We start from the raw sequence: 57671 nt of genomic DNA, 5'->3' as shown, positions 1-57671 counted from the left end.
TTGAAAGAGAAATCCCTTGCGGCTCACCGAGCTGGATATAAAAAGATCCTTCTTCCCAAAGACAATGAACGGGATTTGAAAGATATTCCTGAGAGCGTACGTAATGATGTTGAGTTCGTACCTGTATCTAATATGGATCAGGTCTTGCATCATGCGTTAGTTGAGCATCATAATGAAATTAGCAGTGAGCCACCGAGTAGTGTGCATTAGAAAGGAAGTCCTATGAAAGTTAATATTGCCGAATTTATTATCAGTGCCGTTGGCCCTGATCAGTACCCTGATGATTCCTTGCCAGAGGTTGCTCTGGCAGGGCGTTCCAATGTGGGGAAGTCTTCCCTCATTAACCGAATGATTAACCGTAAGAATCTGGCTCGGACAAGCTCCACGCCTGGTAAGACACAACACATGAACTATTACCGTATCAATGAAGACAGCATGTATTTTGTTGACTTTCCAGGTTACGGGTATGCCAAGGTTTCCAAGACGCAACGCGCGGTATGGGGTAAAATGGTTGAAAAATACCTCTCTGAGCGCGATACGTTGAAGCTTGTTCTGCTTATTGTGGACCTGCGGCATTCGCCTACCAGCAATGATAAGATGATGTTCGACTGGTTGAAGCATTATGATCTTCCTATGTGCGTTGTAGCGACCAAAGCGGATAAAATTCCTAAGACACGCTGGCAAAAGCATATCAAGACCATGAAGCAGGAGCTGGGCGTGCTGCCAGGGGATAATTTTATTCCATTCTCCTCGGAAATTGGTCTCGGCAAAGACGAGCTTTGGGGCTTAATCGATGGGTATATTCGCCCTTCTGAGAATGAATCTCCGGATTCAGAGGATGCTGAAATGATAGCAAATGAATCTCAGCAAGAGGAGTCAACCGAAGCGTAAGATATGAACTCATTTACAATCAAGCAACCATTCCTGGTGGGAATGGTTGTATTTTTTTGTTGATAAAACTAAAATTTCTATGGAAAAGGACCGATAGATAACATATGATAGATATTCATTGCCACATCTTACCCTTTTTGGATGACGGAGCCTCTGATTGGGAAGCTGCTCTTGCCATGGCGCAAGACGCCCACAGAGAAGGGATTACTTCAGTCATCGCCACGCCACATCATGCCAACGGTCAATATATGAATAATGCCCCCAAGATTAAAGAAGCTGTGGAGATGATGAATGAGAGACTTCGTCAGGTTGGTAATCCACTGCTTGTTCTTCCAGGTCAAGAGATCCGTATCTACGGTGAACTTCTGAATGATCTGGAGCGGGGGGAACTGCTGAGTCTTGCAGATTCGCGGTATATTTTACTGGAAATGCCTTCTTCACGAGTACCACGTAACATGGAAGAAATCTGCCACGAGCTGATCATTCAAGGGTTCGTTCCGGTCATCGCCCATCCGGAGCGCAATGCTGAAATAGCTGCTGATCCTTCTAAACTAGAGAGACTGATAGAGCTAGGATCACTTGGGCAGGTAACCGCACAGAGTCTTGCAGGCGTTTTCGGGAATAAGCTACAGAAATTGTCGCTGGAGCTATGCCGTAGAAATGCAGTACATGTGTTGGCCTCTGATGCACATGACAGTGTTCATCGTCCTTTCGGATTAAACGCTGCTTATGTGGTTATGGAGAAAGAATTAGGCCCTGAGATGCGTGACTATGTTCGCGGCAATGCTCAGCAAATTATGACCAATGGCGAGGTTATTCATGGAAAACACGTACAAACAAGGGGAAACCGACAAAAATTGTTTGGATTTTTTTTCCGAAAGGGCTGACTAATCTACCTAATAGTGGTAGAATGGGTTTTATTGGGTGATTTAATGCTATACGTAATAGCGTAGCATTTGGGCGAATTGTTCTAGGTCTATGGTAGTACAGTATTTTAATACATAAGAAGAGGTGGATATTTAGTGACTTTGAAAAAGAAACTAGTAGTATCAACATTAGCAGCAAGTATGGTAGCAGCATCCGTTGCGGGTCTTCCGTTGGGAAGCCTTGGAGCAGTAGGCACAGCATCTGCGGCTACAGTTAGTAGCAGTGCAGCAGTTAAGGATAAGGTTCTTGCTGTTTACAAACAATTGACCGCAACAGATGCAGTTTATCTCTACAATTTGAAGACTGAGGTTGCAGCACTGAGTGAGAAAGAATTTACAGAAATTTTTGCTCCAGTACTGAACAAGCTTTCACTGGATGGAGAAGAAACAAAAACATCACTTAAATTGTTCCAAAGCGTTACTAGTGTAGTCTACGATGTCTATGGAAATGACTTCTCCGGAATCCAAGTGATCCGTAACGATGACAAAAACATTGCTTTGGTAAGCAAAATTGCAGCTAAAGCGGGTGTGTCTGGACTTACTGTTGATAGTGTTGCTGAATTCTTGAGCAGTATTGAAACAGAACTTCGTGATCTGGTAGGTAACAAGTCATCAGCAGATTTGTTGGCAATTCTTACATCTGAATCTGGTTACGAGACTTTGTTGGATGAAGCCATTGCGAAAGTGATGAACCACACTACAGGTGCAGGAGCTCTTACAGTAAGTCAGGCTTTGAACAAGCTTGGAGTTACTGCTAATGATGTTAAGCAAACATTGAAAAACCTGAACAATAATATTAAATCCGCAAAACCTGCGGCAAAATCACTTGCTGTTGCTTACGTTAAAGCTTATGGATTTAGTACTGGCGGCGGAGTCGGTCCTGGTAGCGGTGGCAGTGGGAGTGGAAGTGTTACAACGCCTGTAGCTCCTGTTCAAACTCCAGGAATCTATGACGTATCTAAGCTCGTAAGCATTGTTGACGGTAAAGCAACCTTGAAATTGGTTGATGCTGATGTAATTAAAGAATTTGATAAACTGGTTGCAGCGAACCCTGGTAAAACTGGTCTTACTTTGACCCTGAATCTGGGAACAGTAAACGCTACTACAGTTGAAGTTCCACTTTCCCAAGCCATTATTGAAGCTGCAAAAGCTAAAGGTATTGCGAATATCGCCGTTACTTTCAACGGTGTAACTGTAACGATTCCTGTAAGCCAATTCAGCACAGCGATTTCATTGACAGTAACTACAGCTAAACCAGAAGTTGTAACTTCCGTTACCAAGCTGAAATTGGCTTCGGATGTGTATGAATTCACACTTAGTGTGAACGGTGTGGCACAAAGCACATTTAAACAACCAATTACTATCAAATTGCCACTTAAGAATACTGATGGTCTTGATAAAGAATTGCTTTCCGTTGGTAAGCTTGTATACGGCGACCTGCAATTCCAAGGTGGAGTTCTTGATGGAGATTTCATCGTAGAACCACGTGATACATTCTCTTCTTACGCAGTACTTGAGAATAAAGTCTCCTTTAATGATATTGCTGCTGTACAAGCATGGGCTGGTAGACAAATTCAAGTCGTAGCTGCTAAAGGTGCGATTGAAGGAGTCGGAGCAGGTAAATTTGCACCCAAGAACAACGTAACTCGTGCTGAGTTCTCCAAAATGTTGATTCGTGCGCTTAACCTGGAAAACAACTCTGCTGTACAAAGCTTTAGCGATGTAAGTTCAACTGCTTGGTATGCACCATATGTAGCAGTTGCAGCAGAAAAAGGGATTATCACTGGACGCAGTGCGGCCAAATTTGATCCTAATGCAACTATTACACGTGCAGAAATGGCAACAATGATCTCCCGTGCGTTGAAATCTATCAATCCTGATGCAAAAACCGATTCTACTGCAATCAGTAAATTCTCTGATGCTGCTAAGATCAGCGCATCCCTAAGAGATGGCGTAGCGTTTGCAGCAAGCCACAACCTGGTTATCGGAAATGCTGGCAAGTTCAACCCGAACGATACAGCTACCCGTGCTGAAGCAGCAGTAATTATCTACCGTACTATTAACTTCAAGTAAATAAAACTTATAGTATACAGCCTCCTCTCATGTAGGTGAGAGGAGGCGATTTTTTTGCAAATAGGGAAGATTTGAACAGGCATCGAAATATTTCAGAAATAGCTTGGGGGTAATTTCACTTGTCATCACAAGAATTGGATCTTCGCGATTATTTTCAGATCGTCAGGAAGAGACTATGGCTCATTTTCAGCATAGTTGTATTGGTGTGCGGTATTGCTGGTGTATATAGTCTGTATATTAAAAACCCGGTATATGAGGCATCCACGAAGATTATCGTTAACCAAACACCGACGCAGTCAGCGGTGGGGCAGCTTGATTTAAACCAGATTAATACCAATATTCAATTAATTAATACGTATAAGGAAATTATTAAGACTCCGGCCATCCTTGATATTGTTACAAAGGATTATCCGCAATTCAATATTACTGCGGAAGAGCTATTAAAAAAGGTTAATGTGAGTTCCGTAAATAATACGCAGGTGATGACACTTGTCGTTCGAGATAATTCTTATCAGCGGGCTGCTGAAATCGTGAATGCCATTTCACTTGTGTTCAAGGAAGAAATTCCAAGTCTATTTAATGTGGAAAATGTATCGATTCTGAATGAAGCTAAAGTGAATCCAACTGTTGAGCCACGGCCGGTAGAACCGAATGTTTTACTGAACATGGCTATTGCTTTTATCGTCTCTTTGATGATTGGATTAGGGATTGCCTTCCTGCTGGAATATATGGATGACACCCTGAAGACAGAAGCTGATATTGAGAAGTATCTTGGTTTGCCTACCATAGCTATGATTACAAGATTGGGTCAAGATGAAAGCAAGCAAGGTGCCGCACAAACACAGAAACAATCATCCAGAAAGGCGGGGGACCTCGAACATGTCACAGCTTCCAAATAAACAACGCCATCTGATCACCGTTACGAACCCACGCTCTCCTGTCTCTGAAGCGTTTCGCGCATTGCGCACGAATATTGATTTTTCTTCTGTAGATCAGACTATTCAAGTGATTATGGTCACTTCCTCCGGGCCGGAAGAAGGTAAATCTACGGTATCTGCTAACCTGGCGGCAGCTTACGCACAAGCAGATAAAAGAGTATTGTTGATTGACGCCGATTTGCGGAAGCCAACGGCACATAAGACTTTTACACTAAGTAACCGTTTTGGTTTATCCTCCCTACTGTCTCAACAGGCAGTTCTTGAGGACACTGTCCAAGAGTCTGGCGTTAATAATCTTTCAATTATGACCTCTGGACCAATCCCGCCCAACCCGGCGGAAATGATGGCATCTAATCGGATGAGCACTCTTTTACAGGATTTGCGTCAGCGGTATGATGTCATTCTTATTGATACTCCACCCCTATTAGCGGTTACGGATGCACAAATTGTTGCCTCGAAGAGTGATGGCGTTATTATGGTTGTTAGCTATGGTAAGGTGAAACGCGATATCGCAGTGAAAGCTAAAGCTAATCTGGATCGCGTGGGTGCAAAAATGCTCGGCGTCGTTCTCAATAATGTAAAACGTAAAGCTAGTGAAGGGTACTATTACTACTACTATGGAAATTGATTTATTCATAATTAAAAATGTTATTTTTGGAGGCACTGAAAATGACAGCGAAATCTAGAGTGATTCTTTTATTCTTCATTGATCTTGCGATCATTTGGTTCAGTATTGTGACATCTTATTTGTTTCGGTACCCTAACCATGCTCTTCAGGAATACGTTGTACAGATGCTGCAATTTGGTTTGATTGCAACATTTGCATTTGGTGGAAGCCTGATATACTTCGGTCTTTACCGAAGAATGTGGCAATATGCCAGTATCGGTGAAATTATATCGGTTTCTAAAGCTATTGTAGTAGGATCTTTATTTTCATTTGCACTGGCGTACCTAATTTTGCCGGATAGAGTACCTCTTGCCATAGAAGTTCGGTCGATGGAGACTATTCTTTTATTAGTAGGTGGAGTCCGATTTTTGTGGAGAGTACTTCATAATGACCGAATTAATTACAAAGACACTAAGACCCATACACTAATTGTAGGTGCTGGTGATTGTGGGTTATTAATTGCTCGGGAAATGATGGGACCCTCTTTTGCTCATACCAAATTAGTCGGTTTCATTGATGATAATGCGAATAAATACCATATGTACATTATGGGTGTTCCTGTAATTGGAAATCGTTACGCAATCCCAGCTATTGTGAAAGAAAGAGAAATTCATGAGATAATTATCGCCATGCCCTCTGTTTCACGTACTGAGATTTCTGAAATTATTAATCTTGCCAAAAAGACTGGAGCAAAGCTGAAGATTATACCGGCTCTTAATGATCTGATCGCTGGAAAAATATCAGTTAAGAAACTTCGGGATGTTAGCGTAGAGGATTTATTAGGTCGTGAACCGATCGTAGCTGATTTGAACAGTATTTTAGGTTATGTACATCATAAGACGGTGTTAGTTACGGGGGCTGGCGGCTCTATTGGTTCAGAGTTATGCCGGCAGATTGCTCCTTTTGGTCCGGACAAGCTGATGTTACTTGGACACGGTGAGAACAGTATTTACACGATTGAAATGGAGCTTCGTAAGAGTTTTCCGGAGTTGAACATTGTAACCGTGATAGCAGATGTGCAGGATCGTAGTCGGATGATGGATGTATTCAGTGGCCATAGACCGCATGTAGTCTTTCACGCAGCAGCACATAAACACGTTCCTTTAATGGAGCGTAATCCTTCGGAAGCCATTAAAAATAATGTTTTTGGCACCAAAAATGTTGCGGATTGTGCAGATAAATATGGTGCCGAGAGATTCGTAATGATCTCTTCGGATAAGGCGGTTAACCCAACCAGTGTAATGGGTGCTACTAAACGGATTGCAGAAATGTATGTGCAGAGCCTGCACACTACAAGTCAAACGAAGTTTTCTGCTGTGCGTTTTGGGAATGTTCTTGGCAGTCGTGGTAGTGTAATTCCAGCCTTTAAGCAGCAGATCGCTGCCGGAGGTCCAGTCACTGTCACTCATCCAGAAATGGTGCGTTATTTCATGACGATTCCGGAAGCTGTTCAGCTTGTCATCCAATCTGGTTCTTTCGCCAAAGGCGGAGAAGTGTTCATTCTGGATATGGGAGAGCCGGTTAAGATTCTAACGTTGGCGGAAGACTTAATTACGCTCTCTGGATATGAACCTTATAAGGACATTGATATTCATTTCTCCGGTATTCGTGAGGGTGAGAAGTTATATGAAGAGTTGCTTACAGATGAAGAAAATCTAGGTTCTACAGATCATGGAAGAATTTTCATTGGTAGACCTAATGTAATAAGTCTGAATCAGTTAGAGTTGGAGTTTAAACGATTGGAACGTGTTCTCGCTGAGGAACCAGAAGTTATCCGCGAAATAATCAATCAGATTGTACCGATGCAGCCCGTTGCCCAAGTCGCTATTAGCTAACTAATTCATAAAGGGGGATATATAAGTGTTCAACAAACGATGGAAAAAGATCCTTTTATGGACGCTGTCAGTTATTGTAGTATTGGGTGTTGGCGGTTTGTTCGCCGCGAATTATGCTGTCGATAAGCTGATGAATTCAATGGCAGATGGTTTTGATCTGGAGTCTGAGGATAATGTTGGTGGTCAAGATCAAGGAACGGCACCAACTGATACAGTTGATGATGGTAATGTCGAACCTGTAGAGTCTGCGGTACCTTCTACTCCACCAGTAAATGATGAGGAAAATAGTAATCAAAGCAGTGAAAATAACGCTAAACCTAGTGGAGAAACAACAGCTTCTACTAATAGTGAACCGACCAAAGCTCCATCATCAGATCAAAAAGATGGCTCTTCAGATGGTTACACAGCACAGGTCTCCACAGATAAAGCTAAGCAAATTCAAGAAAATGTAACGATTAAAGATAAAGCAGATGTGGCTTCTATTGTACTTGGTCAACTTAGCGTATCTGATATTAACCGCCTAAAAGAATTAGCCAAAGGTGGCTTAACCGTAGAAGAAAAGCGAGAAGCACGCAGTATCATTCTCGGTAAAGTATCTGATGAGCAATACAATGAGTTATCTCAAATTGCTAAAAAGTACGGAGTTAGTCAAGGGAAAACACATGACCAAATCATTGCTGAAGAAGAACAATTAAAAGCGAAAGAAAAGGGAAGTGAATAAATATGTCTAAAGCAACACTATCAGTCGTGGCTTTATCGTTAATTGCTTCAATTGGTTTAGCACCCTTAACAGCATCCGCACCTATATCAGTATCAGCAGCGGCAGTACCAAGTGCAACGCCTAAGGCTGCAAATAATACGATTAAAGTGCAAAGTATGAACGTGAATTTGATTTTTGACGGTGTGAGTATTCAGCCACCCGCAGGTCAGTATGTATTCATGTACAACAATACAACGTATGTTCCATTGCGGTTTATGTCATATGCTTTGCAAAAGAGTGTAGCTTGGGATGCTAAAAACGTTAAAGTTACAGTTGCAGAGCCTAGCAGCTCAGAGCTAGTTGTGATTAAAGAATACCTAATGAATGCAACGAACGGGAATAGTACTTCAGCAGCAGCGAAGATTATTGCCCTCAATCAAGTTAAGGCAAGTTATGTATTTAACGGTGCAACCAAAGCTTTGCCTACAGGCCAATCTAGCTTTATTCTGAATGGTTCCTTATATGTACCCCTACGTTTTTTATCGGAATCTGTAGGTCATAACATTAGCTGGGATCAGAAGACAAAGACCATTACTGCAGCTTCCAAGCCTTATCAGGAACAAGCCACTAATGGATCGACAAACAATGACAATGTTAAGGACCCATCTCCAGTAGCGACACCAGTGCCAACGGATACAACAGGTGCACAAGGTGGTACAGGTGCAACAGGTGGTGGTTCTGCAGGAACTGGAAAGGTTTCATATGACACTATCACTAGTGACACAGAAGCTAAGCTTACGGCGCTTAAAAATCAGAGTCAATCGACATTAATGAGTATTGGGTTTGAGTATCTTGGAGCGACAGATGAAGCGAGTAAGAAAAGCATTAAAGAAAAAGGGTTGCAACAGCTGGCCTCATTTACCGCTAGCTTCAATAGTATAGTTGCTGACACTGAACAAAAACTGAACAGCAATGGCTATAGTACGGAGATTATTAGTCAATATAAAAGTGAATTTGAGGCACAGCTTCAGGCGGGTAAAGATATAGCTGAGAAGATGGCGAATTAAGAGAGTAGTAAGAAGATCATCTCTATGCTCATTTGGCATAGAGATGATCTACATATATGGAGAAATAGTAACTAAAAGGATCAGGTGAACTTATGAGACCTTATGTTTACACGAAACAAACCATAGATTTTCTATTAGCTTTAATTGGGATGCTAGTGTTATGGCCAGTCTTTTTAATCATTGCGATCGCAATTAAGACAACTTCCAAAGGCCCTATATTATTTAAACAAAAACGTTTAGGTAAAAATAAATCGGAATTCTACATACTAAAATTTAGAACAATGCGTACAGACACACCACAAGACATGCCGACGCATCTACTGGAAGATCCTGATTTCTTCATTACTAAAGTAGGTAAGTTCCTAAGAAAAACAAGCTTGGATGAATTACCTCAGATTATCAATATCCTAAAAGGTGAAATGAGTATCGTGGGACCTCGTCCTGCATTATGGAATCAATATGATTTAATTGCTGAACGTGATAAATATGGAGCTAATGATATCAAACCTGGGTTGACTGGATGGGCTCAGATTAATGGTAGAGATGAGTTACCTATTGAGAAGAAGGCGAGTCTGGATGGGGAATATATTGCAAGCCTTTCTTTTAAGTTTGATATAAAGGTATTTTTTATGACTATCCTAAGTGTTCTGAAATCTGATGGTGTAAAAGAAGGAACAACAAAACAGGAAGTGTCTTCTACTAAAGGAGTAACTTTATAAAATGAGTAAACGAAAGATATTAATTACTGGTAAAGGTAGTTATGTGGGTACAAATTTTATAAAGTGGCTGGAACAATGGCCAGATCAATACGAAGTTGTGGAGCTATCGGTTAGAGGCACGGAATGGAAGGAACATGATTTTTCAATTTATGATGTAGTACTCCATGTTGCTGGAATTGCTCATGTATCTACGGACCCAAGTATGGAGCAGCAATATTATAAAGTTAACCGCGATTTGGCGATAGAAGTTGCGGAAAAGGCAAAAGAAGAACACGTTAAGCAGTTTATTTTCACAAGTAGTATTATCGTCTATGGTGATAGTAGCCATATCAATAAGAAAAGAATCATAGATAATAATACGAAACCTCAGCCATCGAATTTTTATGGTAATAGTAAGCTCCAGGCAGAGGAAGGTATTTCTCTCCTAGAGAGTGATGATTTCAAGGTGGTTATAATTAGACCACCTATGATTTATGGTAAGGGCTCTAAAGGGAATTATCCGAAATTGGCAAGCTATGCACGTAAATTACCAATATTTCCTGACATCGACAATGAAAGAAGTATGCTTCATATAGATAATCTTTGTGAATTTATTCGATTAATGATAGACAATAATGAAAATGGAGTTTTCTTCCCCCAAAATTCGGAATATGTAAGTACTAGTCAAATGGTACTTCTGATAGCCCAAGTGCATAAAAAGAGTATTAAGTTAACGAAGGTGTTCAACTTAATACTTAAAAGTAGTTTAGTTATCAAAATAAACCTGATTAACAAAGTGTTTGGAAATTTAGCTTATGACACAAGAATGAGTAATTATAAAACGGATTATCAAATTAGAGATTTAAGAGAATCGATTCTGTTAACTGAAATTATAGACAAAGAAGGGTAGAGAGTGAACAAACATATCTTAGTTATTGCTCAATATTTTTACCCTGAACAATTCCGTATTAATGATATCTGTACGGAGTGGGTGAAAAAAGGATATAAAGTAACGGTTGTTACTGGTATTCCCAATTATCCTCAAGGAAAGTATTTCCCAGGGTACGGATTATTTAAAAAACGCAAAGAAATCTATAATGGCGTTGAAATAATAAGAATTCCATTAATTCCAAGAGGGAATAATTCAATAATGCTCGCATTGAATTATTTATCTTTTGTGGTATCAGGATTCTTCTGGAACTTATTCAGTAAGGTTAAAGCGGATTATGTATTTATATTTGAAGTTTCACCAATGACACAAGCATTACCAGGTGTATGGTATGCCAAAAAAAGAAAGGTACCTTGTTATTTGTATGTCCAAGATCTTTGGCCTGAGAATGTCGAAATAATAACAGGGATAACTAATAGATATTTCATCGGTGCTATAGGTAAAATGGTGGATTACATATATGCTCGATGCGATAAAATTTTTGCTACATCAAACAGTTTTGTTCACTCAATTGCTAGTCGCGGGGTCCAAGAAGAGAAAATAGCATATTGGCCTCAATATGCTGAAGATTTTTACACACCTAAAGAAAAATCTACTGTGCCCGAAATACCTAATGATGACATATTTAATATTATATTTGCTGGAAACATTGGCACTGCTCAAGGTTTGGAAATATTACCGAAAACAGCTTTGTTTCTCAAAGAAAAGAGTTTGGCAAAGAATATTAGATTTAATATTGTTGGAGATGGCAGATATAAAAATGAGTTAATAGAATTAGTTAATGCAAGCAATGTTGCTGAAATGTTCAATTTCATCACTAGGCAACCAGCAACACGGATTCCAGAACTATTGGCTAGTAATAATGCTGCTTTTCAATGTTTGACAGATAATCCGCTGTTCTCCATGACAATACCAGCAAAGTTGCAATCTTATATGGCTTGTGGAATTCCCATTATTGCGTCTGCTAATGGAGAAACGAGCCGAATCCTAAAAGAATCTGAAGCGGGACTGATTAGCCCTGCTGGTGATGCTCGTAAACTAGCTGAAGTTATTGTTGAAATGTTGAATAAGTCGCCGGAACAGTTAAAAGTAATGGGATTAAATGCAAGAGAATACTACAATAGAAATTTCAATAAGCAAGAATTACTGAGTGAAATGGATAGTTATTTTGGAAGAGAAACATTAATGGGGGATATACAATATGTTCAAGGGTAAAACATTATTGATAACTGGTGGTACGGGGTCTTTTGGTAATGCAGTATTAAAAAGATTTCTGAATACTGAAATTGGAGAAATTAGAATTTTTTCGCGCGATGAAAAAAAACAAGATGACATGCGAAAAGAACTGAAAAACGAAAAAGTTAAATTCTTCATTGGTGACGTGAGAGACTATAACAGTATTGCAGCGGCCATGCATAATGTTGACTATGTATTTCATGCAGCAGCTCTGAAACAAGTACCTTCCTGTGAATTTTTCCCTATGGAAGCTGTGAAGACAAACGTAATAGGAACTGAGAACGTTCTTAACGCTGCGATTGCCTTCGGAGTGAAGAAAGTAGTTTGTCTCTCAACAGATAAAGCAGTTTATCCAATAAATGCAATGGGAATTTCCAAAGCTATGATGGAGAAGGTTATGGTTGCTAAATCTAGAACGGTCTCTCCTGAGAATACATTAATTTGTGGAACTCGCTATGGTAACGTAATGTGCTCGAGAGGCTCCGTAATACCATTATTTATTGATCAAATTAAAAATTACGAGGATATAACGATTACAGATCCAGATATGACTCGTTATCTAATGTCATTGGAAGATGCTGTGGAACTTGTGTTATTTGCATTCAATAAAGCAGTACAAGGTGATATATTCGTTCAAAAAGCTCCTGCATCTACTATTGGAGAGTTGGCTCTTGCCTTGAAGGAATTATTTGAGTCAGATAGTCAAACAAGAGTCATTGGAACTAGACATGGTGAAAAGCTATATGAAACGTTGTTAACACGTGAAGAAATGGCTAAAGCAGAGGATTTGGGGAGCTATTATCGCATCTCAGCAGACACTAGAGATCTAAATTATGATAAGTTTTTTGAAGAAGGCGATAAGGAAATCTCTGAGGGGTGGGAATATAATTCTCACAATACAGAGAGATTAGATATTCAAGGAATAAAGGAACTTCTATTAGGTTTAGAATCAATCAAAAAAGAACTAGTAGCAGGAGTACATTGATATGAAAACTGTTTTGGTAACAGGTGCATTTGGATTTATTGGACGAAATTTAGTAGCAACATTAAGTAGTAGAGAAGATATTGAAGTATTGAAGATTGGTTCCAAGCATTCATTAAATGAATTAGAAGAGTGTGCTATTAAAGCAGATTTCATTTTTCATTTGGCAGGAATCAATCGTCCTGAGAATATTGAGGATTTTGCTAGTGGTAATTTAGGATATACAGAACAGTTAATTGAGCTCCTAAATAAAAACAATAAAAAAACACCAATAGTATTATCTTCCTCGATACAAGCTGAACGAAATAATCCATATGGATTAAGTAAATTTGCAGCGGAAAAAAAAGTTTCGTATTATGGGAGCTTAGTTGGTGTAAACACTTATATATTTCGGCTTCCTAACGTTTTTGGCAAGTGGAGTAAGCCAAACTATAATTCTGTGGTCGCTACTTGGTGTTACAACATTAGTAGGAATATTCCAATCCAAATCAATGATCCAGACCTAGAGATATCTCTGGTTTACATTGATGATGTTATTGAATCCTTCATTAATGTAATGGATAAATGTGAAATGAAAAATGAGAACAATTATACTGACTCCCCGAGGGCTTTCAAAATTAAACTGGGGGAGTTAGAAACAAGCATAAAGAACTTTAAAGGTAGTCGAGACACTCTCGTCATCTCTGATTTAGAAAGTGATTTTGAACGTTTTCTTTATAGCACCTATCTTTCATATCTGCCCGAAGATGATTTTGGTTATGATCTGGAAATGAAACATGATAATAGAGGCTGGCTAGCGGAATTTATAAAGACTAAACACTCAGGACAAGTATTTATATCCCGGACTAAACCAGGTATCACTCGCGGGAATCATTGGCACCATACTAAGGTGGAAAAATTTCTTGTTATCGAAGGGAAAGCTGTTGTAAGATTCCGACAAATTGAAGGTGACCAGATTATTGAATATCCGGTGATTGGGGAGTCATTAAGAGTAATTGATATTCCACCTGGATATACACATTCTATAACTAATACTGGTGTAACTGATGTGATAACTCTTTTTTGGGCTAATGAATTGTTTAATCCCGAGAAACCAGATACTTATTACTTGGAGGTTTAATTAATGGAAAAACTTAAAGTTATGACAATCTTGGGCACCAGACCAGAGATCATTCGCTTATCGGAGTGTATTAAGGCTTGTGATAGATATTTTAACCATATTTTAGTACATACTGGACAGAACTGGGACTACACCTTAAACGAGGTGTTTTTCAATGAACTTGAACTTCGGCAACCTGATTATTTTCTAGAGGCAGTAGGAAGTAATCTTGGGGAGACAATGGGGAATATAATTGCTAAATCATTTGAAGTACTCGAAAAGGAAAAACCTGATGCACTTCTAATTTTAGGTGATACTAATAGCGCGCTAAGTGCTATTGCGGCTAAAAGACTAAAAGTGCCTATTTTTCATATGGAAGCAGGTAATAGATGCTTTGATCAAAATGTTCCAGAAGAAATCAATCGTAAGATTGTTGACCATATCTCGGATATTAATTTGCCTTATACGGAGCATTCAAGAAGATATTTACTATCGGAAGGATTCCGTAAAGAACATATTTTTGTAACTGGTTCACCGATGCAAGAGGTGCTTCAAACTCATATGGGAAAAATTGATGCAAGTGAAGTGCTTGAGAGATTGAACTTAGAAGCGGGGAAATACATTATTGTGTCTGCGCATCGTGAAGAAAATATTGATAACGAGCAGAATTTTATGTCGCTTATGACAGCAATTAATAAGATCGCTGAACGCTTTCAGATGCCAGTAATTTACTCTACACATCCAAGAAGTATGAGGTATATTGAACAAAGAAATTTTAAGTTTCATCCACTTGTCCAGAATCTTAAACCATTTGGTTTTTTAGATTATAACAAGTTGCAAAAAAATAGTTACTGTGTACTTTCGGATAGCGGTACTTTATCTGAGGAAAGTGCAATGCTTAATTTTCCAGGTGTTTTACTAAGAACTTCAACTGAACGTCCTGAGGTACTTGATAAAGGGACTTTAGTAATTGGGGGAATAGAGGGTAAGGAGCTTGAACAATCTATCGAACTTGCGACTGCGATGTGGGATAACGATGAGAAAAATTTAATGGCGGATGATTACAAAGATAATAATATATCAATTAAGGTAATAAAACTAATTCAGAGTTATGTGGGAATAATAAATAGAACTATATGGAAAAAGATATAAGTTATGAATGGGAAAATTTGTTTCATTTCATTGGCGAATTTATACTTAACTCCATACCTTAATAAATATATAACTATTATTAATACTCCATTCGATATAATTTATTGGAATAGACATGCTATTAAAGAAGAATCTTCGGCTAACAATTTGTTCTCATTTAATTATCCTATGAATGAGTCGTCTACTAAAATAGATAAACTTCTAGGATATGTAAAATTCAGGAGATATGCAAAGCGGATTTTGGAGAAAAATGGATATTCTGGAGTAATTGTACTCACTACTAGTGCAGGAATACTATTAAATAGAGAACTGAATAAAAGTTATTCTAAAAAATATATTGTAGATATTCGGGATTATAGTTTTGAAGACAATTCAGTTTATTATGCAATCGAAAAGAAAATGATTAAAAACTCTTCATTATCTGTTATTTCCTCAAGAGGATATGAAAGTTTTTTACCAAAACACAACTATATTCTTACCCATAATGATGTGAGCATTTCTTCATTAATTATAGAAGAGTTTAGAAAGAAAAATACAAAAACAATAAGAGATAAGATTTCTATATCTTATATAGGATTAATACGATTTCACGAACAAAATAAAAAAGTTATAAAAAAGTTCGCAAACGATGAAAGGTTCAATTTGAACTTTATAGGGACTGACTCTCATGCGTTACAGCCATTTTGTGAGGAATTAAACATTAAAAATGTGCGATTTGTTGATCGATTTCCACCTGAGACTACTCTGAATTATTATAAAGAAACCGATATAATAAACAATCTTTACGGAAATAATTCTAACCTCCTTGATTATGCTTTATCCAATAAACTATATTATGCAGCTTTGTTAGGTATTCCAATTTTGGTTTCACCGAATACGTATATGGAAGAAGTAGCTTGTCAATATGGGTTCGGTTTCAGTGTAGATCTAAATTCTAGCAATGTATGCGATGAGATATATGATTATTATCATTCAATAAATTGGGATGAATTCTATTCATCGTGTGATAAATTTCTAGAATCGGTAAAATTTGATAATGATAGGTTTCAGGTTTCTATAGAAAAATTTATTTTCAATATCACGAACGGAGGATGATGTTTTCAATTAAAGAAATTTAGAATTTAATTCACAGTTGGAACATTTGGTTCAGGGAGGACTAAGGAAATTAAAATAAGTAATTGAATCTGTTGAATTCATATCATTAAATGAATCCACTAGAAGTGGATAGAGTTAAGTTAAAGTAATTTTAAAAGCATGCAAGTCAACATGATAAGGTACAACATGCACTTAATACAATAGAATATATGTCGAGGTATTAAAATGAGAATAGTTCATATCGAAGACTTCTTTCATCCGAATGCAGGGTATCAAATAAATATATTGCCAAAATATATGGTCAAACAAGGTCATTCTGTAACGATAGTTACTTCTGAAATGGAGAAAATTCCAGAGGGTTTGACTGTTTTTTTTGGAAAAGATGATATTAATAAACATGATGAAGAATATATGTCAAAAACTGGTGTCACTATTGTGAGGTTACCATTAAAAAAATTCATAAGTGGTAGAGCGGTATTTACTAGTGAATTATTCGAAAAGGTAAAAAATTTAAAACCTGATATATTATATATCCACGGTAATGATACCCTCACAGCAATGCGTTATTTGTTGAAACTAAATAAAATTAAAATCCCAGTTGTAATGGACAGCCATATGCTTGAAATGGCTTCAGTAAATAAATTCAATAAAATTTACCGTTTATTTTACAAAAAAGTATTCGCACCAATTCTTATTAGGAATAAAATAACTGTTATTAGAACTCAAGATGATGAATATGTTGAAAAGTGTCTGGGAATACCTCTTTTACAATGTCCTTGGATCTCTGTAGGTTCCGATACTCTTTTATTTTATCCTGATAACATTACAAAAAAACAATTTAGAATTAGTAATAATATAAAAAATGAGGATTTTGTGATCTTATATACCGGTAAACTAGATGAGTCAAAAGGAGGATTGTTTTTAGCTCAAGCTTTTGAAAGAAAGTTCAATACTAATAGGAATGTTGTATTAATTGTCGTGGGAAATACTAATGGTGAGTACGGTCAATTGGTGGACGAAGTTTTTGAAAGATCAGAAAATCGTATTATTAGATTTCCAACTCAGAAATATATGGAATTGGCTAAATTTTATCAATCTGCTGATTTATCTGTTTTTCCAAAACAGTGTAGCTTAAGTTTTTATGATGCACAAGCCTGTGGATTACCCGTATTGTCTGAGGATAACAACATTAATATAGCTAGATTACAACATAATAATGGATTTGTTTTTAAGTCTGGAGATATTGAGGAATTCAGATTAAAAATCAAGGAGTGTGCAGATATGTCAGAAACTGAATATAAAAAAATAGGAGATAGTGCATTTGGATTTGTGGAAAATAATTACGATTATAAGGATATAGCAGATCAATATACTGATGTACTAGTCAACGAGGTGAAAAGATTTGGAGCAGCCAAATAAAGTTGAGAGATTTGATTTAAAATCAATATTTATTTATTTATTTATTTATAAATCAATTATTGAAATTGTTTATATTTTTTGTATTTCACCTCTTTATAGTTATAGTGGTCTAACACTAAATATTGATATCTCCGATTATTGGATATCATCTTTTTATGTTTTTTTTGTAGTTATGTTTTCTCCTAAAGATAAATTAAGACCGTCGTCATATTTATTTATTTTAATGGAAATGTTTTTGATTATACCAATCTTATCATACTATTGGATGAATAATCAGAGTCTAATTTATGTTTCGTTTGTAGTAGTATCATCAATTATTATATCGATCATATTAAAAATGAAGCCTATAAGAATAAACTTAACAGATAAATATGCTAAAGTTTGGTTGAATTTTATTTTTTTTCTTTATATCCTTATAACTTTATATTTAATTGTTAGAAGAGGAGGAATTGATGCACGAGCATTTAATTTTGATTCAGTATATGATTTGCGTTCAGAAAATGAATTATCAGGTATACTGGGATATTTAATGAACTGGAGTGCTAAAGTTTTCTGTCCTTTCTTTTTCGCCTTCTTTTTTTATAAGAAGAGAAAATGGGTATTATTGTCTATTTTGGGATTACAACTATTAATGTACTTAAGCTTTGGATTCAAAGCATTTTTATTTTCCATTGGTGTTATTATCATGTGCGTGCTAATAACAAAACGAGGGAAATTTGAGCGTGAAGTTATAATTGCTCTCTCTAGTCTTAATATAATTGCTTATATTCTAGATTATTTTAATATTACTGATACGCTGCGTAGGGCAATTCCATATAGAATGCTCTTTATTCCTTCACAAATTCAGTTTCAATATTACGAGTTTTTTAAGGATATAGAAAAAATGCACTTTGCAGATGGAATAATTGGAAAGATATTGTCAATAGAGAGCCCATTTTCGGAGCCTGCTCCTTTCGTAATTAGTAGATTTTTTTCATATAATAAAGTAGCCAGTAACTCAAATACAGGTCTGTTTTCTGATGCATATTCAAATGGCGGATTCATTTTAATGATTATTGTTGCTATTATGTTTGCATTCATATTATATGTTATTGATTCAGTTACATATAAATTACCACTATACGTTGTAGTTGGTTCTTTTAGTTATATGATGTTTGTACTGAATGACACATCTTTACAAACTACACTTTTAACAGGTGGAATGGGATTAATGATTATATTATTATTATTATTTAATTCTAGTATTGAGGAGAAGGTAATAGTTTCCAAGGAATTTCGTAGTAGACATCTAAATAAGTTGAGCAATATAAACTGCAATACATGAGGTTAATTAAATGCAGCTAACAAATAAAATTAAATCGTTTAAATCTAGAATATTTAAAGATTTTGTTTTGAATATTCTAGCATCAGTAGTTTTAACTCTAGCGACGCAACTTATAGCATATCCATATCTAAGTAGGTTAATGACTGCCAGCGAATATGGATTGCTATTGACAATTATGGGGATTGTAAATGCTGTCGGAGTCTCATTGGGTAATCCATTAAATAATACAAGAATACTAATGCAATCAGAATATGAAAAAGAAAATTTGGAGGGTGATTACAATCCAATTTTCATAGTATCTCTAGTAATCAATGTAATTATCGTGTTTTTGTTAACAACAACAGTTTATGGAGAATTTAATTCTATTGTTATTGGTTGTTCTATTATATCAAGCTTTATATTATTTCGTGCTTATTATTCAGCTAGCTATAGGATAGTTATAAGTTATAAAAAAAATCTATTTGCAAGCTTATTTGGATTACTTGGATATTTATTAGGTATGTTAATTACTCACTTCACTAAGATATGGGTATATACTTTTATTTTTGGTGAGTTATTTACATGTATATATATCTTTTTCACAGCAAAAATTTTACATGATAACTTTAAGATTACAGTACTATTTAGAAAATCTCTGAAAAAATATATGTTTATTATGTTGGCCGCTATAATATCTACACTAATGACTTACATGGATCGTTTTTTTATTTATCCTGTTTTAGGAGTAGAACAAGTATCAATATACAATGTAGCATCATTTTTAGGTAAGACTGCAGGAATTGTTATGACACCCATTGCAGGAGTTTTACTAACCTATTATGCCAAAGAGGCGAAAATTACAATTAAACAATTTTATACGAGAACCGGAGTTTTTACGATAATTGCACTTGTTTTTTATTTATTTATTTTTGTTGTTGGTAAACCAATTACAAAAATTCTTTACCCGACATTGATAGAAGATGCAGCATCTTATTTTGCAATCGCCAATTTAGGAGCCACTGTTTTTATTTTAGGTAATACTATTCAACCAATATTATTAAGATTTTGTGAAGCAAAATGGCAGTTAATTATTCAAGGTCTATATTTTGTTCTTTATATTTTATTTGGACTCATTGGGATGTATGAATCTAGTTTGTTGGGATTTTGTTATGCAGTATTAATAGTAAATTTTATAAAGATTATTTTTATGCTTTGTGTAGCTACAGTAAGTCTATATGATCGTGAAAAGAAAGGTGTTTGATACTATGGGAACTATAAATGTGATTGGACTAGGTTACATTGGTCTACCAACAGCTTTGATGTTTGCTTCACATGATGTAAAGATTGTAGGAACTGACTATAATGAAGAGCTAGTAAAAACGCTGCAGTCAGGACAACTCACATTTGACGAAAATGGCTTAGATGTGTTATTCACTGATGCATTATCAAAAGGAATTGAATTCTCAACAGAATATATATCTACTGACATATATATAATTGCTGTTCCTACACCTTATGATAAATTGAGTAAAAAAATTGATCCTAGTTATGTCGTGAAAGCTGTAGAAAATGTTATGTCTGTATGTCCAAAAGGAGCCACAGTAGTTATAGAATCAACAGTTGCACCTGGAACAATTGATAAATTTATCCGTCCAGTAGTAGAAGCAAATAATTATATTATTGGCGAAGATTTGAATATTGTTCATGCACCTGAGCGGATAATTCCTGGAAATATGGTATATGAATTAAAGTATAATTCCCGTACTATTGGTGCGGATAATAAAGATGTTGGCGAAACAATTAAAGCACTGTATGGAGTTTTTTGCTTAGGAGATATTGTTGTAACAGATATTAGAACCGCTGAAATGACAAAAATCGTTGAAAATACATACCGAGATATAAACATTGCATTTGCAAATGAGTTGGCAAAAATCTGTCGTATTGATAATTTGGACGTTTATGAAATAATAAAAATTGCGAGTATGCATCCCCGTGTAAATATTCTTCAGCCAGGACCTGGTGTTGGAGGACATTGTATATCTGTTGATCCGTGGTTTTTAGTTGGTGATTACCCTGGACTTGCTAATATAATATTAGCTGCGAGAAAAATAAACGATTCTATGCCAGAGTTTGTACTTGAAAGAGTTCATGACATTATGAAGGAAAAAGCGATGAGTGATTTGACTAGAGTGGGGCTATATGGATTAACGTACAAAGAGAACGTCGACGATGTAAGAGAAAGCCCTTCACTACAATTACTAGAGGCAATGGAAAAGCACTTAGCTCCTACACTTAAGTCTTACGATCCTTATGTTAAAAAAGTTATTTTAAAAAATCAATATCACAATTTCGATGAATTTTTAACTGACGTAGATTTTGTTATAATTATGGTTGGGCATGATGAAATCAAAGACAATATGAAAAAATTAACGGGGAAAATTATTTTGGATACAAAAAATATTTGTAATCTGGAAGGTACCTACAAATTATAGGACATTATTTTGGGGAAATTGAATTAAAAAAACTTAATACAATAGATCTGGAATTAATTATTGTAATCTTAGGATAGTTTATGAAAAAAATAAATTTATGTAAGGTACTAAGAACTTTACTTATCAGAATTGTTTTTTTATTACTTTTAATATTTTTTTTCACCGCTGGAAGTTTTCTTTCTCAAGACCAATCTCCCAAACAATCAGATGTGATCATCGTCCTAAGCGGAGGCCAAGGTCGTGTGGAAAAGGCAGCTGAGTTATATAAAGCAGGCTATGCTCCTTATGTAATTCTTTCCAATGCTAAAGAGTTAACGAGTAAATCGGGTGACATGGTCCAGACCGCCCTAGCTTTAGGCATACCCCAGGACGTTATTTATACCGAGAACGCGGCGGATAGCACTTATCAGAATGCCGAGCACACTCTTCCTATAATGAAGGAATACGGTTTTAAATCTGCGATTGTTGTTTCCTCTGACTTTCACATGCGGAGGGTGAAATTTTTTTTTGGTCGTGTGTACAAAAAATCGGAAATTGAGCTGACGTATGTGGGTTCAGCATCAGGATATAACGCTAAACGCTGGTGGAGTGACCGAAAGAGTAGAGAAACAACGTTCAACGAGTATGTAAAAATGATCGGCAACACCTTTGGTTACAATGGTCCGGAGGCAAAAAGTACTCTTGATCAGATTAAGAACTGGTTTCGCTAATCTGCTGTAGAATGTTCACTATAATCCGACAAAAACAGTTTTTTTCTTATCTTGGCTTAAGGCGCATTACGACAAACAATATTGTTTAATAGTTTTATACTTATAACTATATCAATATTATTCTCGTGGGAGAGACGCCAAATGCCTAATTACTATTTTAAAGAAATATGGACGCCTTTAAAATTAGTGAATATTCGTTTTTATCTGGATGATGAAAATCGTGTTTGGGTTAAAGTTTGGTCTAAGCATCGGGCACTTCTGAACTACATTCGCTAAAGGCGAAATGAGCAATGGATATGCTAACGTCATGCCTATTGGGAAAACCTTCTCTTTTGGCTCACCAGTTATCTTCACATTTTGTAAAAGGTGTGGAGAAGTAGCGTCGATAAAAGTTAAGAAACCTGAGAAGTTTTAAGTCACTGAGCAGTGACTTATTTTTTTGGAGAACGGAATTTTTGACGATTTTAAGAACTAGTAGGCCCTAATGTTTCCTTTTTGCTATCACAACCTTATAAATTAGCTAAAAATAACTCATCCTAACCGTAGCGAACCTACGGTTTTTTATTTATAATAATTATTATCTGGATTTCATAAAGCGTTCAAAAAATCTGTAAAAAGTCTTATTTTCGTGTGATATACTTAACACAGTGTTTTGAGATGTTGTGAAAGTGAACGGTATGTAAGATATTAATTTATATAATTGGATTTCAGCAACTTATAGAGACTAGGATGGTGAACTATCGATGCACATCGTCGTCGTTGGCCTGAATTATCGTACGGCTCCCGTGGAGGTTCGGGAACAGTTTGCTTTTGCGGAAAGTGATCTTCCGGCAGCGCTCCATCAACTGATGAAGACGAAGGGTGTGCTAGAAGGGGTCTTAGTAGCTACCTGCAACCGTACGGAAATTTATGTGGTGATGGACCGCCTTCATATGGCTGGTTATTTCATCCGCGGCTTTATGGAGCAATGGTTTGGTGTGAAAAGCGAGCAATTTGCTCAGCATATGTATATTTATGAAGACGAACAGGCGATTGCGCATTTGTTCCGCGTGACTTGCGGCCTGGATTCCATGGTGATTGGGGAGACGCAGATCCTGGGACAGGTGCGGAGTTCTTTTCTCACAGCTCAGGCTGAGGGTGTAACTGGAACTTGGTTCAATCGGTTGTTCAAGCAAGCGGTGACGCTGGGCAAAAGAGCACATAGTGAAACGTCAATCGGCGAGAGCGCAGTATCGGTCAGTTATGCGGCTGTGGAGCTGGGCAAGCGGATTTTTGGCATGTTCACTGGGAAAAAAGTGCTGATTCTCGGCGCCGGCAAAATGAGCGAGCTTACCGTGAAGCATCTATACAGTAGTGGTGCGGCAGAAGTGATTGTCGCTAACCGTACGCTGTCGCGTGCGATTGAATTGGCGGAGAAGTTCTCGGGTAAGCCGAGCACGATTGAAGATGCGTTAACAACTCTAAATGAAGTAGATATCGTGATCAGCTCGACAGGAGCAGACGGGTATGTGCTTACGGCTGATAAGGTAGCGCATGCTATGAAACGCCGCCCTTCGCGGCCGCTTTTTATGATTGATATTGCTGTACCACGTGATATTGATCCTGCGGCGGCAAATGTGCCGGATGTTTTTTTGTATGATATTGACGATCTGGAGGGCATTGTGGAGAACAATCTGGAAATGCGCCGAAGTGAAGCTGCGAAGATTGAAGTGATGATCAGCGAGGAAATGGATGAGTTCCAGCTGTGGCTCAAGACGCTTGGGGTAAGACCGGTGATCCGGGCGCTTCAGGATAAATCGAATACGATTCATGAAGAAACGATGGAGAGTCTGTTCAACAAGCTGCCCGAGCTGGACGAGCATCAGCGGAAAGTAATCCGCCGCCTGACTAAAAGTATCGTGAACCAGATGATGCATGATCCGATCAATGTAATTAAAGAGCTGTCCGGCGGTAAGCAGGGGAATGAAGCTCTTGATTATTTTTCCAAAATCTTTGCGTTGCAGGAACAGCTCAAATCCGATTCAGATGATGGAGACATTGCCTCGGTGAAGCAGTCTAGTTCTGGAGAACGTACGGCTGGCAGCGCTGATTTCTCTGTGCCTAAAACGGCGCTTGCTCCGGCAGGCTTGCTGGGTGGGTGAATAATATGCAACTGCTGAACGGAATATATGACGCCGCTCTGCTGGTCTATGCCCTGAGCCTGCTGTTTGTTTTCTCGGATTGCCTTAAAAGGAGTCCGGGTGGGAAGCGGTTAGGCACGGGGCTTCTTGTTGTTGTGGGTCTTTTGCAAGTTGCAGGACTTGGAATTCGTTTCTCTCAGGAGAAAGGCCTGCCTATTTTTACACCTTATGATTTCTTGTTTTGGTTTGCGTTTAGTATTGTGCTGACTTCGCTTGCGGTGGCTTTTACACGTGGTGGCGAGTTTACGATTTTGCTGCTCAGTATGGCTGGGTTTAGTGTTTTTTTGCTTAATCGGGTGTGGCTGACGGCGGGTGGGCATACGCTTGAGACTTGGAGTGCGGTGTATGGCTGGCTGACGATGCATGTGATTTTGGCAAATATGAGTTTTGCAGCACTGACGTTAGGAACGGTTTTTGCAATATTGTACTTGTTCCTGCACACCAGACTCAAAAGCAAGAAATGGAGCGACCGGATCCGTCGTTTGCCGAACCTGGAGACTACAGATAAATACTCTTACACCGCTATTTTGGTGGGCACTCCTTTGCTGGGAATATCGCTGGTGGTGGCGGGTTTATCTATAGTATCTGAGGGACGGACGCTTTTATTGAAGGATTTAAAAGTATTAACGACTCTTATCGGTCTTGGGATTTACATATTTTATATTATCTTTAAGAAGTCCGGGCGGAAAAGTGGAGTAAGTATGGCTCGCTGGGCGATTTTAGGATATGCTTTTATTATCTTGAACTTTCTGTTGAATTCTTGGTCTGATTTTCACGGTTGGAGCGGGGAGTGAAGGGCATGACGCGTTATTTACCCATAATGCTGGATTGTGAAGGGCAGCACTGTGTGGTTATTGGCGGTGGTGTCGTGGCTGAACGTAAGGTGAGCGGGCTGTTGGAAGCTGGAGCGGCGGTTAAGGTGATTAGTCCTTCTTTGACAGATCCGCTTGATTCTCTAGCTGAAAAAGGTCTCCTGATCTGGATGGACCGTACTTATGCTCCCGGAGATCTCCGTGGGGCCTTTCTCGTATATGCAGCCACTAACGATAGGGCGGTTAATGAAGAGGTTGCGCGGGAGTCTAGACGGCTTGGAATTCATGTGAATGTGGCCAGCCATGCGGAAGCGGGAAACTTTATCACGCCCGGAGTGGTTCGGAGGGGACGTTTGACGGTAGCTGTATCTACTTCGGGTGCTGGCCCGCTTGCGGCAACGAAGATCAAAAATGTGCTTGAAAAAGCGCTGGATGCGACGTATGAACCATATTTGGATTTTGTGCATGCCATGCGTACCCGGATTAAGGAAAAAGAACCTTCTGCTGAAGTTCGTGGAAGGCTTTTGCGGAAGCTAGGCGCGCTGGATGTGTTGAACGAGATGAGTAAGGGTACCTTCATAGCGTGGAGTCCGGAGGATATGGACGCTTGGATTGCTCAGCAACGGGTGGAGTAAAAGTGCGCGTGGACACTGTAAAGATTAGAAAATTGGGTTAGATTAAGATATGAAGTGGATGAGCGGTTTTGAGTAACATGATATATGGCTGATTTGGCTCGTAGTAGCTTAGATGGTGGAATGTACGGTATAAATACTGTTGAATTGAGCTTAAGTAGCTGAGATGGTGGAATGTACGGTATAAATACTGTTGAATTGAGCTTAAGTAGCTGAGATGGTGAAATGTACGGTATAAATCCCGTTGAATTGAGCTTAAGTAGCTTGGATGGCGGAATGTACGGTATAAATCCCGTTGAATTGGGATGGAGTAGCTTAGAGGGTGGAATGTACGGTATAAATCCCGTTGAATTGAGCTTAAGTAGCTGAGATGGTGGAATGTACGGTATAAATACTGTTGAATTGGGCTTAAGTAGCAGAGATGGCGGAATGTACGGTACAAATCCCGTTGAATTGGGCTTAAGTAGCTGAGATGGGGGAATGTACGGTATAAATGCTGTTGAATTGGACTTAAGTAGCTGAGATGGCGGAATGTACGGTAACAATGCCCTCTAAATGAGCAACAGCCGTCGAAGGAGTTAAATGAAAGGCAAAAATGCCTCAAATTTGGTGAGATCATCCGAAGTAGCGAATTCAAGGGCAATAATGCCTTTTTTAGAGTGAGAGTAGTTAATTGGTTAGTTTGGGTTTGGATTTCTAGTGCAAGGTTCTGCGGTGAAGAGTAAGAGGCGAACGTTACCAGGAGGAATGGATAAATGCGTAAGGTTATAGTGGGGAGTAGACAGAGCGCGCTTGCGTTGACGCAAACGGGACATGTGATTGCTGATCTGGAGCGACTTAGCGAGGAGCATGGTTTTGGTTTTACTTTTGAAGTGAAAAAGATCGTCACCAAAGGTGACCGCATTCTTGACGTTACTTTATCGAAGGTAGGCGGCAAAGGGTTGTTCGTGAAAGAAATCGAGCAAGCGATGCTGGAAAAAGAAATCGACATGGCGGTGCACAGCATGAAGGATATGCCATCCGAGTTACCGGATGGGTTGATCAATGGTGCTGTGCCGAAGCGTGTCGATCCGCGTGATGTTTTGATCTCTAACGGAGGCGTCTCGCTAGACGAGCTGCCTCAGGGTGCACGCGTAGGCACAAGCAGCCTACGCCGATCCAGCCAGCTCGCTGCGCTGCGGCCTGATCTGGTCATTGAGCCCGTGCGCGGCAACATTGACTCGCGGCTGCGCAAGCTGGAGAGCGGCGAATACGACGCAATCCTGCTGGCAGCGGCGGGGCTGTCGCGCATGGGTTGGCAGGATCGCGTGAGCGCCTACCTGCCGCCGGAGGTTTGCCTGCCCGCTGTAGGGCAGGGCGCACTCGGCATCGAGTGCCGCGCAGATGACGCTGACCTGCGGAAGCTGCTGGCATTATACAACGACGCCGATACGGCATTAACGGTAGCGGCGGAGCGCACGTTCCTTGGCGTGCTGAATGGCGGCTGCCAAGTGCCGATTGGTGCTCATGCGGTGCTTGACACAGCCGCCAAAGCTGCTACCGCTGAGCACAAAGTAATCTCGTTAACGGGGATGGTGGGAACACCGGACGGTTCAACGATTTTGAAAGAAACTTGCACGGGGATTGACCCGGTACAGCTCGGCGAAGAAGTCGCTAAAAAGCTGATTGCAAGAGGAGCGGAGAAGATACTGTCAGACGTTAGGGGATGAGTGGATTGACGGGGAAGGTTTATTTGGTAGGTGCAGGTCCCGGGGACGCAAAGCTGATTACTGTGAAAGGCCTCGAGTGTATCCAAAAAAGCGACGTACTGGTGTATGATCGCTTGGCAAGTCCTAGATTGCTGAAATGCATGAAACCCGGCGGGGAGAAGATTTATGTAGGCAAGCTGCCGGATCGCCACACGATGAAGCAGGAAGAGATTAATCAATTGTTAGTTGATTTGGCTTTACAGGGGAAAACAGTGGTGCGGCTTAAGGGTGGGGACCCTACGATTTTTGGCCGGGTGGGTGAAGAAGCGGAGCTGCTGCGCAAAAATGGGATCTATTACGAAATCGTACCGGGCATCACGTCAGCGATCAGTGTACCTGCCTATGCGGGTATACCTGTTACGCACCGCGATCATGCCTCTTCCCTGTCGATTATCACCGGGCATGAAAGTCCGGATAAACTGGATCATTCCATTCATTGGGATAAAGTAACGAACGCCACGGGAACGTTAGTGTTTCTAATGGGCGTAGCTAAAATAGGTTACATCAGCGCTCAGCTGATCAAGCACGGGCGGCCGCCAGAAACACCAGTGGCACTTGTGCGCTGGGGCACCCGCGCGGATCAGGAGACGCTGACGGGAACCCTCGCCGATATTGAGGCGAAGGTGAAGGCGGCGGATTTTCAGCCGCCGGCAGTCATCGTCGTCGGCGACGTGGTGCTGCAGCGTGAGCAGCTGAAGTGGGTCGAGGCGATGCCGTTATTCGGCAAACGCATCGTGGTGACACGGGCTCGCAGCCAAGCAAGCGAGCTGGTGGATAGAATTGAAGAACTCGGCGGGGAACCCTACGAGTTCCCGGTGATCGAGACGATCATGCCGGAAGGGGCAGAGAAGAAGGCGAAGATTGCAGCGGCGTTTGGCGCGCTGGAATCGTACGACTGGGTATTCTTCACTAGCCCGAACGGCGTGGAGTTTTTTTGGCGCCACTTGGCGGAGCTGGGGGCGGACATTCGCGGGCTACACCGCGCGCGTATTGCAGCGGTGGGGCCAGGCACAGCCGCCGCGCTGGCGCAGCGCGGGGTGATTGCTGAAGAACTTCCGGCAAAGTTTCAGGCGGAAGGTCTGATTGAGACGTTCGGTCCCCAGCTGCTGCCGGGGCAGAACGTGCTATTGCCGCGCGGCGATCTGGCGCGGGACTGGCTGCCGGACAAGCTGAGAGAGCTTGGCATTCAGGTGACAGACGTGGATACTTATGAAACGGTTGTCACTGGTGAGGATGACGACGAGCTGCTGAAGCTGCTAGAGGAAGGTCGCGTTCACGCGGTAACCTTCACCAGCTCGTCAACCGTGCGTAATTTCATACACATCCTGAAACGGATGGGGCTTGAAGATCCGCTCCCGCTGCTTGCAAATGTGAAAATCGCCTGCATCGGCCCGTTAACGGAGCAGACTGCGGTAGACGCGGGACTGACACCGGGACTCTTGCCTGAAGAGGCAACCATAGATAGTTTGGTGCAGGAGCTCTGCCGCTGGAATGCGGAGACTCAGCTGCAGTAGCGCTCGGATCGAGGATAGAACGAAGCAATAGTTTACTGGTGAGCTTAACTTACGTAGCTTGCTTTCTGGTGGGAAGGTAAAAGCTGATTACTCCGCGGGGAGAGTAGTAGCTGTTCTACGGAGAAAGGCAGTGCCTGCTTAGAAATATAGCGCTCAGCTTATAATTAGTTACATTACAGGCTAGAGTTTTGTTCGTGGTTACTAAATAGTTCGTGGTTACATGTGAGTTGGTAGTTATTAAATAGTTCGTAGGTACATGTGAGTTTAGAGTTTGTTCATAGTTACTAAATAGTTCGTGGTTACATGTGAGTTGGTAGTTATTAATGAGTTCGCGGTTACTTTTACTAACTAACATTTGTTGGTTTACTCGCCGTTATATCTACGCTCAAAAGTGCCACATCGCTACCTTCAAGTAACATATAAATTGAACTCCGAACGTAGTGACTTATGGAGTCCGGAGGATAATATTTGGTTGTAAACTAACTGGTATGTAGAGAATATGCAGTAGGTTAATGTGAGCAGATCTGCTTGAGGTTTAGGTTTAGTTGTACTTTATACAATTAAATTTCCTATATATCAGCTAAAGCCGAGTTTAGTTGCAGTATGTGCAATTAAATATCCGCTAAATGAGGAATCTTCGCACTTTTGTAATAAATAACTGTAGAGAATGCAACTAAAGCTTACAATTAGGACAAAACATCGAGATAGTTGCACAAACTACAACTATACGCAGTTAGCCTGTGGTCGGCGGTTTGGTTGTAGCTAATTTAGACTTGGCTGCGGCTAGTTGTAGTTTGCTGCCAGACACATAATTTGGTTTTATATTTTATTTTTCAGGAGGATGAACAAATGAGCTTTCCAATTACACGTCACCGCCGTTTGCGCGGCTCTGCTGGAATTCGTGGCATGGTGCGGGAGACGATACTGAATGTGCTGGATATGGTACAGCCTATTTTTGTGACTTATGGAACAGGTGTGAAGAATGAGATTAGCTCGATGCCGGGTGTGTATCATTTTTCGCTGGATACGTTAAAAGCAGAAGTGGACGAGATTGCCGCACTAGGCATCCCGGCTGTATTGTTGTTCGGGATTCCTGAGACGAAGGATGCTATCGGTTCTTCCGGTTTTGCAGAGGATGGAATTGTGCAAGAGGCTACTCGCTTGATCAAGCAGTGGTACCCAGAGCTGTTGGTCGTTGCAGATACCTGCCTTTGTGAATTTACGGATCACGGACATTGTGGAATGGTGCATACGCATACGGTGAATGGTGTGGTCCATGGCGATGTTATCAACGATGCCTCGCTGGAGCTTTTGACTCGTACGGCGGTATCCCAAGCAAAAGCTGGAGCAGATATTATCGCCCCTTCCAACATGATGGATGGATTTGTTCACGCAATTCGTGCGGGACTTGATGAGAACGGCTTTGAGCATGTGCCGATTATGTCGTATTCGGTCAAATATGCTTCGGCATTTTATGGCCCTTTCCGCGAAGCAGCGGATTCAGCACCACAGTTCGGGAATCGCAAAACGTATCAAATGGACCCTGCCAATCTGCGCGAAGCACTCCGTGAAGCAGAATCTGATGTGCTGGAAGGCGCGGATATGTTAATGGTGAAGCCGGCTCTGGCTTACCTAGATGTGATTCGTACGATTCGTGATCAGTTTGATCTTCCTTTGGTGGCTTACAATGTGAGTGGAGAATATTCCATGGTAAAAGCAGCGGCATTGCAAGGCTGGATCGACGAGCAAGCCGTTGTGCTGGAAATGCTGACGGGCATGAAACGTGCTGGTGCGGACATTATTATTACTTATTTTGCAAAAGATGCAGCCCGCTGGCTGCGCGGCTAATCTTCATCACACCGACATCGCGGCAGCTAATATATGTTTGTACAAGCTTGTGTAACCAAGAAGAGAATAGGAGTGAAGATACATGAGTAATGTGCCAATGGCGCGTAAAGAGGAAGCGTCCCGGAAGGCTTTTGCTGAAGCAAAACAATATATTCCCGGCGGGGTGAACAGCCCTGTACGGGCGTTTAAATCCGTAGGTCTGACTCCGATTTATGTGGATCATGGGATAGGTTCGCGTATTTTTGATATCGACGGCAACAGCTTTATCGACTATGTGCTCTCATGGGGTCCGCTGATTATGGGTCATGCGCATTCCGAGGTTGTGAAGGCATTGCAGGAGACGGCGATAAAAGGGACAAGCTTTGGCGCTCCAACGCTACTGGAAACGGAAATGGCAAAAACCGTTGTTGAACGAGTGGCATCTGTAGATATCGTACGCATGGTTAACTCTGGAACGGAAGCTACGATGAGCGCGATTCGTTTGGCACGTGGTTACACTGGACGCAGCAAAATCTTGAAATTCGAAGGCTCCTACCACGGTCACGCCGATAGTCTGCTTATTAAGGCTGGCTCTGGTGTAGCTACATTGGGCTTGCCGGATAGCCCGGGTGTCCCAGAAGGCGTTGCAATGAATACCATTACGGTTCCTTACAATGATTTGGAGTCCACTCAGATTGCTTTCGAACGTTTTGGCAATGAGATTGCCGCAGTGATCGTAGAGCCGATTGCCGGCAACATGGGCGTTGTTCCACCGCTTCCAGGCTTCCTGGAAGGGCTTCGTAAATTAACTTCCGACAATGGTTCGCTGCTTATTTTTGATGAGGTTATGACAGGCTTCCGTGTTAATCGTGGTTGTGCTCAAGGCTTGTTCGGGATTACTCCGGATATTACTTGTTTTGGCAAAGTTATCGGCGGCGGACTTCCAGTGGGTGCTTATGGCGGCAAAAGAGAGATCATGGAGCAAATCGCTCCTACTGGACCGATTTATCAGGCGGGCACACTTAGTGGTAATCCATTAGCGATGGCAGCCGGATATACTACGCTCAAGCTGTTGACCCCGGAAGTATATGATCGTCTGGAGCAATTGGGTGCACGTCTGGAAGCGGGTTTGAAAAAGAATTCAATTGAGACTGGCATTCCGCTCACTATCAACCGGGTGGGATCGATGGTTTGTCCGTTCTTCACTGAAGGACCTGTAATCAATTTTGAAACGGCTAAGTCCAGTGACACGGATCTTTTCCGTCGTTATTTTGGTCATATGGTAAACCAAGGCATCAGTGTGCCACCTTCACAGTTTGAGGGGATGTTCATATCGGCTGCACATAGTGAGCAAGATATTGATGATACCATTGAGGGCCATTATAATGCCCTGAAGGCCCTTTGAGCATCGGAGCCGGAGAAAGAACCGGTGGTGGCGCTTGGACCCGGCGTGGAGAGTGGCTGGAGGTAACACCCGGCAAAATCATTACTGGAGCCGAGGATACGCAGTCAACGATTGACAAGTGGCTGTTAGAAACTGTAGGCATGCCCGAGAAACTTCATCTGCGGTTACGCCGCGAGGGAGGCATTCAGTGGAAAGGCGACCGGCTTCGGCTGGCGCTTTTTCCCGATCGTGAAGCGGGGCTTGAACCGATATGGGAAGAGCTTGAGGTGCTGTATGAGGATGATTTTTGCCTGGTAGCTCATAAACCAGCTGGGCTGGCGGTACATCCCGATGGCAGTGGAACAGGTGTAACTCTGGATCACCTCGTAGCTGCGCATTATATCACTTCCGGCGAAAATGTGGCTGTGCGCCATATTCACCGCTTGGACAAAGATACAACGGGTCCGGTGATGTATGCGAAAAATGAGTTCGCACAGTTAGTCCTGGACGAGAATATGCGTGAAAAAAGCATCTCGCGGCACTACGCCGCGATCGTTGAAGGCATCGTGCCGCCTGCGCTTAAGGTGATCGATGCCCCGATTGGGCGCGATCGGCATCACGCTGCGCGCAGACGGGTCTCGCCCGGCGGACAATCTGCCGTGACGCGAATCATCCAGCGCGAGGCACTGCATGGCGGAAGCCTGGTGCATGTGCAGCTGGAGACTGGACGGACGCATCAGATTCGCGTTCATCTCAGCCATATGGGTCATCCCTTGTATGGGGATGAACTATATGGCGGTCCGGTTTGGGCTTCCAGCGCTGCCGGCCGCCATGCCCTGCATGGCGAGGCATTGTCCTTCCGCCATCCTTGGAGCGGAGAACAGCTGGAAGTCAGCGATCCGTGGCCGGAGGATATGCTGCAGCTGCGAGAGCTGCTGTCTGAAGCACCCTGACAGATACGTAAGTGGCTAAGGAACAGTAGAATCAGCAAAAGCTGGTTCTGCTGTTCTTTTTCTATTTTTTCAGAAAAAAAACATCTATCCATGTCTTATTAATAAAAGCAGCATATAATACTTTGTTCTTACGAAGTAGTGCATCTATCAGCAGGCTGAAGGTTTGGTGAGCTCTTAAATTCATGAAATTTATTAGCATCCTGTCCGGTTAGTACTACCAAAGTTGTCATGCCTCTCTGTTTGAAGCATATACATGTGGGGAGTAACATTTTGGGCTTATGCTCTGGGCCTGTCTCAGGGTTAGATTATGCCAAGAAGGAGGACATATCCCGTGTTTGATCAGTCCCACGGCTTGCGGTTTGATATTTACGAACGCATTCACCTTTCGGAAGAGCTTCCGGGAATAGCTGAGCTGGAGGAGGTTGAACTACTTCCGGAAATTCAGGTGATTCAGCGGGAGGATCGTGCCGAGTTATATGGTCAGCTGTTGCTTACCGGGCTTTACCGGAGTGAAGATGACCGAACACAACGTCTGGAGCATGCCATTCCCGTGGAAATCACTGTTCCGCTTACACGCGTCAGCTCGATTGAAGATATTGGGGTAGAGATTGAGAATTTTGATATCGATCTGCTCACGATGCGCACTGTGAATATAACAGGCGTATTATCGCTGCGGGGGATCGGTGGTGCGGACCCTCAACCTCAACCAGCCTGGCAGCAAGAGGAGTATACAGTCGCCTATTCTCCTGTGAATGATGACAGGGTAGAAGCTACTGCGGAGCTACAAGAACAGGAAAATGATGCACTTTATGAAAATTCACAGTGGACCTTTGGTGAGGATGCCTCACAGGTTGCTGTAGAAGAACATGAGCATGCCGAAGCGAATGAACAGGAAGCAGAAGAATCATTAGTCTCAAGTGGAGCCGCTCATACGTCCCCTGTAGTCAATTTCTCATCCGGTCAGGAGAAGGACAAGGGAGCTAAAGCACGGACACATAGTCTGGAGTCCCAAGTTGAGGATGCTAAAGCGGGTTTATCCGATTACTGGTTTAAAGCCGAGGCCCAGAACAAAGAGGTTGAGGTGTCTCAGCTGAATCAAGCAAGCTATGTGAGCGAAGAGAACCAACAGTCGGCAGAGGAATATTTTACTCCTAGAGAGACCGCTGTTCTAGCCGTTAGTGCAGATGCAATTCAGGATATCCCTGTGTTCGCTTCTGAAAATGAGGCTAATAATGAGCTTCCTAAGCAAGAAGAGAATACTGCGCCGATTAATGAGAATGCGAACGAAGTTTTTGTTTCACAAGAGAGTGTGGCTTCTCATGAGGAGAAACAAGATCTTAAGATCGCCTTGGGCAGTAAAAAAGAAGCAGAAATTCCGGAAAAAGAACATCTCACCTTCTCTTCTTTACTAAGCTCCAGTCGTGTCCGTAAAGAGCAGGAAGCTCTGCAGTCGGAAGGAAATACATCTGCAGCAGTGGACGTTCCAGAGGTTGGCAATAATACGGAATGGAAGAGCAGATTCATTGCCAGCGCGGATGGAGCTAACATGTTCCGCAAAGTTCGGCTGTGTATTGTGCAGCGTGAAGAAACACTGGATACCATAGCAGAGAAGTATCAGCTAAGTGCGCGGGAGCTGGTAATGTATAATCGCTTATCCGGGCAGAGTGTAGAGGAAGGCCAAGTGTTGTACATCCCGTAATCGAATCGTGATGCGTACACACATGAATAGGTGAATCCCGATCAGGTATTAGGATCGGGATTTTTGCTGTTTCATTGTTGGAAGGGATGCTTCAGAAGAAATAAGTCGAAATTCAGCCTAAAGTCCCGCTGCAAAGGCGTATCCAGGTTGACTAGGGGGGGCTCAAAATGTATTATGGAGTAAGCAATATCTAAGTAAAGACTGGGAACGGGAAGAGTAGGCGGTCAGCCCTTCAGAGAGCGGAATTGCAAGTGCTGTGACATTCCGTAGGAAACAGCCCCCGAAGTCGCCCCGGAGTCGCCCTTCTGAGCTTATCTTCATACCTGTGAAGGATAAGTTAGGTTGTGGCCGGTAGCAGCCGTTATCTGTACGAGTGTCGCGCTAAGCTTCTGAATCCGTAGGGTAAGAAGTGTAGTTTTATTTTTCATTGGCGCGAAACAAAGGTGGTACCGCGAAAGAATGACCTTTCGTCCTTTGAGACGAGGGGTCTTTTTGTTTTTTTCAGAGACCTGTGCGCTCTATACAGCAACTTTACTAACAACTATAAGCAACTACAAGTAAACTAGTGGAGGTATCAGAGAATGGCTGACCAAAACCATCTAACAGCGGCAGATGCTGCTGCTACGAATGAATCTAAAAACGAGATGCCAACAACGTATGATCCGAAGGCAGCAGAACAGAAATGGTATTCCTACTGGACAGAGGGCGGATATTTCCGTGCAGGCCAGCGTCCGGATGCTCAGGCCTATAGCATTGTGATCCCGCCGCCAAACGTAACGGGAATGCTGCACATCGGGCATGCGCTCGATTTCACATTACAGGATATCCTGATTCGTACTAAACGGATGCAGGGCTTCGATACGCTTTGGTTGCCAGGTACGGACCACGCAGGTATTGCAACACAAACGAAGGTAGAGCAGAAGCTGCGCGAGCAGGGGATTTCCAGACATGACCTCGGACGTGAGAAGTTCCTGGAGCAGGTGTGGGATTGGAAAGACAAATACGCGAACACCATTCATGAGCAGTGGGCAAAAATGGGACTTTCCCTTGACTACTCCCGCGAGCGTTTTACCCTCGATGAGGGTTTGTCGAAGGGAGTTCGCGAGGTATTTGTTAAGCTTTATAATAAAGGCTTGATCTATCGCGGTAAACGTATCATCAACTGGGACCCGGCGGCTCGTACGGCGTTGTCGGATATCGAGGTTGAATATAAGGAAGTTAACGGTCATCTGTACCACCTGCGTTACCCCCTTAAAGATGGCAGCGGACATATCACTGTAGCGACCACACGTCCGGAGACGATGTTGGGTGATACGGCAGTTGCTGTTCATCCTGAGGATGATCGTTATAAAGATCTGATTGGTAAAACGCTGATCCTGCCGATTATCGGCCGGGAGATTCCAATTATCGCTGACGAGTATGTAGATAAAGAGTTTGGCAGCGGTGCGGTTAAGATCACGCCAGCTCATGATCCAAATGACTTCGAGGTAGGTCAACGGCACAATTTGCCGCAGATCAACGTAATGGATGAGAGCGGTACGATGAACGAAGAAGCAGGACCTTACCAAGGTCAAGACCGGAGTGAATGCCGTAAGGCCATCACGGCGGATCTGAAGGAGCAAGGCGTTCTGATCTCTATTGAAGATCATGTGCATCAAGTTGGACACAGTGAACGTTCAGGAGCGGTTGTTGAGCCTTACCTGTCCACACAATGGTTCGTGAAGATGCAGCCGCTCGCCGAAGCTGCCATCAATGCACAGAAGGATGGTAATGGGGTTAACTTTGTACCTGAACGGTTCGAGAGAACCTACCTGAACTGGATTGAAAACGTACGCGACTGGTGTATTTCCCGTCAGCTTTGGTGGGGACATCGTATTCCGGCTTGGTATTCTGAATCTACCGGTGAGCTGGTTGTGGCGAATGACGAGGAAGAAGCGCGCCGGATCAGCGGCTTAACCGACCTGAAACAGGACGAGGATGTGCTGGATACTTGGTTTAGCTCCAACCTCTGGCCGTTTGCAACCCTAGGCTGGCCGAATGAAGACAGTGCAGATTTCAAACGTTACTATCCGAACGATGTGCTTGTAACAGGCTACGATATTATTTATTTCTGGGTAGCGCGGATGATCTTCTCGGCACTGGAATTCACCGGAGAGAAACCATTCTCGGACGTATTGATGCATGGTTTGGTACGGGATGCTGAAGGACAAAAAATGTCCAAATCACTCGGCAACGGTGTAGATCCGCTTGAGGTTATCGAGAAGTATGGCGCAGATGCTATGCGTTATATGATTTCTACCGGCAGCACAGCGGGTCAGGATTTACGCTTCCGCTGGGAAAAGGTAGAGCAGGCGCGTAATTTCGCTAATAAGATCTGGAATGCGTCACGCTTCGCCCTCATGAATCTTGAAGGAGTTAGCTTCGAGAATATTGACATTACTGGTGAGCTAACTACGGCTGACCGTTGGATTTTACACCGCCTGAACGAAACTTCTCGTGAAATTACGCGTCTAATTGACTCGTACGAGTTCGGCGAGACCGGCCGCCAGCTGTACAACTTCATTTGGGACGATTTGTGTGACTGGTATATTGAGTTCGCGAAGCTGTCGCTTTACGGAACGGATGCCGCAGCCAAAGCGAAGACACAGTCCGTACTTGCTTATGTACTCGACCGCACGATGCGCTTGATCCATCCGTTTATGCCGTTTATTTCGGAGGAAATCTGGCAGCATCTGCCGCATGAAGGAGAGACAATTACTTTGGCTGCTTGGCCTGAGTATGATGCTGCTCTGGAGAACCCGCAAGCGGTAGCGGAAATGAACCTGCTGATGGATGTAATCCGGGCAGTTCGTAATATCCGTGCTGAAGTAAATGTACCGATGAGCAAAAAGGTTGATTTGATTATTAAAGCGAGCAATGAGGAAACGCTGAGCATCATTACTCGTAACGACAACTACATCGGACGTTTCTGCAATACCTCTTCTTTCGAAGCTGGCCTGAATCCGGAAACGCCAGACAAGGTAATGTCCGCTGTAGTAACGGGAGCGGAACTGCTTCTGCCTTTGTCGGGGCTGATTGATATTGAACAAGAAATCGCTCGTCTGGAAAAAGAAGTGCAGACGCTGAACAGCGAAGTAGAACGCGTAGAGAAAAAATTGAGCAATCAGGGCTTCGTGGCCAAAGCTCCCGCAAAAGTTATCGAAGAGGAGCAGGCGAAGCAGGCGGATTATTCCGCCAAACGTGAGAAAGTACTTGCCCGCATAGCAGAGCTGAGAGGATAAGAGACATGGATGACCTAAATCGGGGCGGGAGCACCGCCCCTCTTGCGACATATACCGAAGCGGTTAACTGGATCAAGGGCCTGATTCCTTTTGGAATCCGGCCAGGTTTAGACAGAATTGAGATGTTGATGGACAAGCTGGGAAACCCGCACCGTCGGCTGAAATTTATTCATGTGGCGGGTACGAACGGCAAAGGCTCCACCTGTGCTTTTTTGACAAGCGCACTTTTGCAAAGCGGCTATTCCGTCGGCACCTTCACGTCTCCGTATATTACGAAGTTCACGAACAGGTTCCAATATAATAATACGGACATTCCTGAAGAAACTCTTCTTGAGCTAGTGAATACCCTTCGTCCTTTGGTAGATGAGATTGCAGAAACGGAATTTGGCTCACCAACGATGTTTGAGGTAACTACAGCTGTGGCCATTCTATTTTTTGCGGGTGTTTCTTGTCCGGATGTTGTCGTATGGGAGACTGGGCTTGGGGGAAGGCTGGATGTAACGAACATCGTTACTCCGATCGTGTCGGTGATTACAAATGTCGGCCATGACCATATGGATATTCTGGGAGATACGCTTGAGAAGGTTGCAATGGAGAAAGCCGGGATTATCAAACCCGGTGTACCAGTTGTTAGCTGCGTAAATCAACCGGAAGTCGTGGCTGTACTCAAGGAGAAAGCGGCGGCTTGCCGCTCTACTCTTTATCTTGCCGGAGAAGATTTTAGCTATGAAGCTACTGGAATCCATGGGGATGTGCAGACCTTTAACTTTAAGGGTCCCTTCCGTTCGCTTGAACTTGGGATTGTGATGAAAGGCGAACACCAGATTAGCAATGCGGCGGGAGCCATGATGGTTCTTGAAGTTTTGCGCCAGTATATGGCGTTCATGCTAGAGGATGAAGATGTTCTGGAAGGATTGCGTCATGCATTTTGGGCTGGAAGGCTGGAAGAGGTAAGTAAATCTCCGAGGATCGTACTGGATGGAGCACATAATCCGGAAGGCGCGGAGAGCCTTGCCAAAAGCCTGCCACAGCTCTATAAATACGGTAAATTAAATTTACTTATGGGAATGATGGCAAATAAGCATCATGAATCCTACTTTAAGCATATACTGCCTATAGTGGATACGCTCATCCTGACCGAACCGGATTTCCAGAACAAAATGGACGCGGAGCATCTGCAGGTTATCGCAGAAAGTCTGCGGGATAAATATGCCAAGGAAAACTTGGTAATCATAGTAGAACATAATTGGGGAAAAGCGCTGCAACAACTGAAGTCGATTACAGCGGAGGATGACCTTGCCGTCGTATCTGGTACGCTGTATTTGATTTCTGACGTGCGCGGTACACTTTTGCAGCAACCCGATACTGAAAAAGGCTGGTGACGACTGTTGGATACTACTGAACGTGTGCATTTTATAGGGATCGGCGGCTACGGTATGAGCGCGATTGCCCGAGTAATGCTAGAAATGGGATATACGGTTACGGGCTCCGATGTGGCTGCCCAAGAATTGACGGATAAATTGATTGCTAAAGGTGCCAAGATTTATATTGGGCATACAGCAGAACAAGTAAAAGGTGCGGATCTGGTCGTGTACTCTACGGCTTTGTCCAGCGATAATGTGGAATGGGTGGAAGCAGAGCGTCTTAAGATTCCAATTCTGCACCGCTCACAAATGTTAGCCCGTTTATTGAACGAACGTAAAGGGGTAGCTGTTGCCGGAGCGCATGGTAAAACAACTACATCCTCTATGATCGCACTTGTAATGGAAGAGTGTGAAGTTGATCCTACGTATATTATCGGCGGAGAGATTATGAACGTCGGTACGAATGCAAAGGCAGGACAAGGCGATTATGTAGTGGCGGAAGCGGATGAGAGTGATGGCTCTTTCTTGCACTATCACCCTTGGCTTGGAATTGTCACGAATGTGGAAGCAGATCACTTGGAGAATTACGGCGGAGATTTTAACCGTCTCAAGGCTGCTTATGTACAGTTTATGAACCAGACCCGTGAAGACGGCACTGCGATTGTGTGTGCAGATGACGAGAACGTGATTTCTTTATTGCCTGAAGTGTCAGGTAAGGTGATTACTTACGGCATCAAGTCGAAGACTGCAGATTATATTGCCACAGACATCGTTCTTGGCGACCGTCAGGTTTCGTATACGATGAACCATAATGGCGTAGTATTGGGACAAATTGAACTATCCGTGCCAGGCCAGTACAATCTGTATAATTCAATGGCTGCGGTTATCGCTTGTTTGAAGTCAGGAATCTCTTTTGAAAAAATCGCTGAAGCGATCGTGAAATTCCATGGTGCGAAGCGCCGTTTTCAAGTGCTCGGAGAAGTCGATGACATTCTGGTCATCGATGATTATGCGCATCACCCAACTGAAATTCAGGCGACAATCAGTGCTGCTAAGGCAACGGGGAAACGGATTATTGCCGTATTCCAGCCTCAGCGGTATACACGTACGTTCTTCCTGCTAGATGCCTTCAGCCGCGCCTTTAGCGAAGCAGATGAGGTGATCATCACCGACATCTACTCTCCGGCAGGTGAGAAGCAGATTGAGGGGGTTACATCTGCGAAGCTGGTTGAGCTTATTGTGCAGAACAGTAACGCTGGTGCAAGACATCTGCCAACCAAAGAAGATGTGCTTGCTGATCTGAAACCTCGTATTGCCCCAGGTGACCTAGTGATTACGATGGGCGCAGGCGATATCTGGAAGGTTGGATACGCATTGGCGGACGGCTTGAAGAAGCGTTAATACAAACACAGGCCTACACGAGAATATTCATATTCTCTTGACCATAGCACTTCCCCCCGAGCTCCGTGCAGGGGGAAGTGCTTTTTTGTATACTTAAGCGGTGTATGTACATTCTAAAAAATGAAATAAATAGGGTATTTGCTGAACCAGCCATTGAGTGCTATAGTGCTGTCAGTAGAGGATCAATTTTTCCGTGTAGGTGGTGACTCATGGACTCCCAGCTTGATATCAAAACGTTAGTGTATTTATTTATTTTTGGAAATCTATTTATATTGCTGCTGATAACCAATTACCGGAGGAGCGCTCCTAAAGACAGGGCATCCACCTTATTCATACGCTCCAAGGCGGTGCAGCTGCTCTTCTGGTGTTCATTATTATTATGGGGTCATATCCCCCGCGCTTTATCCATTCCACTTAGCAACGCTTTGATTCTTTTAGGCTGCTGTCTGGAGATTATTGCTTTATTGCTGATGATGGGAATCCTTGGTCAGCGGATAAAGTTGTATTACATAACGCTTTCCATACTTAGTTCGATTACTTTTAGTATTGTTGCGATCTTCTTTCATCATTCCAGCTGGCGCATAGCCTGTACCTCATTATGGTCAATACTGTTTATTGTCTATCCAGCTTACCACCTCACGGTGAACCCCAAAGGCACCCCTCTTCAGAAGATACTCGGAATATTGTTTTACGCTTTTGCAGGGATTATGCTGCTCCGCGCGATTGTTGCATTGATCTGGGAGCCAGAGATGAACGTGTTCACAACTAATCTTTCGCAGTATTTATATTACCTGGGGATGTATTTATTGTTGATTGTGGGAGCCGCAGGCTTTATTCTACTTTCTAACGAGCATTCCTTTGTAAAACTGAAACGAATCGCTAGCTACGATGATCTGACTGGAATCCTTAACCGTGGAGCATTTCTTGAGGAAGCTGAGGTTCGGCTTGAGAAGGCAGTTGCTGAGCAAGAGTACTTTTCGTTTATGCTGCTGGATTTGGATCATTTCAAAGAAATCAATGATACATACGGCCATGATACCGGCGATGTTGTTCTGGAAGAATTCGCATTGACGATTAAGGACAACCTCGAAAACAGCGATTTATTTGGCAGGCTGGGCGGCGAGGAATTTGCAGTTATCCTTTGCGGGCTGGATGAAGCTAGCTGTGACCGGAAAGCTGAAGTGTTACGAAAGGCAGTAATGAAGACGCCTACACAAAAACTTTTACAAGGCTATACAGTTAGTATAGGTGTAATTACAATCATACCGGATCAGGAGATTTGGATAAATAAGCTGTACAAGCTGAGCGATAAAGCGTTATACCAAGCCAAACAAGAAGGAAGAAACCGAGTGGTCAGATACAATTATATTTATTGAGCTTAGAGAATACAGGGGGTGAAATTCACTAACATGCATCTGGATCTCAAGACACTGCTGGTCTGCCTCTTTATGTGGCAATCCTTTACGGTATTGCTTATTGTCGTCTATCGTTTGCGTTACGCGCAGGAACGGACTTCTACCTTGTTTGTCACGGCAAAATATTTGCAGCTGGCAGCTTTAATTCTCCTTTTGCTGAATGATTTCACAGACTCACGACTTCCCATTCCAATCAGTATGCTGCTTGCTTTAGCTGGAGGTACGCTGGAAAGCTTAGCGCTTCTGATGCTTCTCAGAGTTTTTGGGAGTAGGATTGAACGATATTACACGATCCTGTTCGGAGTATCCATTGTCATCGTAGTGCTACTGCATATAATTATGCCAGATGAGCGGTTGGTTATGGCTGCAACTTGTCTATTTGGGATTATGATCTTAGCGTTGCCAGCTTATATATTAGCTGTGAAGATTAGAGAGACCTCTCTCCAGCGAACCATAGGATTGTTGTACTTTGTTGTAATTTTAGCGCTGGTTAGCAAGGGACTTGAACCGTTTTATTCGATGTTAGGATGGAATGCACAGACCTCTCACTGGCTGCAGATATTTTTTTATCTGGGGATTTATTTGCTTATGTTCTTAGGAACTGCAGGAATCATGCTGCTTTATAGGGAGGATTCCTTTACAGAATTGGAACGGGTGGCCACTTATGATGTGTTGACAGGTATTTTGAATCGCAGATCCTTTGTACAGCGCGCCCGGCCTTTAATAGCTGCCTCAGCAATGAAGAAGCTGCCGTATTCTTTTTTACTGCTGGATGTGGATCACTTTAAACGCATAAACGATACCTACGGCCACAATACCGGCGACCACGTTCTAAAAGATCTGGCTCATAAAATAAAACAGCAGCTTGGCAATGGTGATCTGTTCGGAAGATTCGGTGGTGAGGAGTTCACTGTGCTGCTGCATAGAGCCGATGAACAAAACAGTGATATGATTGCAGAGCGGATGCGCACAGCGGTTACAGGGGCGGTCATTCATGGTGTGCCCTTGCATTACACGATAAGTGTTGGCATCATCACGGTGGATTCAGGTGAACGATACGCATTGAACACTCTTTACAAACTTAGTGACACTGCATTGTATCAGGCTAAGAAAAAGGGCCGGAACTGTGTAGTTAGAAGCTATGACAACTAAAGTGTCTTCCTTTCGACATTAAGCGAGGGAGATGCTTTTTTTGTATGCAAAGAGGCGTAGTACATATTACCTAAAGATTACGATTTCTATCCATAGAGCAATTCATGATTATGTATGGCGTAAAAAAAGGGGTTTTAGTCTATATTTTAGAAAATGTGGCGTTTTATAAGGGTAAATCGTGATAGAATTTTGGAAACTCAGAAAAAAACTTAAAAAATTTTAGACTTCTCCTATAAATCGACAAAACTTTTAATTGAAATGAGTTACTATTGAACTGCATCTAAAGTTTCAGTTAGTAGATGGGGGTTTTTATTACAAAATACAAGGAGCCAGAGTCATGCGAGAAAGAATGCTGTTCCTATCAGCCCAGAATCAAAGCGCAGAGGATCTAGAAGGAGAAATGAGAACAGGGAGTATTCTCGAGATTTTGCTTGGGAAATTTGATATAGATTTGCTGACGTACGGCAGTGCCAACCAAACCGTGTCTATAAATGAGCGGACGGCACTTACGGTTCATAACATTAATGAAGATTATACGACCTGGAGGCCAATGCTGCGCCCCTTACATAAACTGCGGAATTTCTCAAATTTAAGTCATATAGATAAAGATATGAAGAACACTATTTTGGAGCTTTGCCGTTCGAATAATTACAAGCATGTATTTATATCGCATGTCCTATTGGGTAAATGCATTGATATGGTGCGGAACTTGCTTCCAGAAGCCAGTGTGATCACAGATACCTATAGTTTTGCAAACGGAAGCGGAGGATCTGCCGGAGAGGCAGGAAAGTTAAGCAGGAAGAATCCATATAATAAACTCAATGCTGCATGGGATCGTAGGAATAAACGGCGATTAATGAATAAGACGGGACTACTTTTAGCAACCTCGGAATGGGATGCACTAGCGTTCAAATCTCTATCATTTGCCGATGCTCGTAAGGTTCATGTTGTCCCCCATTTCATCAAGATGAATGAGTATGAGACTTTTGCAGAGCCTGTGATTAAAGAAAATTCAATTGTGCTGCACTGGAATATGAATATGAGACTGGGAATAGATGCAGCCCGAGTATTCTTTAAAAAAACCTATCCCATGATTAAAGAACAAGTGCCTGATATCAAAAGTTACATTATCAGCTCAGAGGTTCACCCAGAGGTCATGACTTTGATTAAGGAAGATGAATCGGTCATAGTCACTGGACCAGTAAATTCCTCTACTGAATACATACGACGGTCTAAAGCTGTTCTGGTGCCTATCCTTGAAGGCTGCGAAGTTTCTAGAAATATACTGGAATCCTGGGCGCTAAAAACCCCGGTGGTTACTAGCTCAATCATGTGTGAGAAGCTGAATTGTGAGCATAACCGAAATATTTTGCTGGCTAATACCTCAGTTGAGGTTGTTGGAAGTGTACTGAATTTACTGAAAAATCCTGAGCTTGGCGCCATTATTGCGGATCGTGCGCATGAGACTTTGTTGAAGAATTACGAAATGAATCATGTTAAGAGTAAGATTCTTAGTCTTGTATAGAGGGTTGTCAGACATGATGCTTGCCGCTCTGGACAACAAATAACCCGCGAGGACCCTTAAAAGTCCTACGCGGGTTATTTGTTGACAGGATTTTAGAGTAAGTTGCGGCGCAGTTCTTCTGGTGATTTCGGAGACAACATTCCAAGTGGAATATCGAATACAGTACGCGCTCCACTTTGACCTTCTTGACTCATACGCTGAGCAGCTCTGGCATAAGCCACAAGCACACTAGCCGTAAATTCAGGATTGCTCTCCAGCTTCAGGCCAAATTCAACAATTTGTTTCGTGCCTTCTCCTGTTACCCCACTGCGAATAACAAACCCGCCGTGCGGAATACCGCTATGCTGAGCTGCCAGTTCTTCTTCAGTGATGAAAGTAACCGTAGTATCATAATCTGCAAAATAGTTCGGCATATTCACGATTTCTTCGCGAATGCGCTCTTGATCTGCACCAGCCTCAGCTACTACAAAACACTCTCTAAGATGTTTTTCACGAGTAGTAAGTTCTGGTGTTTCACCCGCACGGATGGCCTCGATAACCTCTTGTACTGGAACAGTATACTGTACGCCACCTTTAACGCCTTCTACTCTGCGAATGGCATCGGAGTGACCTTGGCTGACGCCTTTACCCCAGAAAGTATATTCTTTACCTTGTGGAAGAATAGCTTCAGCTAGCAGACGGTTCATGGAGAACAGGCCTGGATCCCAGCCCGTAGAAATTACGCTGAGTGTTCCGCCTTGTTTAGCTGCGGCATCAACGGTCGCAAAGAACTCAGGGATTTTGGCATGAGTGTCAAAGCTGTCCACGGTATTAAACATCCGGGCAATAGCTGGTGTCTGTTCTGGCAGATCGGTAGCCGATCCTCCGCACAGAATCATAACATCTACTTTTCCCTTATATTGTTCGACGGCAGAGATATGCTCGAATTTCACACCGGTTTCACCGGCTTCCAGTTGTCCAGGCTCTCTGCGCGTAAAGATCGCAACCAGCTCGATATCTTCACTTTGGTTAATAGCCTTACGTACACCTTTTCCTAAATTACCGTAGCCCACAATTGCTGCTTGAATTTTTTGTTTCAGAAAAAGCCCTCCTAAACTGTAATGAACTAAAATCCTATTTCTAGCTTAACTAGTATAGTGCACACTTTTAGCTCTTTTTATATAGTATATAAAAGTTACATGTAATGTAAACTGAATCCGTATAACTTTCATTATTCATTTGGCTATAAAAATAGCATATCTCTCTATTGTCTATCATATATTTCCATATAGATTAGATGAGGTGAGGTGTTACTGTTGAATAACGGAAGAATGACATTCCGATTTGACGTGAATAAGGACGAGCCTAAGCCAAAACCGCAGGTAGTGGAGCGCTGGTCCAGTGGCGGACTGGGTACAGCTGAAGAATATGCAGAGGAGTTGCGCAAGGAGGTCGGTCCAGCACAGCAGCATACTTGGGTGCAAGAACCTGATCTACGTTCTACGCGTGAGGCACCGCCGGAGGATGCTTACGACTATTACTCAGGAACTGTAGATCCACGCCAGCAAGAATGGGACGAACAGGATAGAGATTTCAGAAATACGCAGCAATCGTATCTGCTCTCAGATTTGGTACTAGATGACAGAGATAAATCAGCAGAGGTTTACACGGGAGGTTATGGGGGCTCATATCATACTCGTCGCCCATCGTATTGGTGGAAATTATCCCTGTCTGTGGTGGGGGCCATCGGCACAGGTCTACTGCTTGGGTATGCGGCGCTTTCCTTTTTTTATGGAGGAAACATGGATAGTAGTTCAGGAACCGGGATAACAGATACATTGGCTACTTCAGGGCAGACTTCCGGAGCTAATGATCCAGCAGGTGTAGGAACCTCGGGATTGCCGGTTACGGGCACAGATGATGCTGGCAAAAACAGTATTCCTGTTCAAGTGGCTGCGCAAAGCTACTACCTGCTGCAGTATGGCGTATTCAGTACGCCGGCAGGCGCGGAACAAGCTAGACAAGAGCTGTTGGACGCTGGCTTGGCTGCGGGCTTGGACCCTGCTGACGGAAATCGTGTATATGCCGGAATGTCCTCTGACCGTGAACAAGCTAAGCTGCTCAGCAGTGGACTGAAGAATCAAGGGATTGAGCTTTATGTAAGAGAGGTGGATCTTCCCGGAGTGGAACGATTAGGATTTGCCGGAAATGCGGAGGCTGTGAATAGTTATTTTGCGGTGAGTGGACAGTTGCTCAGTGAACTAAGCAGTCAATCCGCTTCTTTACTCAGTGGCGGACAAACGGATGCGGCAGCTAATACCTCAGCTGTGAGTGATCTTCATCTCCAATGGAGTGAAGCTGTTAAAGCTCTGGAGCAAGGCATAACGCCTGAAGCCAAAAGCATTTGCGCAGCGCTAGAGAAATCTATGAGCCAAGGAATTTCAGCACTGAGTGAATATAACAAGAACAAGGCGCAAGCCCTGCTTTGGGAAGTGCAGGAATCCATGCTGAGCTTCTTGACCAGCCAAAAACAGCTGCTGTCTGCTATGAATTGAATGCTTGGATTGCGGATTCAAAATAACAACAAGTCTCCGGGGAATTGGGGGCTTGTTGTTTTTTTCGGAGAGGGGTATCGTTCCGCAACTTTTAGGGCAAAAGGTGGTAAACATTACCGTAGGGGATTTTACGTTTGTATTGATCACCGTTTCACCGTATAATAATTAGGGTGTCAAAAAATGGCGAGGGAAGACTGAGATGAAGAAGAAAAATGTAGGAACACTGCTGTTATTTCTAATTCTAGGCTGGCTGGCTGGAGCCTGGATCGCCAAGCTGCTGCAGCCCGTAAAGGCTCTGTCTTTTCTAACAACATCGACTGTGCTCAAATGGTCTCCGCGAGCCGATTTAGACATCATAACCTATGACATCACTATTCATTTGAAATTGTGCATGCTTAGTCTCGCCGGTATTATTACAGCTGTATGGCTGTACCGCAGACTGTAACTCTCGTTACTGAGCAAGAAGGGACGTTTACAACGTGGACAACTCACCACTCATTATTCTAGCCTCAGGTTCACCGCGTCGACGTGAGCTGTTATCCTTACTGGGTTTACCCTTTGAGGTCATTACCAGCGAAGCTGATGAGAGCACACCGCCGGATTGGACGCCGGAGAGAATCGTGCGCAGTCTAGCTTTGCGAAAAGCAGAAGCCGTAGTAGCTACAGCCGGAGAGCGTAACGCAGTCATTATAGGAAGCGACACAATTGTTGTACTAGATAATACTGTGCTAGGCAAACCGGTGGACAAGCTGGACAGCAAAGCGATGCTTACCAGACTTCAGGGCCGAACTCATAAGGTATACACGGGTGTAGCCTGCCTCGGACTCCCGAATGGGAAGACTATAGTGGAGCACCGTGTTACTTCCGTAACGATGAGGGCAATGACTGAAGAGGAAATTGCTGCTTATATAGCTACGGGAGAGCCCGCTGATAAGGCTGGCTCTTATGCGATACAAGGGCTTGGGTCCATTTTGGTGGAACGAATTGAAGGCTGTTATTTCAATGTAGTCGGATTGCCTTTGTCGCTTCTTGGCGAAATGCTATCCGAGTTCGGTATAACTGTATTGAGCCGGTAGGAAGCCTGGGGAAAGAGGGATAGGGATGGAGTCGCAACCAATTATGCTGCGGGACCTCCCCCATGAAGAACGACCTAGAGAGCGCATGATGCATTATGGGGCGGAATCATTAAGTCAAGCGGAGTTGTTAGCCATTCTGCTGCGTACGGGAACACGCCGCGAGTCGGCTATTCATATTGCACAGCAGATGCTGGGGAAGATCGGTGGCCTGCGTGGGCTAGTTGACCTTAGCATCGAAGAACTGACCAAAATCAACGGTATCGGTCCTGCCAAGGCCGTACAACTAAAAGCAGGCATCGAACTGGGAAGGCGCCTTGCGAATTCCAGGTTCAATATGCCGGTCATTATCCGCTGTCCTGGGGACGCTGCTGAGATTCTGACTGAGCAATTGCGTTATTTGCAAAAGGAGCATTTTGTCTGTCTGTTTCTGAACACGAAGAATCATGTGATTGGACAAGAAACATTGTCCATGGGCAGCCTGAATGCTTCGATCGTTCATCCTCGTGAGGTATTCAGAGCAGCTATAAAATGCAGTAGCGCCTCTATTATATGCGCGCACAATCATCCTAGTGGTGATCCAACACCTAGTCCAGAAGATATTTCCCTAACTGCTAGATTGCTTCAGGCAGGTGAGATTATCGGAATAGATGTGCTGGACCATCTAATTATCGGAGATAGCAGTTTCGTAAGCTTGAAAGAAAAAGGACATATGTAATATAAATGTAGATTTACTTAGGAAAAGGAGAAATTAGCATGTTGGGTGGTTTCACAAAAGATTTAGGAATTGACTTGGGGACAGCGAATACGCTTGTCTACGTACGCGGTAAGGGTGTTGTTGTAAGAGAGCCTTCCGTTGTAGCCATTAACACTGATACTAAGACGATTGAAGCTGTGGGTGAATCCGCCAAAAAAATGATCGGTCGTACACCTGGAAATATCCGTGCGATCCGTCCGATGAAAGATGGCGTTATCGCTGATTTTGATACAACGGCTACGATGATTAAATATTTTATTCGTCAAGCACAGAAACAGCGTTCTATGTTCCAGCGTCACCCTAATGTAATGGTCTGCGTGCCATCTGGCATTACTGCTGTAGAGCAACGTGCGGTAGAAGATGCTACCAAACAAGCTGGCGCTCGCGAAGCTTACATTATCGAAGAGCCTTTTGCTGCTGCTATCGGTGCGGATCTGCCAGTATGGGAGCCTACAGGTAGTATGGTTGTAGATATCGGTGGAGGTACAACTGAAGTTGCCGTAATCTCACTCGGCGGCATTGTTACTAGCCGTTCAGTGCGTGTTGCAGGTGATGAAGCGGATGAGTCCATCATTCAATACATCAAACGTCAATACAATCTGATGATCGGTGAACGTACTTCGGAGCAGCTCAAAATGGATGTTGGCTCTGCCCTTCCTCTTGAAAAGGCTGAAACCATGGAAATTCGCGGCCGTGATCTCGTAACAGGTCTGCCAAAAACACTTACAATTACTTCTGATGAAATCTGTGAAGCTTTGTCTGACACAGTGAATGCTATTATTGAAGCTGTTAAAGTAACGTTGGAAAAATGTCCGCCAGAGCTTGCAGCAGATATTATGGATCGTGGAATTGTTTTGACAGGTGGGGGAGCTTTGCTTCGCAACTTGGATAAGCTGCTTGCACGTGAGACGGGAATGCCGGTTATTGTTGCTGAGAATCCACTGGACTGTGTAGCTATTGGAACCGGTAAGGCACTTGAGAACATTCATTTGTTCAAGAGCCGCAGCGGATCCAGTCTTCGTTCGAAGAGATAAGATGATGTTCTACCACTTGTGTAAGTCAACCCCTGTTATGGGAGAAATACTGTTGTTAGAGGGTGTTGAAACTGTTTAAACTCTTAAGCAATAAACGTCTGTTTATTCTGTTGATTACACTGGTGCTGTTCATTGTGGTAATGGGCTTCAGCTTGGCAACAAGGAAAGGCTTGTCCTGGCCGGAGAACTTTCTCAGAGATTCGACTGGTTTCGTGCAAAAAATGTTCTACAAGCCCGCTGGATATGTAGCGGGCTTGTTTGAAGATATTGGAAATCTGAGTGATCTTGCTAAAGAAAATGAACAGCTTAAAATTATGGCTGCCCAGTATGCACGTGATAAAGCCCAGTATAATTTCGTCAAGGCAGAAAATGAATCATTGAAGGAGAAATTGGACTTCACTAATGCCCAGAAAGAATTGTATAAATATGAATATCGTATTGCGCAGGTAGTTAGCCAGACTACAGAGCCAAGCAATAGTACGATTGTTATCGATTTGGGCTCCAAAGATGGGGTTAGACCTAATATGTCCGTGATTTCCGTCGATGGTATGGTAGGGGTTATTAGTCAGGTGAGCAATTTCACCTCCACGGTGAAGCTGATGACAATGATGGATACCAATGATCCTAATTCCCAGCCGCCTATTGCGGCAACTGCCTTAAATAAAGAGGGTAAGTCCTTTGGGATGATTGAGAGTTATAATCCAGAGACGAACAGACTGCTGATGACTAAGATTCCACCGGGTGATCCTATTGCGGCGGAGGATACTATTCTGTCTTCCGGTATTGGAGGGTTGTATCCAAGGGGATTGACAATAGGCACAGTTGAAAGCGTCGATGTTGGTGAATTTGGATTAACCTCCACAGCAGTGATTAAGCCTTCAGCAGAATTTCAGGACTGGAAGCAGTTGATTGTTGTGTTTACGGAGGAGCGTGCTGAATAGTGAATATGCGCAGATCAGTTCTTGTTCTGTTACTGTTCCTCTTATTTATTGTGGAGGGAACCATCTTACCTTGGCTGATTCCAGATGTGTGGCAGATGCGAATCATTCCGAATTTGGTTTTTGTTGTGTTATTGTTCGTGACTATATATCATCATCGGCATACAGCACTTATATTGGGATTATGTTTTGGAATGCTGCATGATGTCGTTTTTTACGGCAGAATTCTTGGAGCACACTCTTTTGCGATGGGATTGTCGGCTTATTTAATCGGCCTTTTATTTCAGATTCCACGTGCTCCGCTGCCCCTTATGATGACTGTGGTTCTGCTTGGAAGTCTACTTGAGGATAGTATACTATTTGGTATCTATAGTGTATTTAATCTTAATCAAGAACCTTATAGCTGGGCGATTTTGAATCACATGCTGCCGACGATGCTTTTTCATTTTGCCATCGGGCTACTCTTCTACATACCGGTTCGGCGCCAGCTTGAGCTAATCAAGAAAGAAACGAATAAGGAAGAAGCGGCTTAAAGAGCTTCTATTTTCTTTCTATACAAAGCAGGAATTTAAGGGGCCCGGCACGAATGAATGAGGATAGGGGGCCAGGCATATGACAGTAAAATCCAAGCATGTAAGGATTAAGGGCATCAAGGATGGCCTGATATTCCTGCTAGACGACAAATGTCCCTTTGAAGATCTTCTGAGCGAGCTTCGCTATAAGCTGGAGCACAGCCATCAAAATATTTTAACTGGACCGATTGTACATGTGGACATAAAGCTGGGCAATCGTACCGTAACTGAGGAAGACAAGGAAGCTGTGCTGGAGATTCTTAAGGGACAGGGAAATCTGTTGATTCGATCTATAGAGGCGCTTCCAGCGCCCGGCAGTGAGGATAATGACGCATTGTTTCTGATGAGCGGAATTCTACGTTCCGGTCAGGTGCTGCACCATAACGGAAATCTTCTATATCTGGGGGATGTGAACCCTGGGGGGACCATAACCTGTTCAGGCGATATTTATATACTAGGTTCGCTAAGAGGGATGGCGCATGCTGGAGTAGACGGGAATGAGGAAGCAATTATAGCTGCTTCTTTAATGTCTCCAACGCAGCTGCGAATTGCCGATATTATTAGTCGTCCGCCCGATGAATGGGAAACCCGAGAAAGCAGTATGGAATTTGCATATTTAACAAACGGAGCTATGCAGATCGATAAGATTCATAATTTGGTCAAATTACGTCAGGATTTAAATGTGTTTAAAGGGGTGTAGCCTCCATGGGAGAAGCGATAGTCGTAACCTCGGGCAAAGGCGGAGTTGGCAAAACAACCACAACAGCCAACATTGGAACCGCACTTGCACTGCAGGGCAAAAAAGTATGTCTCGTCGATACCGACATTGGACTGCGTAATCTGGATGTAGTTATGGGGCTTGAGAATCGTATTATTTATGATCTTGTGGATGTAGCGGAAGGACGTTGCCGCCTTAATCAAGCGCTCGTTAAAGACAAGCGCTTTGATGAATTGTATATGCTGCCTGCAGCTCAAACAAAGGATAAAACGGCTGTCTCTCCTGAACAAGTAAGAGATATCATTCTTGAACTAAAGAAGGAATATGAGTATGTTCTGATCGATTGTCCGGCAGGAATCGAGCACGGCTTCCGCAATGCGATTGCCGGTGCGGATAAAGCGATTGTGGTTACCACACCAGAGCATGCCGCTGTGCGGGATGCCGATCGTATAATCGGACTATTAGAACAGTCGAGTGTGGAATCGCCGAAATTGGTGGTAAACCGTATTCGCCCAGGTCTTGTGAAGTCTGGGGATATGCTTGATATTGAGGATATATTACAGGTGCTGAACATTGATCTTATCGGAATTGTTCCGGATGATGAATTAGTCATTAAAGCCGCAAATAACGGAGAACCTACAGTTATGAATCCCGATTCTTCAGCTGCTATTGCCTATCGCAATATTGCACGCCGAATTTTAGGTGATGCTGTACCCCTGATGCAGCTTGACCGCAAACCGGGAGCATTTAAGAAACTTAAGAAATTTTTCGGCATGGTCTAGTCTTAAGTCTAGCGATTTTACTATAAAAACATAATTGATCCCATCCATAGAGAAATCTACGGGTGGGATTTTTTGTATTATAATAGGCAATGATACAATGCAAAGAATTGTGGCTAATGGTACATAAATAAATTGAGAAGACCTTCCCTATGGAAAAACGAAAGAAGAAGAGTTACCGTGAACGGATGATAGAGAGCTACGTGTCAGACCCGAGATGCGTCCATACTGTAAGCACGAATGTTGCTTGTGTTTGGTATGCAGAATATGGACGAGTTCATTATTATGACGAGAAGCAAGAATATAAAAACCAAAAGAAATTGGGAATACGAAGGAATGAAAAAAGAGGAAGGTCAAAAGAGGGAGGTCAAAAGAGGGAATAGGATAAGGAAAAGGAACTGTCCCTATGGAGTCCATAGGAGGAAGATATGGAGCCTGAAGAATGGGTAGATTATGTCTGTGTGGAATGAGGGATGGTAGATCTTGTACCCGAATTTATAGTGGCAAAGTGCTCATATGAGCTGGAAGCCTGAGAATTTCTAGAGTTTTTCTGTCCAGCTTGTAACGGAACCTTTGTGAATAAGCTTACTAGCCAGCAGACAAATGACCGCTGGCTAGTAAGCTTATTCATCCGTAGGGTGGTTTTGTTCTGTGATTGCGTCAATAACATCACCTATCTTTATCCAGCCATAATCCTCTTCGAGTTGAGATTTATTTACCTCAAATGTCGGCCCACCTTAAGCACCATGCCTCACACCTTAACATCCTACACTGGATCAAACAGTACAAGCGTTACCTGCTTCCGCTCCTACAGCGAGTACTGTCAGTAGAAAAATAAAGGGTTAGACTCGATGCTATGTTCCACGCGAGTATCCCAATTGTCATACTGTCATACTTTATAAAATATGTTTTTTACTTCCCCTAGCAAATTAAACAGCGACAGCAAAGGACGAGAAAATAAAGTCCTAGACTGTCGCTGTTTAATTGGATTTCGGTAAATGCTCCAAAATAAAATTATTACATTTAGTTATTATTGGTAGTTTCTAATATATCCTTTTGCTGTATGAGTCTCTGCATATACTTTAATTTTATACTGCCAACCTAAATTCATATAAAAGTCAAGTGATTCTGAGCCCTCGCCTGCATCTAATAAAATACCACTGTATCCTGGATCATTTATACCCATATTCGTCCATACTCCATTACCTGTATTGTAGTAAATAAATAAACTAGCCTTACCAGCTGATTCAAGTGTAATTTTTCCATACTGGCCAGCTCCATTAATGGGATTTGATAATGTATAGGTAACAGGAGCTACAACAACACTCGTAGATTCTCCTGCTACAAAAGGTGCAATAGAGTCAATCGAAGAAGAGCTTGTGTTAGCACTAGATTCATTCGCAGGAAACGTAGCTTCCCCCGCTACAAAAGGTGCAATAGAGTCAAACGAAGATGGGCTTGCGTTAGTACTAGATTCATTCGCAGCAAACGTTGGAACTGCACTTACTAAAGAAATAGCAGCCGTTAAAAGAAATAAACTAGAGATTTTTTTCATAAGATGTTTTTCCTCCAAATATATATATTTTGTACTTAATTACCATATCAAATACTGATATAGAAGTAAATGGTTAATAAGTAAATTGATACCTTTTTCCTACAGGATATTTATCCAAAAGGAATCATGTCGATTTTTGTCTTGTTTTTCAATCATGATAGTTCAGTTCGCCACATTATGGGATGGCAGATATTCCGGAATTCCATTTATTCCAGAGCAGGCCAAGCTGAACCTGCCGCTCCAGTGGAAGATTAAACATGCGCAAATACTGCACAGATTCCCAAAAGGTCAGTTGAGTAAAGATAGGCATGTTGGGATGAATTTCATCAAAAATGTATTTCTGGAGCACATAGACGGCAAGGACCACAAATAATTGACTATATACCGCATTTTCTGTCGTTCCAAATAGATAAGGCACACTCAGATGCTGTTTAATCCACCGGAAAAAGACTTCAATTTGCCAGCGTGTCTTATAATTCTTAGCGATAACGTGAGGGGCAGCTTTTCTCACATCGGTCACAACCCGCACGATTTCACTCCGGTTATTTTCAAATTCAACGACCCGATGCCGATGTCGCTTTGCGATCGATTCCGCCACGTTCAGAGGTATAGCTGGTCATGAAACAAGGTGCCATGCAACTTAATGCCCTCTGATTTTTTTGTATGGGGCCCAAGGCACTCGGGAGTTTGCCGCTGTGACCGTAGTCGAGTCAATCAGTAGAAGATCTCTGGGAAGATTCAGATGACGCCAGGTTTGACGGTTACATATTTTTCCTTAACAATGTGAGCTTAAGGAACAGTCTTATATATCTCGCTTAAAAGCTTAGCTCATTCTAGTACTTTCCGGTATTTATATGGCCTACCTTGGAGGGGCTTGTTCTAAAGAGACTTCCGTGCTTCATAAAATGGAAGTAAAACAAGCCCGTCCGGAGGGATAAATATGGATCAGAAATCAGATATCAAGAATCGCCGCAAGGAGCGTATTCGTAGTTTATTGGAGGAACTCCCGGAAGTCTCAGCAGTCTCAGGAGTTTCGGAAGTCCCGGAACTTGAAATAGCGGACGCTCCCCCTTTATTTATTATGCCGGATAAGAGTACGAGCTTTAAGGAATGGGGAACAGGATTTAAGAATGCGGATCAATCCTCTGTAGAGCCCGATCCAGAGGTGATGTGGAAAAAGAGTCGTGGAGGCTGGGAGGATAACGGCGGTGGAGGCTCAAATTTTACTGCCGGTTTTATTCGGCGCTTTGTTGCTAGTGTTCTTGTGTTTGGAGCAGTGTGGGGGATTTTTGCGGTACATCAGCCATGGTCCTATAAGATGCAAGCTTTTATTAGTGATGCGTTAAGCAATGACATGGATTTCACGGCTGTGAGAGTCTGGTATGAGGAGAACTTTAACGGAGCTCCAGCGTTCATTCCGATATTTGGGGATAAAGATGAGCCTGCTCAAAAAGTGGCCGCTCATCATCAACTCACTGCCCCGATAGCTGGGAGCATTGTCCAGCCTTTTGCATCTACGCTAAAAGGGGTGGAAATTATGCCTCAAATCGATTCAACCTTAAATGTGACGGTGAAAAGTATAGACATGGGACGTATTCTCTCCATCTCTAAAGAGCTGGAAGGGGGCATTCGAATTGCTGTTCAGCATTCAGGCGGTGTCACTGCAGAATACGGACATTTGAGCGGCACCAAGCTGGAGGTTGATGACTGGGTGCAGAGCGGGGATTCACTCGGTTGGATGATGGAGAAGGACGTATCCTCAGCTTCAACACTATTTTTCGCAGTGATGAAAGACAAGACTTATATTGATCCTACAGAAGTGGTATCGTTTGATTAGGATCTTTGGTATCGAACTGTCACTACATCCACTGTTCGTGATCATTATGTTATTCTCCGTGGTCACGGGACAATTTCTAGAGCTGCTCACCTTATTTACGATTGTCTTCATTCATGAAATGGGACATGTCGTTGCGGCTCTTTTGGCTGGTGTTACAGTTAAGTCGGTTCAGCTTCTACCGTTTGGCGGAGTGGCTGTTATTGAAGATCATGGGCGGCTTACAGCCAGTCGTGAGATCGGAATAGCCCTTGCCGGTCCACTGCAAAATGGAATTATGATCGTAATTGCTTTGGGACTTCAACAAGCCGGTTATGGCAATCAGGAATTTCTGACCTATTTTATTCATGCCAATGCCATTATTGGGCTTTTTAATCTAGTGCCAGTGCTGCCGCTTGACGGAGGTAAAGTGCTTCAGGCCACTATTAGTTTAGTGCTTCCTTATTACTACACTTTGTTATGGACTGGACGGGTGAGTGTAGCCGCAAGTGTCCTTGTGATTATATATGCGCTGCTGCCTCTTGGAGCGGGTGGAGGCCTTAGGCTGAATATGGTCATGATCGGAGCTTTTCTGCTGTATTCGAATTTTACCGACCATCGTAATTTACCGTACCGGTTTGTTGCTTTTTTGATGAATCGGGAGGCTGTTTATGAGTATCATTTGCGAACAGGAAGCGTAGCTCGTCCAATAGTTGCATTATCTGCGAAACCTTTAGATGATATATTGCGTCTATTTAAACGTAATCAATATCATTTTA

The 57671-nt window shown here is 42.7% G+C and carries 50 protein-coding genes and 1 other annotated feature (2 of these 51 cut by a window edge); of the genes, 47 read left to right on the top strand and 3 right to left on the bottom strand.

Annotated elements, in window-relative coordinates; genetic code table 11:
* The 36 genes from lon to NST25_RS24715 form a co-directional block, all read left to right on the top strand.
* Window positions 1-210, top strand: partial view of an endopeptidase La gene (gene lon / locus NST25_RS24890; protein WP_076129428.1) — the 3' portion only. 2154 nt of this gene lie to the left of the window's left edge; only the last 210 of its 2364 coding nucleotides appear in the window; its start codon lies off the left edge, out of view; its stop codon occupies window positions 208-210.
* A gap of 12 nt (window positions 211-222) precedes the next feature.
* Window positions 223-891 carry a ribosome biogenesis GTP-binding protein YihA/YsxC gene (gene yihA / locus NST25_RS24885; RefSeq protein ID WP_036685063.1) on the top strand — a complete coding sequence of 223 codons (669 nt, stop codon included), beginning with the start codon at window positions 223-225 and terminating at the stop codon, window positions 889-891.
* Window positions 892-995: 104 nt separating this feature from the next.
* On the top strand, window positions 996-1778 hold the full coding sequence (locus NST25_RS24880; RefSeq protein WP_076306853.1) for a CpsB/CapC family capsule biosynthesis tyrosine phosphatase: 783 nt from the start codon (window positions 996-998) through the stop codon (window positions 1776-1778).
* Between the two features lie 135 nt (window positions 1779-1913).
* The gene (locus NST25_RS24875) at window positions 1914-3890 is read left to right on the top strand and encodes an S-layer homology domain-containing protein (RefSeq protein ID WP_076306852.1); all 1977 of its coding nucleotides are present in this window, start codon (window positions 1914-1916) and stop codon (window positions 3888-3890) included.
* Between the two features lie 119 nt (window positions 3891-4009).
* Window positions 4010-4789, top strand: coding sequence for a Wzz/FepE/Etk N-terminal domain-containing protein (locus tag NST25_RS24870; RefSeq protein ID WP_036685072.1), 780 nt, complete (start codon window positions 4010-4012; stop codon window positions 4787-4789).
* Window positions 4770-5456 carry a CpsD/CapB family tyrosine-protein kinase gene (locus tag NST25_RS24865; RefSeq protein WP_076303251.1) on the top strand — a complete coding sequence of 229 codons (687 nt, stop codon included), beginning with the start codon at window positions 4770-4772 and terminating at the stop codon, window positions 5454-5456. Before NST25_RS24870 ends, NST25_RS24865 begins: the two co-directional genes overlap by 20 nt.
* 41 nt (window positions 5457-5497) lie before the next feature.
* Complete coding sequence (locus NST25_RS24860) at window positions 5498-7330, top strand: nucleoside-diphosphate sugar epimerase/dehydratase (protein ID WP_340392701.1); 1833 nt, start codon at window positions 5498-5500, stop codon at window positions 7328-7330.
* 25 nt (window positions 7331-7355) lie between these two features.
* Window positions 7356-8051: a hypothetical protein gene (locus tag NST25_RS24855; RefSeq protein WP_340392700.1), complete on the top strand. Its 696-nt coding sequence runs from the start codon at window positions 7356-7358 to the stop codon at window positions 8049-8051.
* Between the two features lie 2 nt (window positions 8052-8053).
* A complete protein-coding gene (locus tag NST25_RS24850; RefSeq protein WP_340392698.1) occupies window positions 8054-9097 on the top strand; it encodes a copper amine oxidase N-terminal domain-containing protein in 1044 nt (347 codons plus the stop codon).
* Window positions 9098-9189: 92 nt separating this feature from the next.
* Window positions 9190-9816, top strand: coding sequence for a sugar transferase (locus NST25_RS24845; protein WP_076220410.1), 627 nt, complete (start codon window positions 9190-9192; stop codon window positions 9814-9816).
* A 1-nt stretch (window position 9817) separates the two neighbouring features.
* Window positions 9818-10705 carry an NAD-dependent epimerase/dehydratase family protein gene (locus NST25_RS24840; protein WP_340392696.1) on the top strand — a complete coding sequence of 296 codons (888 nt, stop codon included), beginning with the start codon at window positions 9818-9820 and terminating at the stop codon, window positions 10703-10705.
* A gap of 3 nt (window positions 10706-10708) precedes the next feature.
* Entirely contained in the window at window positions 10709-11959 is a 1251-nt protein-coding gene (locus NST25_RS24835; protein ID WP_340392695.1) for a glycosyltransferase family 4 protein, read from the top strand.
* A complete protein-coding gene (locus tag NST25_RS24830) occupies window positions 11946-12965 on the top strand; it encodes a polysaccharide biosynthesis protein (protein ID WP_340392694.1) in 1020 nt (339 codons plus the stop codon). The genes NST25_RS24835 and NST25_RS24830 overlap by 14 nt, the downstream gene beginning before the upstream one ends.
* A gap of 1 nt (window position 12966) precedes the next feature.
* Entirely contained in the window at window positions 12967-14082 is a 1116-nt protein-coding gene (locus tag NST25_RS24825; protein WP_340392693.1) for an NAD-dependent epimerase/dehydratase family protein, read from the top strand.
* A 3-nt stretch (window positions 14083-14085) separates the two neighbouring features.
* The gene (gene wecB / locus NST25_RS24820) at window positions 14086-15213 is read left to right on the top strand and encodes a UDP-N-acetylglucosamine 2-epimerase (non-hydrolyzing) (protein WP_340392692.1); all 1128 of its coding nucleotides are present in this window, start codon (window positions 14086-14088) and stop codon (window positions 15211-15213) included.
* A gap of 3 nt (window positions 15214-15216) precedes the next feature.
* A complete protein-coding gene (locus NST25_RS24815; protein WP_340392691.1) occupies window positions 15217-16308 on the top strand; it encodes a capsular biosynthesis protein in 1092 nt (363 codons plus the stop codon).
* A 225-nt stretch (window positions 16309-16533) separates the two neighbouring features.
* The gene (locus NST25_RS24810; RefSeq protein ID WP_340392690.1) at window positions 16534-17727 is read left to right on the top strand and encodes a glycosyltransferase; all 1194 of its coding nucleotides are present in this window, start codon (window positions 16534-16536) and stop codon (window positions 17725-17727) included.
* Complete coding sequence (locus NST25_RS24805; protein ID WP_340392689.1) at window positions 17711-19051, top strand: hypothetical protein; 1341 nt, start codon at window positions 17711-17713, stop codon at window positions 19049-19051. Before NST25_RS24810 ends, NST25_RS24805 begins: the two co-directional genes overlap by 17 nt.
* Window positions 19052-19061: 10 nt before the next feature.
* On the top strand, window positions 19062-20291 hold the full coding sequence (locus NST25_RS24800) for a hypothetical protein (RefSeq protein WP_340392687.1): 1230 nt from the start codon (window positions 19062-19064) through the stop codon (window positions 20289-20291).
* A 4-nt stretch (window positions 20292-20295) separates the two neighbouring features.
* A complete protein-coding gene (locus tag NST25_RS24795; protein WP_340392686.1) occupies window positions 20296-21522 on the top strand; it encodes a nucleotide sugar dehydrogenase in 1227 nt (408 codons plus the stop codon).
* An 80-nt stretch (window positions 21523-21602) separates the two neighbouring features.
* Window positions 21603-22232 carry a YdcF family protein gene (locus NST25_RS24790; protein ID WP_340392685.1) on the top strand — a complete coding sequence of 210 codons (630 nt, stop codon included), beginning with the start codon at window positions 21603-21605 and terminating at the stop codon, window positions 22230-22232.
* A gap of 743 nt (window positions 22233-22975) precedes the next feature.
* A complete protein-coding gene (hemA, locus tag NST25_RS24785; protein WP_076186087.1) occupies window positions 22976-24373 on the top strand; it encodes a glutamyl-tRNA reductase in 1398 nt (465 codons plus the stop codon).
* Between the two features lie 5 nt (window positions 24374-24378).
* Window positions 24379-25206, top strand: a complete 828-nt coding sequence (gene ccsA / locus NST25_RS24780) for a cytochrome c biogenesis protein CcsA (protein WP_036685126.1) — start codon at window positions 24379-24381, stop codon at window positions 25204-25206.
* A 5-nt stretch (window positions 25207-25211) separates the two neighbouring features.
* Window positions 25212-25859 carry an NAD(P)-dependent oxidoreductase gene (locus NST25_RS24775; protein WP_340392684.1) on the top strand — a complete coding sequence of 216 codons (648 nt, stop codon included), beginning with the start codon at window positions 25212-25214 and terminating at the stop codon, window positions 25857-25859.
* A 752-nt stretch (window positions 25860-26611) separates the two neighbouring features.
* A complete protein-coding gene (gene hemC / locus NST25_RS24770) occupies window positions 26612-27565 on the top strand; it encodes a hydroxymethylbilane synthase (RefSeq protein ID WP_076129403.1) in 954 nt (317 codons plus the stop codon).
* Between the two features lie 5 nt (window positions 27566-27570).
* Window positions 27571-29118, top strand: coding sequence for a uroporphyrinogen-III C-methyltransferase (cobA, locus tag NST25_RS24765; protein WP_340392683.1), 1548 nt, complete (start codon window positions 27571-27573; stop codon window positions 29116-29118).
* Window positions 29119-29967: 849 nt separating this feature from the next.
* Window positions 29968-30966, top strand: a complete 999-nt coding sequence (gene hemB, locus NST25_RS24760) for a porphobilinogen synthase (RefSeq protein ID WP_076129402.1) — start codon at window positions 29968-29970, stop codon at window positions 30964-30966.
* Window positions 30967-31063: 97 nt separating this feature from the next.
* Window positions 31064-32350 (top strand): glutamate-1-semialdehyde 2,1-aminomutase, encoded by a 1287-nt coding sequence (gene hemL, locus NST25_RS24755; RefSeq protein ID WP_340394464.1) that lies wholly within the window; start codon window positions 31064-31066, stop codon window positions 32348-32350.
* Window positions 32347-33282: an RluA family pseudouridine synthase gene (locus tag NST25_RS24750; protein ID WP_340392682.1), complete on the top strand. Its 936-nt coding sequence runs from the start codon at window positions 32347-32349 to the stop codon at window positions 33280-33282. Before hemL ends, NST25_RS24750 begins: the two co-directional genes overlap by 4 nt.
* 331 nt (window positions 33283-33613) lie before the next feature.
* Window positions 33614-34981 carry a LysM peptidoglycan-binding domain-containing protein gene (locus tag NST25_RS24745; protein WP_248549651.1) on the top strand — a complete coding sequence of 456 codons (1368 nt, stop codon included), beginning with the start codon at window positions 33614-33616 and terminating at the stop codon, window positions 34979-34981.
* 194 nt (window positions 34982-35175) lie between these two features.
* Window positions 35176-35459 (top strand) — a binding site (T-box leader).
* 103 nt (window positions 35460-35562) lie between these two features.
* Window positions 35563-38262, top strand: a complete 2700-nt coding sequence (locus NST25_RS24740; RefSeq protein ID WP_076297113.1) for a valine--tRNA ligase — start codon at window positions 35563-35565, stop codon at window positions 38260-38262.
* Between the two features lie 5 nt (window positions 38263-38267).
* A complete protein-coding gene (locus NST25_RS24735; RefSeq protein ID WP_076129399.1) occupies window positions 38268-39644 on the top strand; it encodes a folylpolyglutamate synthase/dihydrofolate synthase family protein in 1377 nt (458 codons plus the stop codon).
* 6 nt (window positions 39645-39650) lie between these two features.
* On the top strand, window positions 39651-41027 hold the full coding sequence (gene murC / locus NST25_RS24730) for a UDP-N-acetylmuramate--L-alanine ligase (protein WP_036685137.1): 1377 nt from the start codon (window positions 39651-39653) through the stop codon (window positions 41025-41027).
* Window positions 41028-41236: 209 nt separating this feature from the next.
* Window positions 41237-42403: a GGDEF domain-containing protein gene (locus tag NST25_RS24725; protein ID WP_076129397.1), complete on the top strand. Its 1167-nt coding sequence runs from the start codon at window positions 41237-41239 to the stop codon at window positions 42401-42403.
* Between the two features lie 33 nt (window positions 42404-42436).
* Window positions 42437-43594, top strand: coding sequence for a GGDEF domain-containing protein (locus tag NST25_RS24720; RefSeq protein ID WP_076280013.1), 1158 nt, complete (start codon window positions 42437-42439; stop codon window positions 43592-43594).
* A 337-nt stretch (window positions 43595-43931) separates the two neighbouring features.
* The gene (locus tag NST25_RS24715; protein ID WP_340392681.1) at window positions 43932-45119 is read left to right on the top strand and encodes a glycosyltransferase; all 1188 of its coding nucleotides are present in this window, start codon (window positions 43932-43934) and stop codon (window positions 45117-45119) included.
* A 92-nt stretch (window positions 45120-45211) separates the two neighbouring features.
* Here the strand turns inward: NST25_RS24715 and NST25_RS24710 are convergent, their stop codons facing one another.
* The gene (locus NST25_RS24710) at window positions 45212-46198 is read right to left on the bottom strand and encodes a diaminopimelate dehydrogenase (protein ID WP_038573038.1); all 987 of its coding nucleotides are present in this window, start codon (window positions 46196-46198) and stop codon (window positions 45212-45214) included.
* A 216-nt stretch (window positions 46199-46414) separates the two neighbouring features.
* Here NST25_RS24710 and NST25_RS24705 point away from each other — a divergent pair, with 216 nt between their 5' ends.
* The 9 genes from NST25_RS24705 (at window position 46415) to minD (ending at window position 53527) form a co-directional block, all read left to right on the top strand.
* Entirely contained in the window at window positions 46415-47653 is a 1239-nt protein-coding gene (locus tag NST25_RS24705; RefSeq protein ID WP_076194477.1) for an SPOR domain-containing protein, read from the top strand.
* A gap of 199 nt (window positions 47654-47852) precedes the next feature.
* A complete protein-coding gene (locus tag NST25_RS24700) occupies window positions 47853-48098 on the top strand; it encodes a DUF4321 domain-containing protein (protein WP_036685144.1) in 246 nt (81 codons plus the stop codon).
* A gap of 34 nt (window positions 48099-48132) precedes the next feature.
* Complete coding sequence (locus NST25_RS24695; protein WP_076186081.1) at window positions 48133-48729, top strand: Maf family protein; 597 nt, start codon at window positions 48133-48135, stop codon at window positions 48727-48729.
* A gap of 25 nt (window positions 48730-48754) precedes the next feature.
* Window positions 48755-49444, top strand: a complete 690-nt coding sequence (radC, locus tag NST25_RS24690) for a DNA repair protein RadC (RefSeq protein ID WP_036685147.1) — start codon at window positions 48755-48757, stop codon at window positions 49442-49444.
* Window positions 49445-49482: 38 nt separating this feature from the next.
* The gene (locus NST25_RS24685) at window positions 49483-50517 is read left to right on the top strand and encodes a rod shape-determining protein (protein ID WP_036685150.1); all 1035 of its coding nucleotides are present in this window, start codon (window positions 49483-49485) and stop codon (window positions 50515-50517) included.
* Window positions 50518-50579: 62 nt separating this feature from the next.
* A complete protein-coding gene (mreC, locus tag NST25_RS24680; RefSeq protein WP_076303227.1) occupies window positions 50580-51458 on the top strand; it encodes a rod shape-determining protein MreC in 879 nt (292 codons plus the stop codon).
* Window positions 51458-51988 carry a rod shape-determining protein MreD gene (mreD, locus tag NST25_RS24675; protein WP_080742577.1) on the top strand — a complete coding sequence of 177 codons (531 nt, stop codon included), beginning with the start codon at window positions 51458-51460 and terminating at the stop codon, window positions 51986-51988. Before mreC ends, mreD begins: the two co-directional genes overlap by 1 nt.
* Window positions 51989-52067: 79 nt before the next feature.
* Window positions 52068-52727, top strand: a complete 660-nt coding sequence (gene minC, locus NST25_RS24670; RefSeq protein WP_036685154.1) for a septum site-determining protein MinC — start codon at window positions 52068-52070, stop codon at window positions 52725-52727.
* 5 nt (window positions 52728-52732) lie between these two features.
* Window positions 52733-53527, top strand: coding sequence for a septum site-determining protein MinD (gene minD / locus NST25_RS24665; protein WP_076277488.1), 795 nt, complete (start codon window positions 52733-52735; stop codon window positions 53525-53527).
* Between the two features lie 1027 nt (window positions 53528-54554).
* Here the strand turns inward: minD and NST25_RS24660 are convergent.
* Window positions 54555-55079, bottom strand: a complete 525-nt coding sequence (locus NST25_RS24660) for a hypothetical protein (protein ID WP_076309140.1) — start codon at window positions 55077-55079, stop codon at window positions 54555-54557.
* Between the two features lie 175 nt (window positions 55080-55254).
* Complete coding sequence (locus NST25_RS24655; protein WP_340392679.1) at window positions 55255-55677, bottom strand: transposase; 423 nt, start codon at window positions 55675-55677, stop codon at window positions 55255-55257.
* A gap of 342 nt (window positions 55678-56019) precedes the next feature.
* Between NST25_RS24655 and NST25_RS24650 the strand changes: the two genes are divergently transcribed.
* A complete protein-coding gene (locus tag NST25_RS24650; protein WP_076303223.1) occupies window positions 56020-56916 on the top strand; it encodes a M23 family metallopeptidase in 897 nt (298 codons plus the stop codon).
* Window positions 56909-57671, top strand: partial view of a M50 family metallopeptidase gene (locus NST25_RS24645; protein ID WP_076129389.1) — the 5' portion only. The gene runs 80 nt beyond the window's last position; only the first 763 of its 843 coding nucleotides appear in the window; it begins with the start codon at window positions 56909-56911; the stop codon falls past the right edge of the window. Before NST25_RS24650 ends, NST25_RS24645 begins: the two co-directional genes overlap by 8 nt.

It is taken from the genome of Paenibacillus sp. FSL E2-0190, from assembly GCF_037992965.1.
Classification (GTDB): Bacteria; Bacillota; Bacilli; order Paenibacillales; family Paenibacillaceae; genus Paenibacillus_AQ; species Paenibacillus_AQ odorifer.
The sequence above is the reverse complement of the archived record's forward strand: the minus strand, read 5'-3'. Positions and strand labels throughout refer to the sequence as shown.

Coding starts and splice junctions, on each gene's coding strand:
- yihA (WP_036685063.1), top strand. CDS start 223: ATGAAAGTTAATATTGCCGAATTTATTATCAGTGCCGTTGGCCCTGAT.
- NST25_RS24880 (WP_076306853.1), top strand. CDS start 996: ATGATAGATATTCATTGCCACATCTTACCCTTTTTGGATGACGGAGCC.
- NST25_RS24865 (WP_076303251.1), top strand. CDS start 4,770: ATGTCACAGCTTCCAAATAAACAACGCCATCTGATCACCGTTACGAAC.
- NST25_RS24860 (WP_340392701.1), top strand. CDS start 5,498: ATGACAGCGAAATCTAGAGTGATTCTTTTATTCTTCATTGATCTTGCG.
- NST25_RS24850 (WP_340392698.1), top strand. CDS start 8,054: ATGTCTAAAGCAACACTATCAGTCGTGGCTTTATCGTTAATTGCTTCA.
- NST25_RS24845 (WP_076220410.1), top strand. CDS start 9,190: ATGAGACCTTATGTTTACACGAAACAAACCATAGATTTTCTATTAGCT.
- NST25_RS24840 (WP_340392696.1), top strand. CDS start 9,818: ATGAGTAAACGAAAGATATTAATTACTGGTAAAGGTAGTTATGTGGGT.
- NST25_RS24830 (WP_340392694.1), top strand. CDS start 11,946: ATGTTCAAGGGTAAAACATTATTGATAACTGGTGGTACGGGGTCTTTT.
- NST25_RS24825 (WP_340392693.1), top strand. CDS start 12,967: ATGAAAACTGTTTTGGTAACAGGTGCATTTGGATTTATTGGACGAAAT.
- wecB (WP_340392692.1), top strand. CDS start 14,086: ATGGAAAAACTTAAAGTTATGACAATCTTGGGCACCAGACCAGAGATC.
- NST25_RS24815 (WP_340392691.1), top strand. CDS start 15,217: ATGAATGGGAAAATTTGTTTCATTTCATTGGCGAATTTATACTTAACT.
- NST25_RS24810 (WP_340392690.1), top strand. CDS start 16,534: ATGAGAATAGTTCATATCGAAGACTTCTTTCATCCGAATGCAGGGTAT.
- NST25_RS24800 (WP_340392687.1), top strand. CDS start 19,062: ATGCAGCTAACAAATAAAATTAAATCGTTTAAATCTAGAATATTTAAA.
- NST25_RS24795 (WP_340392686.1), top strand. CDS start 20,296: ATGGGAACTATAAATGTGATTGGACTAGGTTACATTGGTCTACCAACA.
- NST25_RS24790 (WP_340392685.1), top strand. CDS start 21,603: ATGAAAAAAATAAATTTATGTAAGGTACTAAGAACTTTACTTATCAGA.
- hemA (WP_076186087.1), top strand. CDS start 22,976: ATGCACATCGTCGTCGTTGGCCTGAATTATCGTACGGCTCCCGTGGAG.
- ccsA (WP_036685126.1), top strand. CDS start 24,379: ATGCAACTGCTGAACGGAATATATGACGCCGCTCTGCTGGTCTATGCC.
- NST25_RS24775 (WP_340392684.1), top strand. CDS start 25,212: ATGACGCGTTATTTACCCATAATGCTGGATTGTGAAGGGCAGCACTGT.
- hemC (WP_076129403.1), top strand. CDS start 26,612: ATGCGTAAGGTTATAGTGGGGAGTAGACAGAGCGCGCTTGCGTTGACG.
- hemB (WP_076129402.1), top strand. CDS start 29,968: ATGAGCTTTCCAATTACACGTCACCGCCGTTTGCGCGGCTCTGCTGGA.
- hemL (WP_340394464.1), top strand. CDS start 31,064: ATGGCGCGTAAAGAGGAAGCGTCCCGGAAGGCTTTTGCTGAAGCAAAA.
- NST25_RS24740 (WP_076297113.1), top strand. CDS start 35,563: ATGGCTGACCAAAACCATCTAACAGCGGCAGATGCTGCTGCTACGAAT.
- NST25_RS24735 (WP_076129399.1), top strand. CDS start 38,268: ATGGATGACCTAAATCGGGGCGGGAGCACCGCCCCTCTTGCGACATAT.
- NST25_RS24725 (WP_076129397.1), top strand. CDS start 41,237: ATGGACTCCCAGCTTGATATCAAAACGTTAGTGTATTTATTTATTTTT.
- NST25_RS24720 (WP_076280013.1), top strand. CDS start 42,437: ATGCATCTGGATCTCAAGACACTGCTGGTCTGCCTCTTTATGTGGCAA.
- NST25_RS24715 (WP_340392681.1), top strand. CDS start 43,932: ATGCGAGAAAGAATGCTGTTCCTATCAGCCCAGAATCAAAGCGCAGAG.
- NST25_RS24700 (WP_036685144.1), top strand. CDS start 47,853: ATGAAGAAGAAAAATGTAGGAACACTGCTGTTATTTCTAATTCTAGGC.
- radC (WP_036685147.1), top strand. CDS start 48,755: ATGGAGTCGCAACCAATTATGCTGCGGGACCTCCCCCATGAAGAACGA.
- NST25_RS24685 (WP_036685150.1), top strand. CDS start 49,483: ATGTTGGGTGGTTTCACAAAAGATTTAGGAATTGACTTGGGGACAGCG.
- minC (WP_036685154.1), top strand. CDS start 52,068: ATGACAGTAAAATCCAAGCATGTAAGGATTAAGGGCATCAAGGATGGC.
- minD (WP_076277488.1), top strand. CDS start 52,733: ATGGGAGAAGCGATAGTCGTAACCTCGGGCAAAGGCGGAGTTGGCAAA.
- NST25_RS24660 (WP_076309140.1), bottom strand. CDS start 55,079: ATGAAAAAAATCTCTAGTTTATTTCTTTTAACGGCTGCTATTTCTTTA.
- NST25_RS24650 (WP_076303223.1), top strand. CDS start 56,020: ATGGATCAGAAATCAGATATCAAGAATCGCCGCAAGGAGCGTATTCGT.